Annotated in this window: 52 protein-coding genes and 1 tRNA gene (2 of these 53 cut by a window edge); 24 read left to right on the forward strand and 29 right to left on the reverse strand. The window is 65.8% G+C overall.

Annotated features, from left to right (window positions below; all coding sequences use genetic code 11):
• On the reverse strand, positions 1–42 hold the 5' end (the start) of the coding sequence (ilvN, locus tag W930_RS0108300; RefSeq protein ID WP_023595471.1) for an acetolactate synthase small subunit. It extends 450 nt beyond the left edge of the window; only the first 42 of its 492 coding nucleotides appear in the window; its start codon is at positions 40–42; its stop codon lies beyond the left edge, outside the window.
• 90 nt (positions 43–132) lie between these two features.
• Positions 133–1902 carry an acetolactate synthase 3 catalytic subunit gene (locus W930_RS0108305; RefSeq protein WP_023595470.1) on the reverse strand — a complete coding sequence of 590 codons (1770 nt, stop codon included), beginning with the start codon at positions 1900–1902 and terminating at the stop codon, positions 133–135.
• Between the two features lie 440 nt (positions 1903–2342).
• Here W930_RS0108305 and W930_RS0108310 point away from each other — a divergent pair, with 440 nt between their 5' ends.
• From W930_RS0108310 to W930_RS29110, 11 genes are all read left to right on the forward strand, one after another.
• The gene (locus W930_RS0108310) at positions 2343–2915 is read left to right on the forward strand and encodes an RNA polymerase sigma factor (protein WP_023871635.1); all 573 of its coding nucleotides are present in this window, start codon (positions 2343–2345) and stop codon (positions 2913–2915) included.
• Complete coding sequence (locus tag W930_RS0108315) at positions 2912–3340, forward strand: DUF3619 family protein (protein WP_023595468.1); 429 nt, start codon at positions 2912–2914, stop codon at positions 3338–3340. Before W930_RS0108310 ends, W930_RS0108315 begins: the two co-directional genes overlap by 4 nt.
• Positions 3341–3362: 22 nt before the next feature.
• Entirely contained in the window at positions 3363–4214 is an 852-nt protein-coding gene (locus W930_RS26640; protein WP_023595467.1) for a DUF3106 domain-containing protein, read from the forward strand.
• 241 nt (positions 4215–4455) lie between these two features.
• Positions 4456–5055 (forward strand): RDD family protein, encoded by a 600-nt coding sequence (locus W930_RS26645; protein ID WP_023595466.1) that lies wholly within the window; start codon positions 4456–4458, stop codon positions 5053–5055.
• Between the two features lie 74 nt (positions 5056–5129).
• Complete coding sequence (locus tag W930_RS26650) at positions 5130–6017, forward strand: triacylglycerol lipase (protein WP_023871636.1); 888 nt, start codon at positions 5130–5132, stop codon at positions 6015–6017.
• Positions 6018–6227: 210 nt separating this feature from the next.
• Positions 6228–7160 (forward strand): UDP-2,3-diacylglucosamine diphosphatase, encoded by a 933-nt coding sequence (locus tag W930_RS0108335; protein WP_048806680.1) that lies wholly within the window; start codon positions 6228–6230, stop codon positions 7158–7160.
• A 192-nt stretch (positions 7161–7352) separates the two neighbouring features.
• The gene (locus W930_RS0108340) at positions 7353–8387 is read left to right on the forward strand and encodes a glycosyltransferase family 1 protein (protein ID WP_023871637.1); all 1035 of its coding nucleotides are present in this window, start codon (positions 7353–7355) and stop codon (positions 8385–8387) included.
• 39 nt (positions 8388–8426) lie between these two features.
• A complete protein-coding gene (locus tag W930_RS26655) occupies positions 8427–8861 on the forward strand; it encodes a diacylglycerol kinase (protein WP_023871638.1) in 435 nt (144 codons plus the stop codon).
• 144 nt (positions 8862–9005) lie between these two features.
• Positions 9006–9674, forward strand: coding sequence for a TetR/AcrR family transcriptional regulator (locus W930_RS0108350; protein WP_023595460.1), 669 nt, complete (start codon positions 9006–9008; stop codon positions 9672–9674).
• Between the two features lie 3 nt (positions 9675–9677).
• The gene (locus W930_RS0108355) at positions 9678–10274 is read left to right on the forward strand and encodes a TIGR00730 family Rossman fold protein (protein ID WP_023871639.1); all 597 of its coding nucleotides are present in this window, start codon (positions 9678–9680) and stop codon (positions 10272–10274) included.
• Between the two features lie 460 nt (positions 10275–10734).
• Positions 10735–11256, forward strand: coding sequence for a DUF2062 domain-containing protein (locus W930_RS29110; protein ID WP_051610637.1), 522 nt, complete (start codon positions 10735–10737; stop codon positions 11254–11256).
• Between the two features lie 26 nt (positions 11257–11282).
• On the opposite strand, the gene W930_RS0108365 is transcribed toward W930_RS29110, so the two are convergent.
• Both W930_RS0108365 and W930_RS0108370 read right to left on the reverse strand, forming a co-directional pair.
• The gene (locus W930_RS0108365) at positions 11283–11873 is read right to left on the reverse strand and encodes a DUF924 family protein (RefSeq protein ID WP_023871641.1); all 591 of its coding nucleotides are present in this window, start codon (positions 11871–11873) and stop codon (positions 11283–11285) included.
• A gap of 65 nt (positions 11874–11938) precedes the next feature.
• A complete protein-coding gene (locus W930_RS0108370; RefSeq protein ID WP_023595456.1) occupies positions 11939–12670 on the reverse strand; it encodes an alanyl-tRNA editing protein in 732 nt (243 codons plus the stop codon).
• A 345-nt stretch (positions 12671–13015) separates the two neighbouring features.
• Between W930_RS0108370 and W930_RS0108375 the strand changes: the two genes are divergently transcribed.
• The 3 genes from W930_RS0108375 to W930_RS26665 all read left to right on the forward strand — a co-directional run bounded on the left by W930_RS0108375 (position 13016) and on the right by W930_RS26665 (position 16494).
• Entirely contained in the window at positions 13016–13504 is a 489-nt protein-coding gene (locus W930_RS0108375; RefSeq protein WP_141571904.1) for a hypothetical protein, read from the forward strand.
• A 19-nt stretch (positions 13505–13523) separates the two neighbouring features.
• A complete protein-coding gene (locus W930_RS0108380; RefSeq protein WP_023871642.1) occupies positions 13524–14444 on the forward strand; it encodes a hypothetical protein in 921 nt (306 codons plus the stop codon).
• A gap of 439 nt (positions 14445–14883) precedes the next feature.
• On the forward strand, positions 14884–16494 hold the full coding sequence (locus W930_RS26665) for a methyl-accepting chemotaxis protein (protein WP_023871643.1): 1611 nt from the start codon (positions 14884–14886) through the stop codon (positions 16492–16494).
• A gap of 132 nt (positions 16495–16626) precedes the next feature.
• Here the strand turns inward: W930_RS26665 and W930_RS0108390 are convergent, their stop codons facing one another.
• Positions 16627–16968 (reverse strand): zinc ribbon domain-containing protein YjdM, encoded by a 342-nt coding sequence (locus W930_RS0108390; RefSeq protein WP_023595452.1) that lies wholly within the window; start codon positions 16966–16968, stop codon positions 16627–16629.
• 121 nt (positions 16969–17089) lie between these two features.
• Here W930_RS0108390 and W930_RS0108395 point away from each other — a divergent pair, with 121 nt between their 5' ends.
• Together W930_RS0108395 and W930_RS0108400 are read left to right on the forward strand one after the other, a co-directional pair.
• On the forward strand, positions 17090–18838 hold the full coding sequence (locus W930_RS0108395; RefSeq protein ID WP_023595451.1) for a SulP family inorganic anion transporter: 1749 nt from the start codon (positions 17090–17092) through the stop codon (positions 18836–18838).
• A 150-nt stretch (positions 18839–18988) separates the two neighbouring features.
• Positions 18989–19186, forward strand: a complete 198-nt coding sequence (locus W930_RS0108400) for a ribbon-helix-helix protein, CopG family (protein ID WP_023595450.1) — start codon at positions 18989–18991, stop codon at positions 19184–19186.
• Between the two features lie 48 nt (positions 19187–19234).
• On the opposite strand, the gene W930_RS0108405 is transcribed toward W930_RS0108400, so the two are convergent.
• From W930_RS0108405 to trxA, 16 genes are all read right to left on the reverse strand, one after another.
• Positions 19235–20521, reverse strand: a complete 1287-nt coding sequence (locus W930_RS0108405; protein WP_023595449.1) for an MFS transporter — start codon at positions 20519–20521, stop codon at positions 19235–19237.
• A gap of 153 nt (positions 20522–20674) precedes the next feature.
• Positions 20675–21118 carry a group II truncated hemoglobin gene (locus tag W930_RS0108410; protein WP_023595448.1) on the reverse strand — a complete coding sequence of 148 codons (444 nt, stop codon included), beginning with the start codon at positions 21116–21118 and terminating at the stop codon, positions 20675–20677.
• 155 nt (positions 21119–21273) lie between these two features.
• Positions 21274–23832 carry an ABC transporter permease gene (locus W930_RS0108415; protein WP_023595447.1) on the reverse strand — a complete coding sequence of 853 codons (2559 nt, stop codon included), beginning with the start codon at positions 23830–23832 and terminating at the stop codon, positions 21274–21276.
• Positions 23819–24415: a DUF4126 domain-containing protein gene (locus W930_RS0108420; protein ID WP_023871645.1), complete on the reverse strand. Its 597-nt coding sequence runs from the start codon at positions 24413–24415 to the stop codon at positions 23819–23821. Before W930_RS0108420 ends, W930_RS0108415 begins: the two co-directional genes overlap by 14 nt.
• A gap of 229 nt (positions 24416–24644) precedes the next feature.
• On the reverse strand, positions 24645–24962 hold the full coding sequence (sugE, locus tag W930_RS0108425; RefSeq protein WP_023871646.1) for a quaternary ammonium compound efflux SMR transporter SugE: 318 nt from the start codon (positions 24960–24962) through the stop codon (positions 24645–24647).
• Positions 24963–25301: 339 nt separating this feature from the next.
• A complete protein-coding gene (kdpE, locus tag W930_RS0108430; protein WP_023595444.1) occupies positions 25302–26012 on the reverse strand; it encodes a two-component system response regulator KdpE in 711 nt (236 codons plus the stop codon).
• Positions 26005–28908, reverse strand: a complete 2904-nt coding sequence (locus tag W930_RS26670) for a sensor histidine kinase KdpD (RefSeq protein WP_023871647.1) — start codon at positions 28906–28908, stop codon at positions 26005–26007. Before W930_RS26670 ends, kdpE begins: the two co-directional genes overlap by 8 nt.
• 239 nt (positions 28909–29147) lie before the next feature.
• Entirely contained in the window at positions 29148–29738 is a 591-nt protein-coding gene (gene kdpC, locus W930_RS0108440; protein ID WP_023871648.1) for a potassium-transporting ATPase subunit KdpC, read from the reverse strand.
• 62 nt (positions 29739–29800) lie between these two features.
• Positions 29801–31927, reverse strand: coding sequence for a potassium-transporting ATPase subunit KdpB (gene kdpB / locus W930_RS0108445; protein WP_048806383.1), 2127 nt, complete (start codon positions 31925–31927; stop codon positions 29801–29803).
• 28 nt (positions 31928–31955) lie between these two features.
• Complete coding sequence (gene kdpA, locus W930_RS0108450; RefSeq protein ID WP_023595440.1) at positions 31956–33761, reverse strand: potassium-transporting ATPase subunit KdpA; 1806 nt, start codon at positions 33759–33761, stop codon at positions 31956–31958.
• Positions 33758–33850, reverse strand: coding sequence for a K(+)-transporting ATPase subunit F (kdpF, locus tag W930_RS29530; RefSeq protein ID WP_063504882.1), 93 nt, complete (start codon positions 33848–33850; stop codon positions 33758–33760). The genes kdpA and kdpF overlap by 4 nt, the downstream gene beginning before the upstream one ends.
• 414 nt (positions 33851–34264) lie before the next feature.
• A complete protein-coding gene (locus tag W930_RS0108465; protein WP_023595438.1) occupies positions 34265–35266 on the reverse strand; it encodes an amino acid ABC transporter substrate-binding protein in 1002 nt (333 codons plus the stop codon).
• Positions 35267–35368: 102 nt separating this feature from the next.
• Positions 35369–36232, reverse strand: a complete 864-nt coding sequence (locus W930_RS26675) for an amino acid ABC transporter substrate-binding protein (protein ID WP_023595437.1) — start codon at positions 36230–36232, stop codon at positions 35369–35371.
• Positions 36233–36599: 367 nt separating this feature from the next.
• Complete coding sequence (locus W930_RS0108475) at positions 36600–37187, reverse strand: AAA family ATPase (protein WP_023595436.1); 588 nt, start codon at positions 37185–37187, stop codon at positions 36600–36602.
• A complete protein-coding gene (locus W930_RS0108480; RefSeq protein ID WP_023871651.1) occupies positions 37184–37561 on the reverse strand; it encodes a cupin domain-containing protein in 378 nt (125 codons plus the stop codon). The genes W930_RS0108475 and W930_RS0108480 overlap by 4 nt, the downstream gene beginning before the upstream one ends.
• 70 nt (positions 37562–37631) lie before the next feature.
• Positions 37632–38483, reverse strand: coding sequence for a thioredoxin (gene trxA / locus W930_RS0108485; RefSeq protein WP_023871652.1), 852 nt, complete (start codon positions 38481–38483; stop codon positions 37632–37634).
• A 193-nt stretch (positions 38484–38676) separates the two neighbouring features.
• Between trxA and W930_RS30410 the strand changes: the two genes are divergently transcribed.
• Entirely contained in the window at positions 38677–41223 is a 2547-nt protein-coding gene (locus W930_RS30410; protein ID WP_023871653.1) for a cation:proton antiporter, read from the forward strand.
• Positions 41224–41343: 120 nt separating this feature from the next.
• Here the strand turns inward: W930_RS30410 and W930_RS0108495 are convergent, their stop codons facing one another.
• Positions 41344–42243 carry a pirin family protein gene (locus tag W930_RS0108495; protein ID WP_023871654.1) on the reverse strand — a complete coding sequence of 300 codons (900 nt, stop codon included), beginning with the start codon at positions 42241–42243 and terminating at the stop codon, positions 41344–41346.
• Positions 42244–42431: 188 nt separating this feature from the next.
• Between W930_RS0108495 and greB the strand changes: the two genes are divergently transcribed.
• Positions 42432–42995 carry a transcription elongation factor GreB gene (greB, locus tag W930_RS0108500; RefSeq protein WP_023595431.1) on the forward strand — a complete coding sequence of 188 codons (564 nt, stop codon included), beginning with the start codon at positions 42432–42434 and terminating at the stop codon, positions 42993–42995.
• A 13-nt stretch (positions 42996–43008) separates the two neighbouring features.
• Here greB and W930_RS0108505 read toward each other — a convergent pair whose 3' ends face one another.
• The 4 genes from W930_RS0108505 to W930_RS0108520 form a co-directional block, all read right to left on the reverse strand.
• On the reverse strand, positions 43009–45432 hold the full coding sequence (locus tag W930_RS0108505) for a bifunctional (p)ppGpp synthetase/guanosine-3',5'-bis(diphosphate) 3'-pyrophosphohydrolase (protein ID WP_023595430.1): 2424 nt from the start codon (positions 45430–45432) through the stop codon (positions 43009–43011).
• Between the two features lie 60 nt (positions 45433–45492).
• On the reverse strand, positions 45493–45699 hold the full coding sequence (rpoZ, locus tag W930_RS0108510) for a DNA-directed RNA polymerase subunit omega (RefSeq protein WP_023595429.1): 207 nt from the start codon (positions 45697–45699) through the stop codon (positions 45493–45495).
• A 90-nt stretch (positions 45700–45789) separates the two neighbouring features.
• Positions 45790–46467 (reverse strand): guanylate kinase, encoded by a 678-nt coding sequence (gmk, locus tag W930_RS0108515; protein ID WP_023871655.1) that lies wholly within the window; start codon positions 46465–46467, stop codon positions 45790–45792.
• Positions 46468–46472: 5 nt separating this feature from the next.
• Complete coding sequence (locus W930_RS0108520; protein ID WP_023595427.1) at positions 46473–47402, reverse strand: YicC/YloC family endoribonuclease; 930 nt, start codon at positions 47400–47402, stop codon at positions 46473–46475.
• Between the two features lie 212 nt (positions 47403–47614).
• Between W930_RS0108520 and rph the strand changes: the two genes are divergently transcribed.
• Genes rph through hemW form a run of 3 tightly spaced genes read left to right on the forward strand, consistent with a single transcriptional unit; the run spans position 47615 to position 50189 of the window.
• Complete coding sequence (gene rph / locus W930_RS0108525; RefSeq protein WP_023871657.1) at positions 47615–48343, forward strand: ribonuclease PH; 729 nt, start codon at positions 47615–47617, stop codon at positions 48341–48343.
• Positions 48344–48345: 2 nt separating this feature from the next.
• Positions 48346–48963 carry an RdgB/HAM1 family non-canonical purine NTP pyrophosphatase gene (gene rdgB, locus W930_RS0108530; RefSeq protein ID WP_023595425.1) on the forward strand — a complete coding sequence of 206 codons (618 nt, stop codon included), beginning with the start codon at positions 48346–48348 and terminating at the stop codon, positions 48961–48963.
• Between the two features lie 5 nt (positions 48964–48968).
• On the forward strand, positions 48969–50189 hold the full coding sequence (hemW, locus tag W930_RS0108535; protein ID WP_023871659.1) for a radical SAM family heme chaperone HemW: 1221 nt from the start codon (positions 48969–48971) through the stop codon (positions 50187–50189).
• Between the two features lie 18 nt (positions 50190–50207).
• Here the strand turns inward: hemW and W930_RS0108540 are convergent, their stop codons facing one another.
• A complete protein-coding gene (locus W930_RS0108540) occupies positions 50208–51941 on the reverse strand; it encodes an acyl-CoA synthetase (RefSeq protein WP_023595423.1) in 1734 nt (577 codons plus the stop codon).
• A gap of 315 nt (positions 51942–52256) precedes the next feature.
• On the opposite strand from W930_RS0108540, the gene W930_RS0108545 reads away from it, so the two are divergent.
• Positions 52257–52346 (forward strand) — tRNA-Ser (locus tag W930_RS0108545).
• 111 nt (positions 52347–52457) lie between these two features.
• Here the strand turns inward: W930_RS0108545 and W930_RS0108550 are convergent.
• A complete protein-coding gene (locus W930_RS0108550; RefSeq protein ID WP_023871660.1) occupies positions 52458–53315 on the reverse strand; it encodes a LysR family transcriptional regulator in 858 nt (285 codons plus the stop codon).
• A 104-nt stretch (positions 53316–53419) separates the two neighbouring features.
• On the opposite strand from W930_RS0108550, the gene W930_RS0108555 reads away from it, so the two are divergent.
• Together W930_RS0108555 and W930_RS0108560 are read left to right on the forward strand one after the other, a co-directional pair.
• A complete protein-coding gene (locus tag W930_RS0108555; RefSeq protein WP_023871661.1) occupies positions 53420–53800 on the forward strand; it encodes a tautomerase family protein in 381 nt (126 codons plus the stop codon).
• Positions 53801–54075: 275 nt separating this feature from the next.
• Complete coding sequence (locus W930_RS0108560) at positions 54076–54417, forward strand: DHCW motif cupin fold protein (RefSeq protein ID WP_023871662.1); 342 nt, start codon at positions 54076–54078, stop codon at positions 54415–54417.
• A gap of 194 nt (positions 54418–54611) precedes the next feature.
• On the opposite strand, the gene W930_RS30780 is transcribed toward W930_RS0108560, so the two are convergent.
• On the reverse strand, positions 54612–57429 hold the 3' portion of the coding sequence (locus tag W930_RS30780) for an autotransporter domain-containing protein (protein WP_023871663.1). 770 nt of this gene lie beyond the right edge of the window; the window shows 2818 of its 3588 coding nt (coding positions 771–3588); the start codon falls outside the window, past its right edge; it ends in the stop codon at positions 54612–54614.

Genomic DNA, 57429 nt, shown 5'->3' on the forward strand with positions numbered 1-57429 from the left:
GCCCGGCTCGTTCTCGAGCAAAACAGAAATAATGTGCCTCATGGTGTATCCCGGATTGTCCTGGTTTGGGACGTCGCGCCCGTGCGCCGGCGATGCCGGCAGCCGCTGGCGGCGCGCACGCGCCTCGTCGTCTTACAGATCTTCCGAACCGAGCAGCATCTCGCTGATGCCCTTGCCCGCCTGGACCATCGGCCAGACGTTCTCGGTGGGATCCGTTTGGAAATCCATGAATACCGTGCGGTCCTTGAGGGCGATCGCCTCGCGCAGCGCCGGCTCGACGTCCGACGACTTCTCGATGCGCATGCCCACGTGCCCGTACGCCTCCGCGAGCTTCACGAAGTCAGGCAGCGCGTCCATGTACGAACTGGAGTAACGCTTGCTGTATTCGATCTGCTGCCACTGACGCACCATGCCCAGGTAGCGGTTGTTGAGCGAGAGGATCTTGATCGGCGTGCGGTATTGCAGACACGTCGAGAGTTCCTGGATGCACATCTGGATCGAGCCTTCGCCGGTGATACACGCGACTTCGGCATCGGGATGCGCCATCTTCACGCCCATCGCGGCCGGCAGGCCGAAGCCCATCGTGCCGAGTCCGCCGGAATTGATCCAGCGGCGCGGCTTGTTGAAGCGATAGTACTGAGCGGCCCACATCTGGTGTTGACCGACGTCCGAGCACACGAAGGCTTCGCCGTCGGTGAGCTTCCAGTACGTCTCGACCACGTGCTGGGGCTTGATGATCTCGCTCTCGCGATCGAACGCGAGACAATCGCGCGAGCGCCATTGCTCGATCTGCTTCCACCAGTCGGCGAGCGCCGCGGTGTCCGGGCCATGCTCGGCCGTCTGCAGGTTCTCGATCATTTCGCGCAGCACTTCCTTCACGTCGCCGACGATCGGAATGTCGACCTTCACACGCTTGGAAATCGACGACGGGTCGATATCGACGTGAATGATCTTGCGGGCGTTCGAGGAGAAGTGCTCCGGGTTGCCGATCACGCGGTCGTCGAAGCGCGCGCCGATGGCGATGAGCACGTCGCAGTGCTGCATGGCCATGTTGGCTTCGTACGTGCCGTGCATGCCCAGCATGCCGAGGAACTTGGGATCGCTCGCGCGATACCCGCCCAGGCCCATGAGCGTATTGGTCACCGGGTAGCCGAGTAGATCGCAGAACTGGTTCAGTTCTTTCGACGCGTCGGCCAGAATGATGCCGCCGCCGGTGTAGATATAGGGACGCTTGGCCGAGAGCAGCAGGCTCATGGCCTTGCGGATCTGCCCCGAGTGTCCCTTCGTGACCGGGCTGTACGAGCGCAGCGACACGGACTTCGGATACTCGAAGCGGCAGCGCGCCTTCGACACGTCCTTGGGAATATCGACCAGCACCGGCCCCGGACGGCCCGTCCTGGCGATATAGAAGGCTTTCTTGATGGTGGCGGCGAGATCGCGCACGTCCTTCACGAGGAAGTTGTGCTTCACGCACGGACGGGTGATGCCGACCGTGTCGCACTCCTGGAAGGCATCCTGGCCGATCGCGGCCGTGGGCACCTGCCCGGTGATGATCACGAGCGGGATCGAATCCATGTACGCCGTGGCAATGCCGGTGACCGCATTGGTCACGCCGGGGCCCGACGTCACGAGGCACACGCCGACCTTGTCGGTGGAACGCGAATAAGCGTCGGCCGCGTGGACGGCTGCCTGCTCATGGCGCACCAGAATGTGCTGGATCTTGTCCTGCTTGTAGAGTTCGTCGTAGATGTAGAGAACCGAACCGCCGGGATAACCCCACAGATGTTCGACCCCTTCTTCCTGAAGCGAGCGCACGAGAATTTCGGCGCCGATCATGTCTTCGGAAGTATTTTGGTGGCGTGTAGCTTCCGCCTCGGAGAATTCCGCGCTTGGCATGTTCATCGTCGACCTTTCAAAGTTTCGGCAAAAATTTTGATCGGGTGCTCTCCCCGCGAACTTGTGGTTCGGGCTCAAGCTGCGCGTCTGAATGATAGGCACCCCGGATAGGCGTGCCGATATTGAGACAATCACAGATATTGCGAACTGGCAACCTTACCGGTTCGCAGCAAAATGGTCAAGCATGTTTATGCATTTGCAGCATGAGTGCGAAGTCCGCCACCACGGCCTTCGCGCCGAATCCCCCGCAACGCCCCATGCTGGTGCACAATCTTCACATCATAGGAATCCGTCGCCCCCGGGGGGCTGTCCTCACATGAGGCGACGCAAAGCAAAAGCGGTTACAGCCGGGCGCGTTTTTGGTAGCATCCGCTCCGACTACGCGAACTTTACGCTTACACGGCATTTCACAGGCGCGGCACGCAACGCTGCGCGCACCCCACCGGATGGCATCTGACAAGGAACTGGCGGATTTTCTCGCAGGCATCGAACGGCGCGCCTTCAAGCAGGCCGTCTATGCCGTACGCGACGACGAGGCCGCCCTCGACATCGTTCAGGATGCGATGATCCGTCTGGCCGAGAAGTACGGCGACAAGCCGCCGGCCGACCTGCCGCTGCTCTTCACGCGCATCCTCCAGAACACGATTCACGACTATTTCCGCCGGCAAAAGGTGCGCAACACCTGGGTCACGCTGTTCTCGAATCTGGCGGGCCCGGGCGACGACGAGCGCGACGATTTCGATCCGCTGGAAACCTTGCTGGGCGAGGACGGGTCCGTGCAAACGGAGAGCAGCGAGGACGCCGTTTCGCGTGCCGAAATCCTCTCCGTCATCGAGACGGAAATACAGAAACTACCGACACGTCAACGAGAAGCCTTCCTCATGCGTTACTGGGAAGACATGGACGTTGCCGAGACCGCCGCCACGATGGGGTGTTCGGAAGGCAGCGTCAAGACGCACTGCTCCCGCGCCACGCACGCGCTGGCGCAGGCGTTGAAGGCAAAAGGGATCAGGTTATGAGTCACGATCTGGAAACGAGGGAAATCCGCTTCGCACATCGCGTGCGGCGTGCACTGGACGAAGCGTCCGACGCACCGTCGCCGAATATCGCGGCCCGGCTGGCCGCCGCTCGCCAGGAGGCGCTCGCCCGAAAGAAGCCGGAACCGGTCGCCGTGGTGCAACCGGCGCTGGCGCTCGCGGGCGTGGGCTCCGTGCAGGCGCCGGACGTCGGCGGTCCGCGCCGCGCGTTCGACCGGCTGGGCCGTCTCGGCCTGCTCTGGCCGCTTGCCGCACTGGTAATCGGCCTGGCGGGCATCGCGTACTGGGAACATCAGCAGCACATTCAGGATCTGGCGGACATCGATGCCGCCGTTTTGAGCGACGAACTGCCGTTGTCGGCCTATGCCGACCATGGCTTCAACGCCTATCTGAAGCGTGCCCAGTAGTTCCCCCACCCAAGACCGCCCAGTGACGCGACGCAACGTACTTTTTCTGGTCGCCGCGCTGATCGTGGCCGCGCTCGCCGGCACGGCAGCGCTGCGCCGCTCGCCAGCGCCGGTCCCCGTGTCCGATGCGCCGCCGACGATCTCCTCCGCCTCGGCACCCGATGTCGCGGGCCCTGCCAGTGCGCCGGTCGGCGCGCTGTCGGCCAGTGCCGCCGCGCCTGGCAGTACTCCCGGGGCCGCCGTTCCGAGCCCGGGCGGATACTGGGCCAGGCTCACGCCAGCGCAGCAGGAGGCGCTCTCCCCGCTCGCCCAGGACTGGAATCGCATGAGCGATCGTCAGCGCGAGAAGTGGGTCGAGATCGCCAAGCGGTTTCACACCCTGTCAGCGGAAGGCCGCAAGCGGCTGCATGACCGCATGGCCGACTGGGTGCGCCTCACGCCCGAGCAGCGCCAACTCGCGAGGGAGAGCTATCAGAACGCGAAGACCCTGCCGCCCGAGCGAAAGGCACAGGTGTGGCAGCAGTACCAGGAACTGACCGAAGAGCAGAAGAAGCGTCTGGCCGAAGTCGACCGGAAGCAGGCGAATCGTCCGAACGTGGTGAGCGCCCCCCCCACGGGTCGCACAGGCGTGAAGAACCCCTACGCCGCCGTCCACCGCAAGGAATCGATCACCGCCGGCAAGACCGGGGCGTTGCCCGCACCGGCGCCGACGAGCGCCTCCGCGCCGACCGCCGCACAACCGGCGTCGTCCTCGGCGGCGCCGTCGGCGCCGGCTTCGGCCGCATCGGGTGCCGGCGGCGCCGGCGCGAGTGCCGCGGGCAGCGACAGGAGTGCCGACGCCGTGTTCAATTCCGACCTCTATCACCACAACTGATCGCGACTGGCGCGCCGCGTCGTTGCACTGGAAATACGGAAAATGGCAAACGGTCGCCCCAGGGCGGCCGTTCTTGCATTCCCGCGCCGCGATCCGGGCAAGGCTCGTCGCGGGGCCGCCGCGCTGGCTCGCGGGCGCAATCTTCCGCATAATGGGCGGCACACGGCTCGACGTGTCCGACGCGGGAGTTCCACGCGCGGCACGTCCGGGCCTCTGACAAAAGATCCCAGACCACGCCGCGATGACCGACTCCGTCACTCCGCCCGCCGCCACCCCGGCCTCTGCTTCGTCGTCCGCTCGCCAGCCCTCCCAGGCGCCGATCCCACCGGTCGACGCCGCACCGGGGGCCGATTCCGGCACCTATGCAGTACCGACGCTGCGCCGCCGCGTACTCGCCATGGTCTACGAGTCGCTTCTGCTGTTCGGCGTGCTGTTCCTCGCCGGTTACCTCTTCAGTGCCCTGACCCAGCAACGCAGCGGCCTGATGTACCGTCACGCGATGCAGGCCTGGCTGTTTCTCGTGCTCGGCGCCTACTTCGTCTGGTTCTGGACCCACGGCGGCCAGACCCTGGCCATGAAAACCTGGAAGATCCGCCTGGTCGATGCGCGCGGCCTGCCCGTGCGCCCCGCACGCGCCGTTGCACGCTACGTGCTCGCGTGGCTGTGGGTCCTCCCGGCCATGGCCATCGACTGGGCGCTCGGGCTGACCGGCTGGGCCAGCGTCGGGCTGCTCGCGGGCTGGATGGTGCTCTGGGCGCTCGCCATGCGCGTGATGCCCGACCATCAGTTCGTGCACGACCGACTCGCCGGCACGCGCCTCGTGAGCGTGCTGGGCAAATGAACCCACCGCCGCCCACGTCCCCTACGCCACCGTCCAGGCTTCGCCCGTCTCGCGCCCACCTGATATACGGCGGCGTGGAAGCCGGCCTGTCGCTGGTCGTCGCCGTCGTGACCTGGGCCACGTGGCACAGCGCATGGACGACGCTGCTGTGGACGGTGCTGTGGCTGCCCGTTGCGCACGCACTCGGGCTTGCCGCGGGCTTCGTCATGGCGGCCAACGGCGATCCGGCGCCGGCGCGACGCGTCAGCGCCGGCACGAACGTGGCCATCTGGGCCTACGAATGTGCCGCCTCCATCCTGTTGCTCGACATCTATCAGCCGTGGCTGAGCGCCGCGCCGCTGCCGGCGCCGAGCGGTCCGGCCCGCCCCGTTGCGGTCCTGCTGTTGCACGGCTACGGATGCAACCGCGCGTTCTGGCTGCGTTTTTCCCGCCATCTGGCCGAAGCGGGCTATGCCTGCGACGCCATCAATCTCGGCCAGATGTTCGGCGACATCGACAGCTATGCCGGCAACGTCGCGACGGCCGCGCAGGCGCTGGCCGAACGCACGCGGCTGCCGGTCGTGATCATCGGGCACAGCATGGGCGGTCTGGCCGCCCGCGCCAGCCTGAGGCGCTACCGCACGCTGCCAGTGGCCCACACCATCACCCTCGGCTCGCCGCATTTCGGCACCCTGCACACGCGCAACGGCGTGGGGACGAACGTTCACCAGATGCGCCTGGGCAGCGACTGGCTCGTGGCGCTGGCCAACAGCGAGACCGATGCCGAACGCGCGCGCATCACGTCGATCTACAGCCACCACGACAACGTCGTCTACCCGGTGCGCACCTCGGTCTTGCCCGGCGCGCACAATCTCCCCCTGGACCGGCTGGGCCACGTGTCGCTCGCCACGCATCCCCGCGCGCGAGCCCTGGTGCTCGAGACGCTCGAGCGCATCGCGCAGGGTTTGCGGCACAGCGACTGAGCGCTGCGTCGGCGTCATCCGCCTGCGGCGTGCGGCCGGAATTCGCGATGTCGCGATGTCACGCTGTCGCGATGTCGCGATGTCGCGACGCCTGAAGACAGTTTCACGACACGCGCATGACTGTCATCGTCGCTTCATGAACGCATGGCGCAATGCTCGCATGTTCAACGCGACGTGCGAGCCGCTATGACGACGACCCCGACCTTCGATCTGCCGATCCCAACGCCGGCGGCTCGCGCCGGTCACTTCGCAGACGCGCCGCCGGGCCGCCCCGCCACGCCGCCCGCCAACCCTCCCGCCACGCCGCCCACCACCATCGATCTGCCGCCGGACACGCCCGATCCGCTCGACCCGCCGCCCGAAGGCATTACCCGCTACCGCACCATCTGGCTCTCGGACATCCACCTCGGCACGCAAGGCTGCCAGGCGGAATACCTGCTCGACTTCCTGCGCCACCATGAGTCCGACTACCTGTACCTCGTCGGCGACATCATCGACGGCTGGCATTTGCGCAAGGGCTGGCACTGGCCGCAGGCGCACAACGACGTCGTGCAGAAGATGCTGCGCCGCGCGCGCAAGGGCACTCAGGTGGTGTACGTGCCGGGTAATCACGACGAAGCGGCGCGCCAGTTCTGCGGACTGGCATTCGGCGACATTGCCGTACGCGACGAAGCGTTCCACACCACCCTGTCGGGCAAGCGCCTCTGGATCACGCACGGCGACCTGTTCGACGGCGTGATCCAGCACGCCAAGTGGCTCGCGTATCTCGGCGATTCGCTCTACACGCTCACGCTGCTGCTCAATCGCTGGTTCAACCGCGTACGCACGCGGTTCGGCTTTCCTTACTGGTCGCTGTCGCAATACCTGAAACATCAGGTCAAGAATGCCGTGAACTTCATTTCGGCTTTCGAACAGGTGATGGCGGACGAGGCACGCCGCCGCGGCTGCGATGGCGTGGTGTGCGGCCACATCCACAAGCCCGAGATCCGCGAGATCGACGGCCTGCTCTACTGCAACGACGGCGATTGGGTCGAGAGCCTCTCCGCGCTGGTCGAGACGGCCGAGGGCGAGTTGCGCATCGTCCACTGGACGCACAAGCGCGCGACCCGCGCGCCCGCGAAAGTCACGCCGGTCAGCGCGTGAGCGCCGGCGCACGGCGAGCGCGGCCCGCGTCGTCGGCCCACCCCGGTCGAGCCCGATCCGCGCGTCGTCGTTGATGTCCCACAGATGAACCCCCGCACCCGCGCGGCAAGGCCCCGCCGCACGTGTGCCCCCTCTTCACGCGCCACCTGGCGCGTGTTACCGAAGCGCGCCATGTGCGCGAAGGAGCGCCCGATGAAAATCATGATCATCACCGACGCCTGGGACCCGCAAATCAACGGCGTGGTCCGCACGTTGAAGAACACGCGCGCTCAGCTCGAAGCCGCAGGCCACCGCGTGGAGTTGCTCACGCCACAGGAATTCCGAACCCTTCCCTGCCCGACCTATCCCGAAATCCGTCTCGCATTCTTCGCGGGTGGTCGTGTCGCGCGCCGCATCGAGGCGTTCGGGCCTGACGCGCTGCACATCGCCACCGAAGGTCCGCTCGGCATGGCCGCGCGCAAGTGGGCATTGCGCAACGACTTTCCGTTCACGACCGCCTACCACACGCGCTTTCCCGAGTACGTGCAGGCGCGCTTCGGCCTGCCGCTTGCCACGACCTACCGCTTCCTGCGCTGGTTCCACGGGCCCTCGCGCGCCGTGATGGCGCCAACGCCCGTCGTCAAGCGAGATCTCGAAGCGAACGGCTTCAGCAATGTGGTGTTGTGGACGCGCGGCGTCGATCTGGACATCTTCCGTATCCAGGACGCACATGTGCTAAATTCGGCACATCCGATTTTCCTCTACGTGGGGCGCGTTGCCGTGGAGAAGAACATCGAAGCCTTCCTGAAACTCGACCTACCCGGCTCGAAGTGGGTCGCGGGCGAAGGGCCGCAACTGGCCGAGTTGCGTTCGCGCTATCCTGACGTGAACTACCTGGGCATGCTCTCGCAACCCGAGCTGGCGAAGGTATACGCGTCGGCGGACGTGTTCGTGTTCCCGAGCCGCACCGACACGTTCGGTCTGGTGCTGCTCGAGGCCATGGCGTGCGGCCTGCCCGTCGCCGCGTACCCCGTGACCGGTCCGGTCGATGTGCTGAACGGTTGCCCCGAGGGCGAAGGCGGCGCACTGCGCGAGGATCTGCGCGAGGCCTGCCTCGACGCCCTCAAGGTCCCACGCGAGAGCGCGCGGGCCTGGGCCGAACGATTCTCTTGGCAGGCCGCGTCCGAAGAGTTCGCCTCGCACCTGCATCCGCGCAAGCCCGAGCCGTCGCTCGCGCCCGCGGTCTGATCCACCCTCCAGAGCCCGTTGCGGCGAGGAACCCGACGCTTGTTCATCGATCACCCGCCGCCGCGCGACGAGCAGCCGAATCCGTACAAGGGCAACCGGGGCGTGATGCGCGCCTGGCGCGCGCTGAAGTATTCCCTGTCCGGCTTCAAATTCGCCGTGTTCGAGGAGAGCGCCTTCCGGCAGGAACTGGCGCTCGCCGTCATCCTGTTGCCGGCGGCCATCTTCCTGCCGGTGACGGCCGTCGAGCGCGTGCTGCTCATCGGCTCGATCCTGCTCGTGCTCATCATCGAGTTGATCAACTCCAGCATCGAAGCGGCCATCGACCGCATTTCGCTGGAGCGCCATGAGCTGTCGAAACGGGCGAAGGATTTCGGCAGCGCGGCGGTACTCATCGCGCTCGGTCTGTGCCTGCTCACCTGGGTATCGCTCGCCGGTCCCGTCATCGTCGATCTCGTACGTACAGCGTTTTTCTGATATCGCTCGTCGCCCCTGCCCCCGTGCTTGGCAGTGCCCCGCTGCCGGGTATAATCGGTCGCCGTATACCTGATACTCCTCAACTCATAATGGCAAGCGGAGAATCTCCTTCGCCGAGCTTGCCAGCCACCGGGGCCGACAGTCATGGAAGCAAAGCCGCCACGCCGAACCCGCGAACGAATTCTTGAGGTGTCGCTTCGACTCTTCAACGAAATCGGCGAACCCAACGTCACGACCACCACGATTGCCGAGGAGATGAAGATCAGCCCGGGCAATCTGTACTACCATTTCCGCAACAAAGACGACATCATCAACAGCATCTTCGCGCAGTTCGAGCAGGAAATCGAACGACGCCTGAGGCTGCCCGACGATCACAAGCCGACGCTCGACGAGGTCTGGACATATCTGCAATACATGTCCGAATTCCTGTGGCGCTTCCGGTTTCTTTATCGCGACCTCAACGACCTGCTTGCGCGCAACCGCACGCTCGAGACGCACTTCAAGCAGATCGTGGGCCACAAGAAGCGCTTCGCGCGCGAGATGTGCGACCTGCTCGTGGCCGACGGCGAGATGGAAATCACGCCCGAGCAGATCGAAGTGGTCACCACCAACATGGTGGTGCTCTCCACGTACTGGTTGTCCTATCAATTCGTGATGAACCCGCGCAAGTACAACGATCCCGAAGAAATCGGCGCCGGGCTGCATCAATCCAGCTATCACATCCTCTCGCAGATGGCGCCCTATCTGAAAGGCCGCTCGCGCGAGCTGTACGAGAAGATGGCACGTGAATCATCGGCCAAGGGAGCACAGTAAGGCATGTCGTCGGAAGTCAAATCCATCTGCATCTATTGCGGCGCCGCCGCGGGCGCGCGCCCGGCCTACGCCGAGGCCGCCCGCGAACTGGGCCGTCGCATGGCCGAATCAGGCATTCGTCTCGTTTACGGGGGCGGCAAGGTCGGCCTGATGGGCATCGTCGCCGACGCCGTGCTCGCCCATGGCGGTCAGGCCGTCGGCATCATTCCGAAGGCATTGATGGACAAGGAAGTCGGCCATACCGGCCTGACCGAGCTGCACGTCGTCGAGAACATGCATCAGCGCAAGCAGATGATGGCCGATCTGTCGGACGCCTTCATCGCCATGCCCGGCGGCATCGGCACCTGCGAAGAGCTGTTCGAAGTCTTCACATGGCTGCAGATCGGCTACCACGCCAAACCGATCGGCCTGCTCAATGTCGAGCAGTATTACGATCCGCTGATGACCTTCCTCAAGTCGATGGTGACGGAACAGTTCCTCAAGGCGCCGCAGCTCGACCAGTTGCAGATCGCCACGTCGCCCGAGGCGCTGCTCGATACGATGCGCCATTTCAAGCCGGCGCAAATCGATCGCTGGGCCAACCAGCGCTCGCAGATCTAAGCCTCAGGCAACTCCCCTCGACGCGCATCTTCGTGCTGCGTGGCCCAATCGCCGCGCAGCGCAAGTAACAGCCCGGCAGCCGCGCGGCCGCTCGCCAGCCGCTTGGCCGGGACATTTCCCAAGGTGCCGATCGATCCCCATCGGTTGCCTCGTCGGCTATCTCACCAACAACGCTCTCGACCACGCCATCGCCTAAACCATCGCCTTCGCCAATCGATGGCTCCGCTGCTCCGGACAAGGACTCGTTGCGCGTCGGCGGGGAATTCTGCGTCGCCCCGGGCCTACAGCATCACGCCACAGCCACCGCCGGGCGCTCCACGCCGGGGTTGAACTCTTGCGGAATGGGCGACTCAGACTTCCGTTGTATGCGTACACGCGCACGCACCTCCGCCCCGACATCCGGACGGGTCCACGTTCCCCGACGCGCCACTTGCCTATCATGTTAAAGATGCTTCGCCCCATGCGGCTGCTCCGATCGCGCTGGCTGCGACCGCACGCCGGCCTGCTGCTGCGCCGCAGCCTGTGGCAAGCGACGCCGCGCGGCGTGGCCATCGGCCTGGCCTGTGGGGTGTTCTTCGGGATTCTGATTCCGTTCGGACAAATGCTCGTCGCGATACTGGCGGCGGCCCTGCTGCGCGGCAACCTGTTTCTGGCGGCCGTCGGCACGCTGGTGACCAACCCGCTCACGGCGCCGTTCGTATATCTCGGGGCGCACCGGCTGGGGCGATGGATGCTGACGTGGTCGCCACAAGCCGAAATCGAGGCGACCGTGGCGGCCGCGGCGCGCGCCGGCGAGAGCGTCTGGAGCCAGTTGACGAGCTTCGACTTCGGCACCGCGACACTGCATCTGGCCGCCGGGCTCACGGCATGCTCCATCGTGGGCGGCGCACTGGCGTACGTCATTGGCTATTTCGCCATTCGCTGGCGGGAGCGCCGCCAGCCCGTTAGCGTCACGATGGTGGGATCGCGACGTCGAGGCTGATCCCGCCCGATGCCCGCCCCCTGGGGTCAGAACGACGATCCCGGCTGCTTGAGGAATTCGATCTCCTCGGGCGTCGAAACACGTCCGAGCGCGGCGTTGCGGTGCGGGTAGCGGCCGAACCGCTCGATGATCACGGCGTGCTTGCGCGCGTAGTCGAGATTGTCGACCAGTCCCGACGCCTTCGCGAGACGCTCATACAGCGCGAGCGAACGTTGCTGGCTATCGAGCGACTCGTCGTGTTCGAACGGCAGATAGACGAAAACCCTGTGCTGCGCGGTGGGCAGACGCTGGTCGTCCCCCGCCTCCACCAGACGCTGCGCCACCGCCAGCGCCTGCGCGTCCCCGGCAAACGCTTTCGCCTGGCCGCGGTACAGATTGCGCGAGAACTGATCGAGCACCACGACCAGTGCGCAGGCACCCGGCGGTGTCGCCGCCCAATCGGCCAACTCACCGTCGAGCGCTCGCTCGTGCAACGGGCCGAAGCGGCTACGAATCTCTTCATCGAACGCGTCGGATTTGCGGAACCATTCGACACGCGCCATCCCGAACTCCGGTGCATCGGACGCGCCGAACCAGAAGTCGAGTACCGCCTGCCAGGGCGGGACCTGAGAAACCATGTCAGTTGCCGGAGTTGCCATCGATCGTCCTGATGCTTACAGAGATGGCATGCATGATGCCAGACTCAGGCAAATGCCAACACTACCCGGCGCGTACGCGACGTCTTCTTCTCGATCTTGGCCACACGCAACGCGCCGATCTCCGATGTGTTCGCCACATGCGTGCCGCCGCACGGCTGCAAGTCGACGCCCTCGATGCGCACCAGTCGCACGCGCCCCAACCCCACCGGCGGTTTTACGCTCATGGTGCGGACCAGTTCGGGGCGGGCGGCCATTTCCTCGTCGCTGATGCTGTCGATGGCCACCGGACGTGACGCAGCCACGAGCGCCGCGAGCCCGGCCTCGACGGTCTCGCGCTCGATCGGCTCATTCGTGACGAAATCCAGTCGCGCGTACTCGGTGGTGATGCTGCATCCATCCACGGGGTGCGGCAGCACCGCGCACATCAAATGCGACGCCGTGTGAAAGCGCATGTGCCGGAAGCGCCGTTCCCAGTCGATTTCGGCCACCACGGTGTCGCCGACCGAGAGTGCGCCCAGTACGTCGGCCTGCCCCTCGGCGGGCACGTGCACCGCGTCGTCGGGCGTGGCCCCCTCGCGCTTCGATTTGCGCGTGTCGGCAACGCTCAGGCGGGTGCCGTCGGCAAGCACCAAGTGGCCGGCGTCGCCGGCCTGCCCACCGCCGAGCGGGTAAAAGACGGTCCGGTCGAGCATGATGCCGGTCTCGTCGATATGGGTGATGCGCGCCTCGCAGTGGCGCAGATACGCGTCTTGACGGAACAACGCTTCGGTCGTCATGGGGCCTCCTTTGGGAACGGGACATGTTCGCGCGACTTTCGGTCCCGTGACAAGTGACAATCCTCGGCAGTTGCGCCAGTACGGTCGCTTCCGACGGACGGGGCGCCCGCCTCCCGCGCCTTGGTGCGCCGATTACCCCAGTGTCACCACTGCCGCACTGCCGTACTACCCCATTCCCCCCTCCCCCCCGAAACCACGACATCCAGGTTCCTCGGTTCCCCGAATTCTCCCAAGCGCGGCGACTTTGCGCCGTTGCGGACGCCGCGTGCGACGCTCGCGCCCAAAACCACCGCAGCCAGCGGCACGCCCCGAAAGCTTTGGCGCGCACCGAAAGTCTCCGCAAGCATGGCCCCTTACAGTGCTCCCTCCCCCCAACTTCACTGGAATGCCGTGCCGCGACCGACACCTCCCCCACAGCCGACACTCGGCCCTCGCGCTCCGCACACCGGCTCGCGCCCCCACGATTTCCCAGCCGCTTTCTCGCACGCCTGCGCCCTACGCGAAGCGGATGATCTGAGCGGCGCGGCCGATGCGTTCGGCAGTCTGTGCCTGCGGTATCCGGAGCGCATCGAGACCTACAAGGCGCTCGGCTACGTGCTCTATGCGCTTGGCGACTGCGATCGGGCGCCCTCGCCCCTGCTCTTTGCGTTCCTTTGCGACGGCACCGACCCCACGCCGCTGTACGTCTGCGCGCTGTGCAACCAGCGCAGCGGCGACCTTCGCGCGGCTCGCGACATGGCGTCCGACGCCCTCGACGTTGCTCGTCGCTCGCATCGGCACGCGCGTGTGCTGGCCTCGGCACAACGGTTGCTCGACACCCTCTCATCCTCATGACCGACAGGAGAACCCTTCGATGAAATCCAGTCTCCCGCCCCAATCCATCGCGATTCGCGGCCCGTCGCCCAACGCATCGTCCGACGGCGCCCTTCACGACCTCGACTCCGCCGGCATGCTCGACGAGGCCATGACGTCACTGTCCGCCGAGTCGCACAGCCCGCCCCCTCAGGATGCGGCCCCCCTCGCGACGGACCGGACGAAGGCGACCGACACGCGATTGCCGATACTGACGCACGCGCGACTCTCGGCATTGTTCCAACACTTCGTCACGGCGGCGGCGCACACATCGATCTTCGCGCTCGCGCGCGCGAGCGAGGCGCTGGACGAAGGCGCCGATCACAAGACGCTCAAACTCGAGCATCGTGCCGCCATGACCGGCACGGGGGTACTGTGCGCGTCGACGGCGCTGGACTGTCTCGCGGCGACCGCGGCCTTTCTCGATCGCGACAAGACCGCCAGGCAGATCAAGGACACGCAATGGCTGCCGTGGCTGGCCAACCTGTCGCAAGCGCTCAGACCGTTCGCGGAACATTTCAAGACGATTCAGAACGGCATCGCCAATGCCGCACTCTTCGGCGCGGTGGGCTCGGCCGGGGCGTTGTGGGCAACGCGCGAGGGGCTGAGCGAGGCGCAGCCCGCGCTGACGCCGGAGGACGATGGCATCGAGGCAGAGCCCTCGACGCACCACACGGCCTCGACCAGCAATCGTCTCGAGTGCGCGCAACTGGCTGCGGCGCTGGCCAGCACGACCGTACGCGCGATCGTCCCGCCGATCGTCACGACGTGCGTCAATCTGGACGAAGCCAAACAGAAACGACGTCGCTATGACTTCACCGAAGCGCTCGGATCGTCGTCGGCCGACGGCCCGGTCGATCCCCAGCGATTCCGCTCGTTGGAGGACGGCCTTCCCGTGCCGGATATTCAAACGATCGCTTGAACCTGTTTGCCCGAACCGACCCGCTCGCTCGCCGGACGACCGCCCGCGCCATCTGGCGCGGCGGACGCGGCAACCGGACAACGCATGCACATTTTTCGACTAGGGTGAGTCCGAATAGAAGTGCAATTTGATGTCTCTACGATCAACATCATATGCATCTTGCATGCTAATAATATGCATACATAAAAGGCACACATAAAAGGCGCACATAACAGACAGACATGAGAGGCAGACATCCGGGGCCATGAAGCCCGTGCACCGGACGATCTGCCCCGCCCCCCGAACCGTTTCGACGACGTGAGCCTCTCCCCCCGATGCGCCCACGCGACGACGCGAAACGTATTTCGAAGATTGCAGCAGCGGCAGTGCATGGGTCGGGGCATCGACCCGGGTTTATCAAGGCAGGACAGGGCAATTCAGGCCACCACGCGGGGGAATAATGAGAAACAACGGTGCCGTTTCGGGCAAAGAGTACAACTACGATGAGCACGACATGCTGGTCTCCGCGACCGACTTGTCGAGCATCATTCAATATTGCAACCCGGCCTTCGTCGAGGTTTCGGGATTCGAGAAGGAGGACCTGATCGGGCAGCCGCATAACGTCATCCGGCATCCCGACATGCCGCCGGAAGCCTTTGCGGACATGTGGAAAACGATTCGCGCCGGCCGATCCTGGAGCGCGCTGGTCAAGAACCGGCGGCGCGACGGCGACCATTACTGGGTGCGCGCGAACGTGACCCCGATCGTGGAAAACGGTGAGACGGTGGGCTACCTGAGCGTGCGGACCAAGCCCGGGCGCGAAGAAGTCGCGAGCGCCGAAGCGCTGTACGCCGACATGCGCGCCAACCGTAGCCGGTACCGGCTGTCGTCCGGACAACTCGTGAGAAAGGGACTACCGGGCCTGCTGGGCAATTGGCGGCGCGGGCTCGTCAGTCACCGGGCGACCCTCACCACACTCGCCGGGCCGGCGGTCATCGCTGGCGGCTGGTCGCTCGAGCAACGCCTGCCTTCGGCGTGGATGCTGTGCGCCGTCGTGAGCATCAGCGTGCTGCTCGTCTCCGTGCCCGTGTATTGGCTCGAGCGGGCGCGACGTCGGCAACTCGCGCAGGTCGGCGATCTCGCCGGACGTCTGGCGGCCGGCGATCTGACGGTCAGCACCGACAGCGCTTCCCACCAGGAGCTCACCAGCCTGATCCGCAACCTCACGCAGTTGAAGGTCAGCCTGATCGCCATCGTGTCCGATGTTCGACGTCAGATCGAAGGGGTGAAGCGCGCGACCACCGAGATCGCCGGCGGCAACACCAACCTGTCGGCCCGCACGGAGGATCAGGCCGCCTCGTTGGAGCAGACGGCGGCGTCGCTGGAACAACTGACGGCCACGGTCTCGAACAATGCGCAGTCGGCCGCACGGGCGAGCGCGTTGCTGAGCGAGGCGCGCGACGCCACGGCACAGGGCGTCGATGCCGTGAGGAGCACCGAGCACACAATGAAGGAGATCGCCCAGGCGTCGGCCCAGATCACGTCGATCGTCGGCGCCATCGATGGCATCGCGTTTCAGACCAACGTGCTCGCCCTGAATGCGGCGGTCGAGGCGGCCCGCGCCGGAGAGGCCGGCAAGGGATTCGCCGTGGTGGCCGGCGAAGTGCGCAGTCTGGCACAGCGGTGTGCGGCGTCCGCCAAGGAGATCAAGCGGATCGTCACCGAGACCGTGACGACGTCGGAGCGCGGCGGGGAGATGGTGGCGAACATGGCGGCACAGATCGCCAAGATCGAGTCGGCCATGAGCCGGGTGTCGGTGGTCATGGACGAGGTTGCCACGGCCAGCAGCGAACAGGCCAAGGGACTGGCGGGCATCAACGGCGCCGTGGTGCAGCTCGACGACTCGACGCAGCAAAACGCCGCGCTGGTCCAGCAAAGCGCCGCCACCGCGGAACAACTGTCGGGTCAGGCCAATGTGCTCGATGAAGCCGTGCGACTGTTCTCGCTGCCCGGCAGGACCTCGCCAGCGCGACCCGTCGCGATGATGCCAGTGCTACGTCGCGTTCAGTAACGTCATCGCACGCACCGGGAAGGCGCAGGCCTTCTCGACGCCCGACGTCCCCGCCACGCGAGGCTCGGGGCGGCGGCGAAGGCCCTCGCGGGCTTTCACACGCCGCACCCGCGCACACCCGACGTGCCGTACTCAGACTTTGCGCAGAAACGCGGCCTTGAGCATGAAGTTGCCGGCGTCCATCTTGCAATCGACCTCGTGGTCGCCGCCGACGAGGCGAATACTCTTGACCTTGGTCCCGACCTTCAACGTGATCGAGGAGCCCTTGACCTTCAGGTCCTTGATCAGCACGACGGCGTCGCCATTGGCGAGCACATTGCCGTTCGCATCTCGCACCACGGCGTCCTGCGCCTCATCCTCCGCAGCGTCTGCCGCCATCGGCCATTCGTATGCGCAATCGGCACAGACGAAATTGTCCCCGTCGGGATACGTGTTTTCGAGGGAGCATTGGGGGCAGGCAGGCACATTCGACATGGATGGGTTCCGGAATTCAGGGATCGACATCGGTGTGCGGCGGCTCGAGGAATATGTCGAGTACGCACACCTTATGTGCATATCATTATAATGCAATGCATACTCTCCGAAGAGAACACGTATGATCGCCCTGCGTGAAGCCTACCGTGCCGGCCTGCTGCGTCCCCAGCAATGGCTACCCAATATCGTGGCCGGCCTGGTGGTCGGCGTCGTGGCGCTGCCATTGGCCATGGCGTTCGCGATCGCCTCGGGGGCGAAGCCTGAACAAGGGCTCTACACCGCCATCGTCGCGGGGCTGGTCGTCTCGTGTACCGGTGGCAGCCGGGTGCAGATCGCCGGACCGACGGGAGCGTTCATCGTCATTTTGTCGGGCATCACGGCCCGGTACGGCATCGACGGACTTCAGTTGGCCACGCTCATGGCGGGCATCATGCTGTGGGTGATGGGCAAGGCGCGGCTGGGCGGCGTGATCAGGTTCATTCCCGCCCCGGTGATCGTGGGATTCACCACAGGCATCGGCGTCATCATCTGGATCGGGCAGTGGCCGGACTTCTTCGGCTTGCCCAGGATCACGGGGGCGCACTTTCACGAGAAGTTCTGGCACACGCTGCAGGCGCTCCCCGGCCTGCACCTCGCGACAACGGCGATCGCCCTACTCACACTGCTCGCGGTCGTCTTCACGCCGCGCATTCCCCACCTGCGGCGGGTGCCCGGCCCGCTCGTGGGCCTGGTCCTTGCAACGTCGCTTCAGTCCCTCTTCCGTTTCGACGGCGTGGCCACCATCGGGAGCACTTTCGGCGGCATCGCGCAAGGCCTTCCCGCCTTCTCGCTGCCCGCCATCACGCTCTCGCGCGTACTCGAACTCATTGGGCCGGCCTTCACGATCGCGATGCTGGGCGCCATCGAGTCGCTGCTCTCGGCGGTGGTCGCCGACGGCATGACCGGCCAGCGGCACAATGCGAACCAGGAATTGCAGGGACAAGGGCTGGCCAATATCCTGTCGCCGCTGTTTGGCGGCTTTGCCGCGACCGGGGCCATCGCCCGCACGGCAACCAATATCCGCAACGGCGGAACCAGCCCGCTCGCGGGCATCGTCCATGCCGCAACGCTCGCCATGATCGTGGTATTCCTCGCGCCGCTGGCGACCCGCATTCCGCTGGCGTCACTCGCCGCGATCCTGTTCATCGTCGCCTACAACATGAGCGAGATGCGCCACTTCGTTCGCATGGCGCGTCAGGCGCCGAAGGCCGACGTCGCGATCCTGCTCGTCACGTTCCTGCTCACTGTGTTCGCCGATCTGGTAGTGGCCGTGAACATCGGCGTGATTCTCGCGACGCTCCAGTTCTTGCGACGCATGTCCTCGTCGGTCGAAGTCACACAGCAATCCGGCGACGAGATCTCGGGCGAGCTGGGCGCCCAGGCCCGTTTGAAACTGCCGCCGAGCGTGCTCGTCTTTGCGATCGACGGCCCGTTCTTCTTCGGCGCCGTCGAGAACTTCGAGCGCGCGCTGGTGCAGACACACTCCGATCCGCGCGTGCTGCTCATCCGGCTGCGCCGCGTGCCGTTCATCGACATGACCGGGTTGCAGGTGCTCGACGAGGTGATCGGAAAACTTCACAAACGCGGCGTCGTGGTGCTCGTCAGCGAAGCCAATGATCGCGTGCGGGGCAAATTGCGCAAGGCGGGCATTCTCGCCACCCTCGGCGAGCCGAATTACGTGAGCACGTTCGCCGACGCCATCGCGCGCTGCGATGCGATCGCCGGGACGAGTGAATCCGCGTCGCAAGCGCATCAGGTCGAACTTCGGGACGGCGGCGCGCGCCCCGTCAGGCGTGATGGCGATGGCGCGCACGGCGGCGAGACACCATGACCGGGCAACGATCGCACGAATGCGCACGCGCGTGCATGGGCGCGCCCTTGCGCCGATAGCGTCTGTACGGACAGCGCAGGTCACGGCCGCCTGGCGGAACGGCATCCATCATGTATTATAATTTGATTAACATAATGGACCTCATCCGCGATGGAAACGAAAAGCGCACGACTCACCGTTCTGATCGACCCGGTCAAGAAAGACGCGTTCGAAAAGCTCTGCGCCGCCCAGGATCTCACGCCGTCTCAGGTGGTGCGTCAACTGATTCGCGAATACCTCGAACACCACGGCGTGACGTACAAGACCAAAAGCGTCATCGGCAGCCGGTCACGCGCGAAATCCGAATAGCCGGCCGCCGGTAGATTGCCACGACAGGTGGCCACGACAGGCACGGCGTCAACCGGCGACGCGCGATGGCAGCAGCCCGCGCAGGCCGCGGCGCGAACGGAACAGCAACGTGATCACGATCGTCATGTTGAGCAGATTCCACGCGATGCCGTTCAGGAATGCCGCGTGGTAGCTGCCGGTGAGGTCGAACACCTTGCCTGACATCCACCCACCCAGCGCCATCCCCAGCAGCGTCGCCATCAGCACGGTGCCGACGCGTCCGCCCGCCTCGGATGCAGGAAAATACTCTCGCACCACAATCGCGTAAGCCGGCACGATGCCGCCCTGGAACAGTCCGAACAGCGCGGAAATCACGTAGAGCGACGCCAGTCCGTCGAACGGCAGGAAAAGCAGTAGTGCGACGCACTGGAGCACGCTGCCGAGCAGCAGGGTGCGCAGCCCGCCGATGCGGTCGCAGATCAGCCCCGACACGAGCCGGCTCACGATGCCGAAGCCCAACATCAGCGACAGCATCTGCGCGCCACGCGCCACGCCGTAGCCGAGGTCTCCGCAATACGCCACGATGTGCACCTGCGGCATGGCCATCGCCACACAGCAGGCAACGCCTGCGACGTTCAGCAGTCCTTGGGCCATGCCGACGCTCAGGCCGAACGGCCGCGACGAAGCCAGTTGACCGGCCGTCGATGAACGCGCCGAGGTCCCCACCGCCTTCGCTGGCGTGGCGACCGACACGACGGGCCGAATCGCGGGTGGCCGGGCGCGCATGAACAACGCCAGCGCGAACATCGTCACGCCGCAGAATACGCCGAGCTCAATATACGTCTGGCGCCATCCGTGGCGCTCGACCAAAGCCTGAACAACGGGCGGCCAGATGGCCCCGGACAGATAGTTGCCACTGGCGCATACCGCCACGGCAATACCCCGCCGTCGAACGAACCACAGGGTCGTATCGGCGATGAGCGGGCCGAGCGTCGTCGCACTGCCCATCGCGCCAACGAGCAATGCCTGGATGAGGGTGAACGCGAGAATGCCGCTGGCAAATCCGCTGGCCGCGAAGCCGATCCCAAGCGAAAGCGCGCCGACGAGCAGCGGACGCATCACGCCGAAGCGGTCGGCCATCCGTCCCATCGCGATCCCGCCCAGACCGAAGCCGATCATCAGGAAGGTGTAAGGCAGTGCGGCCTGGGCGCGCGGCACGCCGAACTCGGCCTGCACGGCGGGCAACACCACGGAGACGATATACATACTGCTGCTGCCCACCGTCATGATGAGCAGCGCCACCATCAGCCGGAAAACGGCATAGCGCGAATCGGGCTGATGAATGGCGGTCTGCATACGGTCTCCTGAACGCGCTCAATCGAGTTGAGCGAATCATTATTGGCGTTCAGGATACCCGATACCCGCCCCACCACGCCCCCCCGCATGCGAGGCCGATGGCGCGGCGATTGACCGTGTGCGTAGTTGCCCCCGTCAGGCGATCGACGGCGATTATCCGTTGCGGTTGCGCATCCAGTCGGCGGTGCCGTGGAACGCCTGCATCAGGCGTTCCTGCAACGACCCTTCGACACCGATGTCCTGCATCGCCCAGGCCATGCACCGCAGCCACTGGTCGCGCTCGCTCGTGGCAATCGGGAACGGCAAATGGCGGGCGCGCAGCATCGGGTGACCGAAGCGCTCGATATAGTGGTTCGGGCCGCCCAGCCAGCCGCACAGGAACCAGAACAGCTTGTCGCGCGAGTCGCCCAACGATTCCGGATGCAGGCTGCGAATGCCTGCGAACTCGGACTCCAGATCCATCAGGTCGTAAAAACGGTCGACGAGCTCGCGCACGCGGTCTTCGCCGCCGAGCAGGGAAAAGGCGGTCGGCTGTGCAGGCGTGTCCTGCGCATCGTCGTCCGCCGGGGAAGTTTGCGGGGTGTTTTCGTTCGTCATGAACGTTATTGTGCCCCAGGCCCGTCGGGCGTGCCACGCCTCTGGGGCGCGACAGGTTGCCGCGCCCGGACGGGAGATCCGGCCCGCTTCCGATCCGCCGTCAATCGGCTTCCAGCCTGCATCCGGACCGCCCCCAGATCGTGCCGGCGCGGTAATCAAACGTCCCGTAGCGTACGAAGCGCCGATTGGCGCAGCACCGCACGCAGGCCGCTCCATCCGCCGATCAGCGCACACAGCACGCCCGCGCCCACGCCGAGCACCGGCAGCCACGGATTGAAGGTCAGCGCGAATTCGAAGACGTAACGCGCCAGCGCCCATCCGAGCGCTCCCGCGCCGAATGCGGCCAGCAGGCCTGCCAGCGCACCGACCGTCACGAGTTCCGCCAGGTGCACGTCGCGCAATTGTCGCGACGATGCCCCCAACGCGCGCAGGATGCCACTCTCGCGCATGCGCTCGTCGCGGGTGCCGGCCAGCGCCGCATACAGGACCAGTACGCCCGCCGCGAGCGTGAAGAGGAACAGCGCCTGCACGGCGTCGATCACCTGGGCCAGAATCTGCTGAATCTGCGCAAGCAACGCGCCCGTATCGATGACCGTCACGTTCGGAAACTGACGCACCAGCGCGTCCGCGATCGGCTGCTGACGCGGCCCGAGATGGAACGAGGTGATCCAGGTCGTCGGGAATTCGCGCAGCGCGGCCGGCGGCATGACCACGAAGAAATTCACACGCATCGATCCCCAGTCAAGCTTGCGCAGACTCGTGATCGGCGCATCGATGGTCTGCCCCGTCACCTCGAAGCGCAACGTGTCGCCGAGCTTCAGGCCCAATGTCTTCGCAATGCCCTCTTCCATCGAGACTTGCGGCGTCGTCGAATTTCCGTACCACTGCCCGGACGTAATGCGATTGCCATCGGGCAATGCCGCCGTGTACGAGAGATTGAATTCGCGTTCGGCGAGACGCCGCGCGCGCTCCTCCGTGTAACGCTCGCCCGTCACCGGCTTGCCGTTGACGGCCGTCAGGCGCGCGCGAATCATTGGCGAGAGCTGTACGTCCGGCAGCCCCGCGGCGCGCAACTGCGCGAGGACCGCCGCGTCCTGTCCGGGTTGAATGTCGATGACAAATCGGTTCGGTGCGTCCGGCGGGCTCGACTGACGCCAACCGGCCACCAGGTCGTTGCGCGTGACCGCCAGGAGCAGCAGCGCCATCAATCCGAGGCCCAACGCCACCACCTGCAGCGCGCTGCCGAGTCCGCGACGACGCAGGCCGGCCACCGCGTAACGCCATCCGATGCCGCCCATCGCGCCACCGGCCCCGCGGCGGGCACGCGCCCACGCCGCCAGCACACGGATCGCCAGCCACGCAAGCACCCCGAAGACTAGCGCCCCAAGCACAAAACCTCCGGCGACCATCGCACCAAGACGCAGATCCCGCGCAGCGAACAACAGCAGCGCCCCGAAGGCCAGCGCACTTGCACCATAGGCGAGCCACCCCTGACGGCGCGCCCCCCCGACGACATCGCGGCGCAACACGTGCAGCGGCGGGACCTCGGACAGCGGCAGCAGCGGCGGCAGTGCAAAGCCCAGCAGCATCACCATCGCGCTGGCCAGCCCGAACGCGGCGGGACGCCATGTCGGCGCCGGCAGCCCGGCGGGGATGACATTGCCAAGTTGCGCGATCAGCACCCAATGCGCGAGATAACCGAGTCCCACCCCGAGCATGCCGCCGATGAGGCCAAGGCCGACGAATTCGAGCGTGACCATGCCGCGCAGGGCGCGACGCGACAACCCGAGACAACGCATGACCGCGCACGCGTCGAGATGACGCTCGCTATAGCGGCGCGACGCGATGCCGACGGCCACGGCGGCGAGTACCGCGGCGAGCAGCGCCACCAGTGACAGGAAGCGCTCGGCGCGATCGAGTGTCTGCCGCACCTGCGGCTGGCCGTCTTCCAGCGATTCGATGTGCACGCCGCGCGCCCGCCCGGCCGCCGCACGCGCCCACGCGGCGAACTTGCCAACCTGCGCATCGGCCCCGGCGACCAGCAAGCGATAGGTAATCCGGCTACCGAACTGCACCAGTCCGGTGGACGGCAATTCGTCGAAGCGCATCATCACGCGCGGCGCCAGCGACCCAAAGCCGTAGCCGCGATCCATTTCCCGGGTGATGACGGCCGCGATGCGCAGCGTGCGGTTGCCCACGCGGATCGAGTCGCCGGGCTTGACATGCAGGGCGTCCAGCAGGGCCGAATCGACCCAGACCGTACCGGGGGCGGGAATGTCGGCGGCGGGCGCATCCGGCGTATCGACACCGGCGTCGGGGGCGGTGCGCACCCGGCCGCGCAGCGGGTAGCCCCCGCTGACGGCCTTGAGCGACGACAAACGGCTTGCGCTGACCTGGCCGCTTCCACCGCTCCCGCCAGTCGCACTGGCCATGCTGGGAAAGTTGGCGACGACGGCCGTGGTCAGGCCGTCTGCCTTCGCCTGCCGGTCGAATTCGGCGGACAACGGGGCATCGCTGCGCACGACGAGATCGGCGGCGAGCATCTGACGCGCGTCGCGCTCGAGCCCGCCCTGCATCCGATCCGCGAGAAAACCCACACTGGAGAGCGCTCCGACCGCCAGCAGCAGCGCCACGAGAAGCAGATGCAATTCCCCCGCGCGCCAGTCGCGCAGGAACATCCGCCATGCCTGGCGGGCAACCTCAGTGAACCCCATCGTTCCTCAATCCTTTGACCCGCGCCAGCAATGAGCGCCAACCCCGCCAGACCCTCGGCAACCACCACCAGGCGAGCACCACGAAGACCAGCAGCATCACGAGAAAAACGGCGGGAAGAAAGAATGCCAGCGCCAGCCCGCCCACCGTGGAGACATCTTCGCCAGCTGAGGCCGCAACGTTGGAGAATGGTTCCGGCGACGTATTGATCAGCGCCCGGCTGCCCGCCTTGGCCAGATGCGCCGTGCCGGCGAGCGCGCCGCCGGCCAGACCGGCCAGCACCGTGACCGCCGGGTCCATCTGTCCGAGGGCGGCCGCGCCCAGCACGATCCCCGCCGGAATGCGGATGAACGTGTGAATCGCATCCCAGGCACTGTCGACGAAGGGGATTTTGTCGGCGAAGAACTCGATGGCCGCCAGCACACCCGCGGAGGCGATCACCCACGTCGACGCCAGCACTTCGAGCGACGGCGGCAGATGCAGCCAACCCAGACGCGCAGCCATTCCCGCGCAGAACACCGTGAGATACAACCGCAGGCCGCTGCCCCAAGACAGCCCTGCGCCCAGCGCAATCGATTCAAGCATGGTGACCTCGCTGCCGCCGGCATGACGGCGTCGCACGATCACGCGCCTCCTACCGCCGACGCGGAAACGACCTGACAAACGCGCGCTCAGCGGGTTTTCCGACCGTTACCGCGCCATTATGCCGCGCGTGGCGTGAACGCACCACCGGCCACGGAAAACGTGGGGAAACCACCACGTCCGGCGTGGCCCGGGGCACGATCGCGGCTCAGGGGCTCAGGCGCTCAGGCGCTCAGGCCGCCGTGAGTTTCAAACCCACGAGGCCCGCGAGAATCAGGGTCACGCTGGCAATGCGCGCAGCGGATGCGGACTCGCCGAACAACACGATACCGAGCACGAAAGCGCCGACCGCGCCGATGCCGGTCCAGATCGCATAGGCCGTACCCAACGGCAACGAGCGCACCGCCAGCGCAAGCAGCCAGACGCTGCCGACCATCGAGGCGATCGTGAAAACGGAAGGGATAAGGCGGGAAAAACCTTCGGTGTACTTGAGGCCAACGGCCCAGGCCACTTCAAGCAAACCGGCGACAACGAGAATAATCCAGGCCATGACGAACTCCGATGCAATGGTCGGGGTCGTCCCCGGAAAACATGCGCCGCTTGTCGGGTCGTCCCGACAAGGGTTCCATCGGATATCGAAGAAAATGGCACGCACCCGGTATTGCGACGCCGCAGCGTCCGGCGCCGCCTTGGGCGAACGCGCCGACCGAACATGCAATGCGTCGACACCCGCCGAAACACACTGGAGCGCACCGGAGTGCGTCAACCGGGGCGGAGGCAACAGCCGAGCGCTTCGGATGGAACTGCGCGATTCTATCAAAGGCGACGACATCCCGAGTGACGCCCTGTCGCCGACAGGGGTTTTCGCCCGCGCCGTACCGCCCCGAACTCAACTCGTCGCGTCGACCTCTAGCCGATAGCCCACGCCGGTCTCCGTGAGGATATGCTTCGGCTGGGCCGGATCGGCCTCGAGCTTCTGGCGCAGATGTCCCATGTAAATGCGCAGATAGTGATTGCTCTCGACGTGAGACGGCCCCCACACCTCCTTGAGCAGTTGGCGGTGCGTGAGCACACGCCCGGCGTGGCGCACGAGCGTGACGAGCAGGCGGTACTCGATCGGGGTGAGATGCACGGCCTCGCCGGCCCGGGTGACCTTGCGGCGCGCCAGATCGACGCTGATCTCGCCGAACGAGAACGCCTCGTCGAGCGTTTCAGCGTTGCCACCGCGATGATGACGCCGCAACTGCGCGCGAATCCGCGCGAGCAGCTCCGACACGCCGAACGGCTTGGTCAGATAGTCGTCGGCACCCACATCGAGCGCCACGACCTTCTCCGCTTCCTCGTTGCGGGCGGACAGCACGATGATCGGCATGTCCGTCCAGCTTCGCACTTCGCGAATGACTTCCACGCCGTCGATATCCGGCAGGCCCAGATCCACGATCAGCAGATCGGGCTTGCGCGTGGCCGCCTCGACCATGCCCTGCCGCCCGGCCTCCGCCTCGTGAACGATCATGCCTTCGGCTTCGAGCGAAGTGCGCAGAAATCGGCGAATTTGTCTTTCGTCTTCGATCACCACGATGGTGACGGTCGGTTCACTCATGTTCTCGTGTCGCGTTGGTGCCTGGCTCGCGTGTCGGATGCGCGTCATCGTGATGGCCGGCGGCGTCCTCGTCGAGGCCCTCACGCCCACTCGGCGATGCACGGTCGTCGTCCTGCCCGGGGAGCGCCGCATCGCCCCGCATCGCCGCCAGTGGTGCCAGCGGTGCAAGCGGGCCAAGGGGAGCCTCAGGCGGGGTCTCGACCGGCAGCGTGAAGGTGAAGCGCGCACCGTGCCCCTGTGGCACGTTGTCAGCGTGGATTCTACCGCCGTGCGCCTCAACGATGGCGCGACAGATCGCCAGTCCGAGTCCGATGCCGGGCTTCGACGACTCTTTCTCCCCCCGCATGAATTTCTCGAAGATGCGGCCCTCCGTGCCGGCAGGCAGCCCCGGGCCGTCGTCACTCACGCTCACCTCCACCATGTCGCCCCGCACGCGCGCGGCGATCTCGATGTGCGAACCGGGCGGCGAATACTTGGCAGCGTTCTCCAGCAGGTTTGCGAACAATCGCTCGAGCAGCACCGCATCGAAGCGAAGCAGCGGCAGGTCGGCCGGCAACCGGGTGGTGACCGCGTGTGCGGCCAGCACTCGGCGACAGGCCCTCAGCGACGTACCCACAACCTCCTCGAGCATTTGCCACTGACGATTGAGTTGCACGCCACCGGCCTGCAACTTCGCCATATCGAGCAGGTTGGTCACCAGCCCGGTCATGCGCTGCGCTTCCTCGTGGATGGCATCGACGAGCTCGGCGCGCAGCGGCCCCGGCGTTTGCGCATTGCGGCAGAGCATGCTCGCGAAGCCGACGATCGAGGTCAGCGGCGTGCGCAGATCGTGCGAGATCGCCGACAGCAGTGAATTGCGCAGCCGCTCCGACTCCATCGTCACCAGCGCATCCTGGGCAATCTCCACGTAATGCACGCGCTCGAGCGCCAGCGCGATCTGCGCCGCGAACGTGTCGAGCAAACGATGCTGCTCCGGTGAGCCGAGCGCGCCGTCCGCGTTCGGCTGCGCGGCAACCACGAGTACGCCGCGCGTGCGCATCGGGGCGCGCAGCGGCAGGTAGTAAGCATCCGACGCGGGCAGCGTATCGGTGCCGCGGCCCGCGGCCTGCTGACGGTCGTAGACCCATTGCGCGACATCCGTATCGATATGCGCGGGCATCGTCTCGACCTGCACATTCTCCACGGGCTGACGCACGCTGCCCTGACTGTCCGGCAGCAACAGGGCCACGCGCGCCTGAAACACCTCGCGCACGTGGCGCGCCCCGATCTCCAGAATCTGCGTCGTCGTGAGCGCCGCCGCCAGTTCGCGCGCCATCGCGTACACCGCGCCCGTCCGTCGTTCGCGCCAGGTGGCCAGTCGCGCCTGAAATCGCAGACTCGTCGTCAGGTGACTGATGACGAGCGCTACCGTGAGCATGACGGCGAACGTGAGCAGGTACTGCGTGTCGGAGACCGAGAGCGACATCTTCGGCGGCACGAAGAAGAAGTCGAACGCCACCACCGACAGGAACGACGCCAAGACTCCCGGCCCACGCCCCAGTCGCATAGCGACCGCGATCACGCCGAGCAGATACAGCATGGCAATGTTGGCGAGATCGAGGAACGAGGTGAGCTCAGCGGCAGCGAGCGACACCGCGCCGCACACGGCGGCCGCCCACGCGTAGGCACGCCACGGCCCACCGACGATCCCGAGCTCCGGCACCGCCGTATCGACCCAGTCGCGCCAATCGCCGCGCACCACGCGCCTGTCCGCCGAGGCATCGCCCGCCGCCGGGGCAATCAGCACGACTTCCACGCCGCGCGCGAGCCGCACCAGTTGCTCGTGCAACGGCGTGTGCGCCGTCCACCAGCGCCGCGCGCCGCTCGCGCCGACGACCAGCTTCGAGACATTGCGCATCTGCGCGTAGGCAAGCAGTGTGGCCGCCGCGTGCGCGCCGTCGAGCGTCAGCGTCTCTGCGCCGAGTTCCTGGGCGAGCTTGAGCGTCGCGTACGTCCCTTCCCGACGCTCGGGCGATTGCTTCAGAATGGCGGGGGTCTCCACATGCACGGCCAACCAGTCGGCGCGCAGACTCGCCGCCAGCCGCGCCGCGGCACGCACAAGGGTCACCCCTTCCGGGCCCGGGCCGATCGCGACAAGCAGTCGCTCGCGCGCCTGCCAGACATGCCCGATCGACTGATCCGCACGGTACTCGCGCATCTGCGCGTCCACCCGGTCCGCGGTGCGGCGCAGCGCCAGCTCGCGCAACGCGATCAGATTGCCCTTGCGGAAGAAGTTGCGCACGGCCCGCTCCGCCTGCGCCGGCAGGTACACCTTGCCCTCGCGCATGCGCTCGAGCAACTCGTCAGGCGGCAGATCGACCAGCTTCACCTCGTCGGCCAGATCGAACACGCGATCCGGCACCGTCTCCCACACGCGGATGCCGGTGATCTGTCCGACCACGTCGTTGAGCCGTTCCAGGTGCTGCACGTTGAGCGTGGTGTACACGTCGATGCCAGCCCCCAGCAACTCCTGCACGTCCTGCCAGCGCTTCGGGTGTCGGCCGCCAGGCACGTTCGTGTGCGCCAGTTCGTCGATCAATGCCACGGCAGGCTTGCGCGCGAGCATGCCGTCGAGGTCGAACTCGCGCAACACCCGGCCACGATACTCGACCGACTGCTGCGGCAACACTTCGAGGTCTTCAAGCAAACTCGCCGTTTCTTCGCGGCCGTGTGTCTCGAGCACGCCGACCACGACGTCGGTGCCCTCCTCGCGTAGCTTGCGCGCGGCCTGCAACATCGCGAATGTCTTGCCGACGCCAGCCGACGCACCGAAGAAAATCTTCAGACGCCCGCGCTGCTCGCGCGCTTCGTCGCGATGCAGCTTGTCGAGTAATTCGTCGGGATCGGGGCGTTCCATGCCTGCCATCGAATCGTTCCAGTGAAAATGCGCCAGCCGAGAGGTTCGTCCTCCCGGCGCCCGATTGAGACGGGATGGCCCGCGGGGCGCCCACGTCACCCGCCCGTGCCGCCCAACCCGGACAACATCACCGGTCGCCCGATGACGTAAAAGGCGGCGCGCAAAAGGCGCACCGCCAATCTACCGCAGGCGACCGGGCAAAACCAGCGATTCCCCGTCCACGGCCGCCGTCGGCGCGCTTATCGGACGCCGCCTCGCGCGGACTCGTCCAACGCCATGTTGAGTCTCAGAACATTCACCCGGGGCTCTCCGAAAATTCCCCACTGGCGACCCGACGTGTGACGCGCCACGAGTGCCTGCACGGCTTCCGGCGCCATGTTACGGGCCTTGGCCACACGCGCGATCTGGTACGCGGCGGCGGCCGGGCTGATGTCCGGGTCGAGCCCGCTTGCCGACGCCGTCACCAGATCGGCGGGCACCGGCAACGTGGCGTCGGGATCGGCGTCGCGCAGCGCGGCGATGCGCGCCTTGACGGCGTCGGCCAGTGCCGGATTGAGCGGACCATAGTTCGAGCCGCCGGATGCCGTGCCATTGTCCGGGTTGGGCGCCGTGGCCGAGAGGCGTCCCCAGAAGTAATTCGGCGCGTCGAAATTCTGGCCGATCAGCGACGAGCCCACGGCCTTCCCGCGCCCGTCGAAGACGAGGCTGCCGGCCGCTTCGTGCGAGAACGCCGCGCGCCCGATACCGGTGACGACCAGCGGATACACCAGACCCGTGATGACCGAGAGCACCACGAACAGGCTCAACATCGGTCGCAAGAGGGTTTTCATGACATCGATTCCTTGAAGTATGAGCAAGTGGCCCGGGCACCGCGTGCCCGGGCGCTGCGAGATCAGGCCCAGCCCATCGCGGCGATGAGCAGGTCGATCGCCTTGATGCCGACGAACGGCACCAGAATCCCGCCCAGACCGTAGATCACGAGGTTGCGGCGCAGTAGCGTCGCGGCGCCGAGCGGACGGTATCTCACGCCCTTGAGCGCGAGCGGAATCAGCACCACGATGATGAGCGCGTTGAAGATCACCGCGGACAGGATGGCCGACGACGGGCTCGCAAGTCGCATCACGTTCAGCGCGTCGAGCTGCGGATACGTCGTGGCGAACGCGGCCGGAATGATCGCGAAGTACTTCGCCACATCGTTGGCGATCGAGAACGTGGTCAGACTGCCGCGCGTCATGAGCATCTGCTTGCCGATCTCGACAATCTCGATGAGCTTGGTCGGGTTCGAGTCCAGATCGACCATGTTGCCGGCTTCCTTTGCCGCCTGCGTTCCCGAGTTCATCGCCACGGCCACGTCGGCCTGCGCGAGGGCCGGCGCATCGTTCGTGCCGTCGCCCGTCATGGCCACCAGCTTGCCCTCTGCCTGGTATTTGCGAATCGTCTCGAGCTTCGCTTCCGGCGTGGCTTCCGCGAGGAAGTCGTCGACGCCCGCTTCGGCCGCGATGGCAGCGGCCGTGAGACGGTTGTCGCCCGTCACCATGAGCGTCGTGATACCCATTTGACGCAGTTCGGCAAAACGCTCCTTGATACCGCCCTTGACCACGTCCTTCAGTTCGATCACGCCGAGGACGCGCGTGCCCTGCGGGTCCTGTTCGGCCACCACCAGAGGCGTACTGCCACGGCGCGCGATGTCGTCGACCGCCGTGGCCAGCACCGAAGGCCACACGCCGCCGGCCGCTTCCACATAGCGCTTGACGGCGTCGGCCGCGCCCTTGCGAATCTGCCGGTCGGTCAGGTCAACGCCGCTCATGCGCGTTTGGGCGGAGAACGGGATGAACGACGCATGCAGACCGCTCATCTCGCGCTCGCGCAGATTGAAGCGCTGCTTGGCAAGCACCGCGATGCTGCGGCCTTCCGGCGTCTCGTCGGCGAGCGACGCGAGCTGTGCGGCATCGGCCAGCGCGCGCTCGTCCACGCCCGGCGCGGGCACGAATTGCGAGGCCTGACGATTGCCGAGCGTGATCGTGCCGGTTTTGTCGAGCAACAGCACGTCCACGTCGCCCGCGGCCTCGACAGCGCGCCCGGACGTGGCAATCACGTTGGCCTGCATCATGCGGCTCATGCCCGCCACCCCGATCGCCGAGAGCAACCCGCCGATGGTCGTCGGGATCAGGCAGACCAGCAATGCCACGAGGACAGTGATCGTCACCGGCTGCCCGGCGTGCGTGACGAGTACGCTGTAGATCGAGTAAGGCAGCAGCGTGGCCGTGGCGAGCAGCAGCACCAGCGTAAGCGCGACGAGCAGGATCGTGAGCGCGATTTCGTTCGGCGTTTTCTTGCGCTTGGCCCCTTCCACCATCGCGATCATGCGATCGAGAAACGCCTCGCCGGGATTGACCGTCACCTTCATGACGATCCAGTCGGAGAGTACGCGCGTGCCGCCGGTCACAGCCGAGAAGTCGCCGCCCGACTCGCGAATGACCGGTGCGGATTCGCCGGTGATCGCCGATTCGTCGACCGAAGCCACGCCTTCGATCACTTCGCCGTCGGCCGGCACCACGTCGCCGGCCTCGACGAGCACAAAGTCGCCGCGGCGCAGGCTCGCGCCGTCGATCACCAGGCACGGGGCATCGCGGCGCGCGGCGCGCAATTGCTTGGCCGGCACATTCTTCTTGGCCTGTCGCAGCGATGCCGCCTGCGCCTTGCTGCGCCCCTCGGCCAGCGCTTCGGCAAAGTTCGCGAACAAGACCGTGAACCACAGCCACAGCGCGATGGCGAGGATGAACGCCGCGCGCGTCTCGGCGTGGCCCGCGAGGGCCATGCCGAAGAGCACGGTCGTGAGCAGACTGCCGACGTAGACCACGAACATCACCGGGTTCTTCGCCTGAGTGAGCGGATGCAGCTTGCGCAACGCGTCGACGATGGCCGGGGTGACAATCGCGGGATCGAACATCGACTTCACGGCCGACGCATGCCCTTCGCCCACCGGCCGGGTGACGGTATTTCCTGAGGTTTGATTCATGAGTGCCTCGAATGCCTCGCTTCAATATTCAATGCGCACCGATCATCGCCAGATGTTCGGCGACCGGACCCAGCGCAAGCGCCGGCACGTAGGTGAGCGCGCCCACCAGCAGCACCGTGCCGAGCAGCAGCACGACAAACAGCGGTCCATGCGTGGGCAACGTGCCCGACGTTGCGGCGATACGCTTCTTGCGAGCCAGCCCGCCGGCAATCGCCAGGACCGGCACGATCACCCAGAACCTGCCGAACCACATCGCTATGGCGAGCGTGGTGTTGTAGAACGGCGTGTTGGCCGACAGACCGGCGAACGCGCTGCCGTTGTTGTTCGCGGCCGAGCTGTAGGCGTAGAGAATTTCCGAGAAGCCATGCGTTGCCGGGTTCGCCACACCCGCCTGCCCCATCGGCAAGAGCACGGCGAGCGCGGTGCCGCACAGCACGAGCAGCGGCGTCATGAGCACGGCCACGGCCACCATCTTCATCTCGAACGCCTCGATCTTCTTGCCCAGGTACTCCGGGGTGCGGCCGATCATGAGACCCGCCACGAAGACCGCGAGCATGGCGAAGACGAGCATGCCGTACAGGCCCGAGCCCACCCCGCCGAAGATCACTTCGCCGAGTTGCATCAGCAGCATCGGCACGAGGCCGCCCAGCGGCGTGAGCGAATCGTGCATGGCGTTGACCGCGCCGCACGACGCTGCCGTCGTGACCGTGGCGAAAATGCCCGATGCAACAATACCGAAGCGCGTTTCCTTGCCTTCCATGTTGCCGCCCGGCTGGGTGGCGCTGGCCTGCTGATCGACACCGAGCGGAGCGAGCACCGGATTGCCCGCCTGTTCGGCCGACACGGTCGCCACCGCCGCGATCGAGAAGGCGATGGTCATGGCTGCGAGAATCGCCAGCCCCTGGCGACGGTCGCCGACCATGCGCCCGAACGTGTGGCAAAGCGCGGCCGGAATCAGGAAGATGGCGAGGATCTCGAGGAAGTTCGACAACGGCGTCGGGTTCTCGTAGGGGTGCGCCGAGTTCGCGTTGAAAAAGCCGCCCCCGTTGGTGCCGAGCATCTTGATCGCTTCCTGCGAAGCCACCGGGCCCATCGGCAGGGTTTGCGTGTGCGTGAGCGCCGGCACCGTCACCGGCTTGCCCGCGGCATCGGTCTTCGGCTGGCCGTCGGCGCCGAGCACCGGGTTGTCGTAGTGAGTGACCTGAAGCGTCGTGACGTCCTTGTAGGCGTCAAAGTTCTGAATCACGCCCTGGCTCATCAACGCGGCGGCCAACACCACGCACAGCGGCATCAGGATGTAGAGCGTGATGCGCGTCATGTCGACCCAGAAATTACCGATGGTCTGCGCCGTATGACGCGCAAACCCGCGAATCAGGGCGATGACGACCGCAATGCCCGTGGCTGCCGACAGGAAGTTCTGCACCGCCAGGCCAAGCATCTGCGTGAGATAGCTCATCGTCGACTCGCCAGCGTACCCCTGCCAGTTCGTGTTGGCCACGAAACTCACGGCAGTGTTCAGCGACGAGTCGGGCGTGACCGCGCCAAACCCTTGCGGGTTGAGCGGCAGCCAGACCTGCCATCGCTGCAGCGCATACACGGCGAGCGCGCCAAGCGCGTTGAAGCCGAGCAGCGCCACGGCGTAGGCCCGCCAGTGCATTTCCTTGTCGGGATCGATTCCGCACAGTCGATAGAGTGTGCGCTCGAGCGGCGCGAACCAGCGGTTCACGCGCGATTCGCCGGCAAGCACGTCGGCCATGAAACGGCCGAGCGGACGCGCCAGCACCAGCAGCGCGGCGAGGAACACGCCGAGCTGAATCCATGCGTTGAGCGTCATGCGAGGTCCTCCGGCTTGAACAGCGCGTAGATGAGATAAGCGAGCAGCGCAAGCGTCAGTCCGCCGCTCAGCCAGTACATGGCTGTCATTGCTTGCCCCCTACCGACGCGCAAAACGCGACAAAGCCGACGGTCGTGGCGACGAACACCCCCAGGACGCCGAGATATATCCAGTCCATGACAATTCCCTTTCGTGTGGCGGCCGGCACACCACTGGCGCGACGCGCCCTTGCATGCGCATGCCGACCGTGCCCTGAACGATACGGATCGGCGCGTAAAGAAGGGGACAAAAGGGGGAAAGGAGGTGTAAACAGCGAGTAAACACGGGCAGACGACAAAAAGCCCGCCGATATCGCTATCGGCGGGCTTCGGCCCGGACTGACTCGGGGGGCGAGCGAGGCTCGCACCGGTCGGCCGCTAACCGGCCGCTAACCGGCCTCTAACCGGCCTCTAACCGGCCTCTAACCGGCGTCGAACCGGCGTCGAACCGACGTCCATCGGACGTTACTCGCTCACTTGCGCCCCCTGGCGCCAGACCTCGAGGACTTCCTTGCTCGGTTCGAGATTCAGATTCACGTTGCGCGGCGGGATCGGTTGCTGGAACCACGTACGCTGAATCCGGCGAATTTCGCCCGAGCTGAACAGATGCGCGAGCGTGGTGTCGACAAAGCGCTTGAACTGCGGATCGTCGCGACGCAGGATCAGCGCGTTGAGCTCCGTCTCCAGCGGCGCCCCCACGATGGCGAGCGCCCCCGGGTCGCGTGCGTTGGCGCGGAACCCCGCGAGGAGCACGTCGTCGAGCGCGAACGCCTTGGCACGCCCCGTCTCGAGCGTGAGCATCGACTCGCCATGGTCGCGGGCCGGAATCACGCGGTAGCCGATCTTGTCGGCCTGCATGCGCGCCAGGCGCTCGCCAGTCGAGCCGGCCGACGCCACGAGGTTCTGCCCCTTGAGGTCTTCCAGCGAACGGATGTTGTCTTTCGTGTTGACCAGCAACCGCACTTCCGACACGTAGTAGGGATGGCTGAAGCCGACCTGCTCGGCACGCTCCGGCGTGATGGTGTTCGGTGCGCAGTCCAGATCGACCGTGCCGTTCTTGACGAGCGGAATTCGGTTCTGCGGCGTGATCGACATCTCGCGCACGCGCAGATTCGGCATGTGGAGCGCCGACTTCACCGCATCGACCACCGCATGGCAAAGGTCCATCGCGTACCCGACCGGCTTGCCCTTGTCGGTAACGTAGGCAAACGGAATCGCCGCTTCGCGATAGCCAAGCGTGATCAGGCCGGTATCGTGAATTTTCTTGAGGGTGCCGGTCAGCTCGCCGTTCACCGAGGGCAGCGGCACCACTGACGCGTTCGCTTTGGCGGGGTTGGCCGGCGTGGCTGCCGAGGCTGCCGACATGGCACCCAAAGCGATGCCCAAAGCGGCGATCGAGAACGACACGCCCGCGGCGAGGCGTTTGGGTGCAGCCTTCCAGTTGTTGACTTCGTTGAAACCGTTCACAGCAAATTCCTATCGAAATGACAGCACGATAGGAATTTACAGATATCGCTGATGCGAAGCAAAGACGCGTTTGTCATTAGCTTATGTGCACCTGCCGGGCCATTACTCGACGAGATCACCGCCCTCCTGCCAGAGCGCGAGTACGTCCTCCGACGGTTCCACATGGAGCTCGTGACCGTGCGGCGGTACGCGGGTCTGAAGCCAGGTCTTTTGCAGATGCGCCATGTCGCCGCTGCGAAACAGCTCTGCGAGCGCGGCATCGACATGTGCCTTGAAAACGGGGTCGTCGTTCGGGAGCACCAGCGCGTAACGTTCAGGCTGGTCGGCGAGCGGCGACCCGACGATCTCGAACGCGCCCGGCGTCTTGCTCGTCGCGCGCAAGCCTTCGAGCAACACCTCGTCCAGAGCCAGCGCCTGGGCGCGGTGCGCGCCGAGCATGCGAAATGCGTCGTCGTAATCGCGCGCCATCAACAGTTGGAACCCGGACTGGGCGTGCCGCGCGCGCACGAGTCGTTCGGCTGTCGTGCCCTGCACCACCGCGAGACGCAGCCCGCGAAGCTGCGCGATGCCGTCGATGCCGCTGCCCCGGCGCACCAGCAGCCGAACGTCGCTGGCATAGTACGGCAGGCTGAACGCCACCTGCCGGGAACGCTCGGCCGTGACCGTCGACGGCGCGCAGTCGATGTCGATCGCCTCGCCCTTGACCATCGGTGCACGCATCTGCTCGATCACGCGTACCGGCGTGATACGCAACGTGGGCAGATTCAACGAACGCTGCAAGGCGGCCACGACGCGTGCGCAAAGTGCCCATGCGAGCCCGGTCGGGGCGTCGTGCGCGTCCACATACGAGAAAGGCACCGCCGTCTGGCGAAACCCCAGCACGATGCGTTCGCGCTGTGCGATGCGCGACAGGGTCGGGCTGTCGGCGGAAGCATCCGGCCCTGACGTCTGCGCAGGCCATTGCACCGCTATCTCCTCGGGCGGATGGGACAACCTCGGCATTCCCGGCAGCGTTGGCTCACCGGCGTGTGCCGTCAGCGCGACCGCGGCCAGCCCCGCAGCCAACAGGCGCCGCCTAAGACTCGCAAAGCGAGGCACGTTCGCAATACGTACAACGCGACACAAATGGCTCGACGAACCGGAGACGAGAGAGAGAAAAGACGAGAGGAAAAGCAGACAAGGCGGCAGGGACATGGTCGACGCAGACACCTGAAGGGGAAAGTGCCCACACCTTAGCAATGTCGGCTCACCCGCCCGCACGCCACGCGCGACTTTTCGGACAATTCCCGACCAACCCACTTTGCGTATGACACCGGCCGCACAGCAGCGGCGATCAACGCGTGTGCGCCAACAGCGACTGCAACAACTGCTCGTCGTCTTCCGGCGAGGGTGCGGTGTTGTCGAAACGAACCAGGCCGGGAAATGCCGCTGCCGGGGGGAGAAAGCGCCGCAAACGATACTCCTCCCAATGCTCGAGCTTGTAGGCGTCGTTCGGATTGCCCCGGCTTTCGATGCGGGCCTTCGCGCGCGCCTCGTCAAGATCGACCCACACCACGTGCACGCCCACGTCATCGTCCACGCCAAGCCAGCCGCGGTCGAACAGCAGCCCTTCGCGCAGTTCGCGCGAGAGCGGCCCCACGACGAGCACGTTCACACCGAGTCGCAAGTTCTCTCGGGCGGTCTCCAGCAAACCGGCGTATTCCGGCTCGCGCAGGGTCTCCAGGTAGAGCGGGCTGTCGCGGTCGTTCGGATTGCCGGTGAGCGCCCCCATGACAGCGGCGCTGTAGGCGCCGTACAGGGTATCCTTGTCGAGCAGGCAGAACGCCTCGCCGCTGCGCGAGATGAGGGGACGGATCAGACGCTTGGCGAGCGTGGTCTTTCCCGCCCCGGCATGGCCGCAGAAAAAGATGAGGCGCGTCATGCGGCCGCCTTGCGCTCGAACATCACGAAGTGCTTGCGCACCGGTTCGAGCACCTCGAACACGCCCTCGAAGCCGGCCGGGATCACACAGGCGTCGCCCGGGCCGAATTCCGACGCGTTGCCATCGAGATCGCTGATACGAATCCGGCCTTCGATCACCGAGAAGAACTCCTGGCGATGCGCGCCGAACGCGATGCGCCAGGCACCGGGCTCGCACGTCCATTCGCCGCAATCGAATTCGCCGAGCGCGTCGGTATAGAACGGCCGCGTCATACGCTGCGGATTGCCGCGCACGCGGCGCGCCTCGGCCGGATGATCGAAGATGGCTTCCCCCGCCTGCGCGGGAGCGAAAGTGATAAGCGAAGGTGCAGTCATCTGTGTACCCAATACGCGAAGTGACGAAGTGCGAAGCACGGGAGCGCCAGACGTCGAAACGCCGGGCACATCAGTTGAGCGCGGCGCTCAGCTTGCGCCGCCACGCCGACACCGTGGCCGGATCCGTCTCGGCGAGCGCATCGAAGATGGCCAACATCGACTTGCGTGCCGCGTCGTCACCGAACGAGCGATCGCGCCGCACCAGATCGAGCAGTGCCTGCAATGCCGGTTCGTACGCACGATCGGCCAGATAACGATTTGCGAGATCGAGCCGCGCCTGGAGGTTGTCCGGCTCGCTTTGCACCCGCGCGAGCAGCTCCGGCGCGGGTGGCAGATGGCTGGCCTGCTCGGCCGCCGCGATGCGCGTGCCGAGTGCGGCAATCCGGGCGTCGCCGCTCGCAGCCGTGCGCGGCGAGAGCAATGCGAGCTCGGCGCGCGCGGCGCCCGCGTCGCCCATGCCGAGCAGCACGTCGACCAGATCGAGACGCACGTCGTCGTGCGCAGGGTCGAGCGCCAGCGCCGCCTGCAAGGCGTCGCGCGCCACCTCCGGCCTGCCCTCGGCCAACGCGTCGCGCGCCACACGACGCGCCATGTCGGCCGGGTTCGGCACGATGCGGTCGATGAACTCGCGAAGCTGCCCTTCCGGCAGCGCCCCGACGAACTGGTCGACGGGTTCGCCGTCGACAAAGGCCACCACCGTCGGCAGGCTGCGCACACCGTATTCCGCGCAAAGCTGCGCGTTCTCGTCGGCATTGATCTTCACGAGACGGATACGGCCCTGCGCTTCGGCCTCGAGCTTTTCGAGCAACGGCCCGAGCACATTGCATGGGCCGCACCAAGGCGCCCAGAAGTCGGCCAGCACGGGCACCTGATGCGAGACGGCCAGTACGTCGGCGTCGAAACTGGCGAGATTGGTATCGATCATAGGGTCTGTCGAGCGTGGTAAATTGCGTGGACGGCAGCCGTTACCCATGGAAAAACGCATGGCAAACGGCCGTCAGCTTGAAGCATGGTAATCGCAAAACTGGGCAAATCGTTACGGACGCGCTTCGGCGCTCCGGGTTCCCGCTCCGATCGCAGGTCGCCGGCGGGGTTCACGACACGCAAGGAGGCACATGCACGCAAGCCACGGCACGGCAATTTTCTTCACCCAACTGCTGTTGCTCGTTCTCGTCGGCCGCTTGCTCGGCGAGCTCATGCAGCGCCTGCGCCAGCCGGCGGTCATGGGACAGTTGCTCGCCGGCGTATTGCTCGGCCCGTCGATCTTCGGTGCGCTGCTGCCCGCCTGGCAGCATGCCGTCTTTCCCGACAGCGATACCCAGAAGAAGATGCTCGATGCCGTCTCCGAGCTGGGCGTGCTGTTGCTGCTGCTCTCCACCGGGCTCGAGACCGATCTGGGGCTGGTCCGGCGCATGAAGCGCATGGCGATTTTCGCCTCGGCGGGCGGCATGGTGATTCCGTTCGCCTGCGGCTTCGCACTCGGCTGGCATCTGCCCGACAGCTTGCTGCCGCACCCCGAGGCCCGTCTCGTCACATCGCTGTTCCTCGGCACCGCGCTCTCGATCTCTTCGGTCAAGGTCGTGGCGATGGTCATCCGCGAGGTCGACTACCTGCGCCGCAACATCGGGCAGATCATTCTCGCGGCGGCCATTCTGGACGACACCACCGGGTGGATCATCATCGCGGTCATTGCCAGCCTGGGCGCGAGCGGCACGATCGACCTCGGGCACCTGGCGTTCAGCCTGGGCGGCACACTGTTGTTCATCGTGCTGTGCTTCACCGTCGGCAAGCGCGCGGTGGCCGTGGCGATTCGCTGGACGAACGACCGTTTCACCATCGAGATGCCGGTACTCAGCGCGATTCTCGTGATCACCTTCGTGCTCGCGCTTGCCACCGACCGGCTCGGCGTGCATACCGCGCTCGGCGCATTCATGGCCGGCGTGATGATCGGGCAGTCCCCCATTCTCTCCGAGCAGATCGAAGCACAGTTGCGCGGTCTGATCGTCGCCCTGTTCGCCCCGGTTTTCTTCGGCGTGGCGGGGCTGTCCGTCGACCTGACGATTCTGCTCGATTGGCGCATGCTCGGGCTCGTTGCGGGCCTGATCCTGATCGCGAGCGTCGGCAAGTTCACCGGCTGCTTTGCGGGCGGGCGCCTTGGCGGGATGTCCTCGGCCGAGGCACTCGCGTTGGCCACCGGCATGAACGCGCGCGGCTCGACCGAGATCATCGTGGCAAGCATCGGCCTGTCGCTCGGCGTGCTCAGCCAGGATCTGTTCACGATGATCGTCATCATGGCGCTCATCACCACCCTCATCATGCCGCCGGTGCTGCGACGCGCGCTGGTGCGCATTCCACTCTCGGCGCAGGAGAAGGCACGACTCGAGAAGGAGGCGGCCGAGGAAAAGGACTTCCTGCCGAATGTCGAGCGCATTCTCGTCGCCGTCGACGGCAGCGCCAATGGGCGCTTCGCCGCCTGGATCGCCGGACTGACGGCCGGGGTTCGCGGCACGCTCACCACAGTGCTCGCCCCGTCGGCGGCGCCCACGGACGGCGGCAGGACCGCCCGTGAAGTCGCCGAACCGGCACGCTCGCCCGCGCGGCCGGCGAAGGACAAGTCGGCGATCGGTGCCGACGAGGAAGGCGCCGGTCGTGACGCCTACGACATCGCATTGGCCGCTGCGCAAATCGCTATCCCCCGCGCACCGGGGACCCCCGGCGTCAAGGACGACACCGGCACCAATCCGTCGCGCGAGGCCGCTCGCCTCGTGCTACGCGAGCGCACCGGCAAGGCGCCGCCGAAGACGCCGGACCTGCCCCACGGCCCCGTCAAGGAAAGCGACGACGGCCAGGCCGGCGACGAGAACGCTGGCGACGCCAGCCGCCGTGGCAAGTCGACAGACGTGCCGAAACACGAACCTGTTGGCGAAGCGCATGACGACAAGCGCGTGAGCGAGGCCAGCGAGACCGGTGAATTCGTCGCGAGCGACCCGTCGGACGCGGTGCGCGAGGAGGCGGCGGCACAGCCGGACCTCAGCCACGAAGCCGCACGCATCTCGGACGAAATCGCCAAGGGTTACGGCTTCGTCATCACCGGATTCGACACGCCGGGGCAGGCGTCGGAGTCGGATTCCGACGTTCCGCCATTGCCGTTGCCCAAGGGCGTGCTGCCCCTCACCAAGGCGTTCGACGGTGCCATCGGCATCGTGCTCGCCCACGGCGACCACGCGCGCAAGCCCGATGCGCCGCTTAATATCCTCGTGCCGGTTTCGGGCACGGACGACTCACGGCATGCCGCCGAACTCGCCATCACGCTGGCGCGAGCCGCCAACGCACCGGTGACCGCCCTGCACGTCTCGGCGCGAGTGGCGCCGGGCATGCTGCATCGGCGCTGGCGGCCTCGCGTGTTGCGCCCGGACGCCGCGGAGGCGGCCATGCTCGAGAATCTGCACGCGCTCGCCAAGCGAAACGGCGTGAAACTGCGCACGCGTCTGCTCGCGGGCGGCAAGGTCGACGACGCCGTGCTGCACCAGATTCACCACGGCAAACACAATCTGCTGGTACTCGGCGTGCAGCCGCGTTTCGGCGATCGCCTGAACTTCGGTGCCGTCTCGCACCGCCTGCTCGAGGAGCGCCGCTGTTCGGTGATCGTGCTCAGTGCATGATCCGCATGCCGGCGGTGCGAGCGCCGTCATGAAAAACGCCTGCCGCCGAACGATTCGGCGGCAGGCGTTTCGCTTCCGACAATACGACGCGCACGCTGGCTAGCGATTCCCCGGGAAGCCTCAGGATGCCGCCGGCTTGCGCTCTGGCAGCGGGATCCACTCCGTCTCGCCCGGGACCTTGCCCATCTGCTGGGCCGTCCATGCGGCCTTGGCCTGTTCGATCCGCTCACGGCTCGATGACACGAAGTTCCAGAAGATGAAGCGATCGCCGTCGAGGGGCGCGCCGCCGAGCAGCATCAGCCGCGCCGGTCGATCGCCCGCCACGATGCGCGCGTCGGTCCCGGGCGCGAGTACGCCCATGCGCTGCTCGGGCAGCACTTCGTCGTTGATCGTCACTTCGCCCTCGACGGTATAGACCGCGCGCTCGGCATACTCGGGCGGCAGCACGAACGCGGCACAGGGAGCCATGTCGACGGCCAGGTAGAAGATCGGCGAAAACACTTTCACCGGCGAAGTCTCACCGAAGGCCGTTCCCAGAATCAGACGCATGTGCACGCCCGGCTGGAAGATGTCGGGCAACGACGACGCCTCGTGGTGCGCAAACGTGGGTTCGGCCTCTTCGTCGGCCTGCGGCAGCGCCACCCACGTCTGGATGCCGTGCACGTCGCCGCCGCGCTCGCGCACGTCGTCCGGGGTACGCTCGGAATGCACGATGCCCCGCCCGGCGGTCATCCAGTTCACGGCGCCCGGCGTGATGCGTTGATCGCTGCCGAGACTGTCGCGGTGCCAGATTTCGCCGTCGAAAAGATACGTGACCGTGGCCAGACCGATGTGCGGATGCGGGCGAACGTCCATGCCCTGCCCCGGCGCGAGCGTGGCCGGCCCCATGTGATCGAAAAAGATGAATGGCCCGACCGTCTTGAACGGCAGGCTCGGCAGACTGCGCTGCACGGTGAAGGCGCCGATGTCGCTCGTGTGCGGCTTGAGTACGGCAAGGAAGGGGCTCGTGGAATCGGTCATGGCGCATTTCTCCTGCGGTCTTGGGGGACTGGGTGAAGCGATTGTAGAGGACATTGCGGGCCGGCTCCATGACACCTGCGCATGATTGCCGCGACGCGGCGCATGCTGCGCACATGCGCCGCGCCCATCGATCCTATAATGCAGGAATCCCATGACATTACCCGCACGCGTGACGCGTGCATCCGCTTATGAACAAGGCCTTCGTCAAGGAAGACACCGGCGACGACGACGACGATCTCGACGCCGGCGCCCCGCCGATTCCACCGGGCACCAAGAACTACATCACGCCGACGGGCTACCGCCGCCTGAAGGACGAGTTGCTCGACCTCATCGACAATCAGCGCCCGGAGGTGGTGAAGATCGTGTCCTGGGCGGCGTCCAACGGCGACCGCTCGGAAAATGGCGATTACATCTACGGCAAGCGGCGCCTGCGGGAAATCGACCGGCGCATCCGCTTCCTGACACGTCGGCTGGACAACGCCGAAGTGGTGGACACGCGTCGTCAGGAGAATGTCGATCAGGTGTTCTTCGGCGCGGAAGTCACGTACGCCGACGGCAAGGGAGACGAGCACACGATCATGATCGTCGGCATCGACGAGGTCGATCTCGAACGGGGTCACGTGAGTTGGATTTCGCCGATCGCTCGCGCCATCACCAAGGCGAAGGTCGGCGACACCGTACCGCTTCGCACGCCGGCCGGACTCGATCAGATCGAGATTCTCGACGTGCGATATCCGCCGCCGTCCGAGTGACGACCGCCGTCGGTCAGTAGTCGCCGCGCTCGCGCGTGATGCGCATGGCGTGATTGGCTCGCACCTCTTCCTGGTGACGCTCGCTCGGCCGCTCGCGCGCCACGCGCATGACATCCGGGTTCACGCGCACGCGCCGCATCACGTTGGCCAGATGCACCCGGTCGCTGACCTGAATGAGGAATCGCAGCGTGGCGGATTCGTCGGGCACCACTTCGTCCATTCCGATATGCACGATGTTGGCGTCCGACGCCGTGATATCGGCCGCGACCCGAGAAAACACGCCACGGTTGTGACGCACCAGCACCTTGATGCCCACGTCGAACAGGCGGCCAGGCTGCGGCGCCCATGCCACGTCGATCCAGCGCGTGGGGTCCTTGCGATGGATGCGACGCGCCACGGGGCATTCGGTCGTATGAATCGCCATGCCCAGCCCGATGCCGATGTAGCCCATGATGGCGTCACCCGGAATCGGACGACAGCATGACGAGAACTGCACCGACATGCCTTCCGTGCCGGTAATGAGCACTGGCGGCCCGACGGTCTCCTCGCCGTTGCGCGGCGAGTCCGCATCGTCCGGGCTGTCGGTGTCGTTCTCGCTTTCCTTGCCCGACGAAAGCACCGCGAGGCGCTTGGCGAGCACGGCGGCCACACGGCGTCCGAGACCGATGTCGGCGAAAATGTCCTGTCGATCCTTGTTGCCCGTCCACTGCGCGAGCTTGTCCCAGATCTCCGGGGTAATCTCTGCCATCGTCAGGCCGTACCCCTTGAGCGCCTGCTCGACCAGGCGTTCGCCCAGCTGCACCGATTCGGCAAAGCGCATCGTCTTGAGGTAATGGCGAATGGCCGAGCGCGCCTTGCCGGTGCGCACGAAACCGAGCCACACCGGGTTCGGCTTCGAATAAGGCGCGGTGATGACTTCCACGATATCGCCGTTCTTGAGCTCCGTGCGCAGCGGCAGCAACTCGTTGTTGATCTTCACGGCCACGCACTGGTTGCCCAGATCGCTGTGCACCGAGTAGGCGAAGTCGAGCGCGGTGGCGCCGCGCGGCAGCGCCATGATGCGCGCCTTGGGCGTGAAGACGTAGACGGCGTCGGGGAACAGGTCGACCTTGACGTGTTCGAGAAATTCCGTGGAATCGCCCGTCTCGCTCTGAATGTCGAGCAGCGACTGCAGCCATTGATGCGCGTGCTTCTGCACGTCGTTCATGTCGGCGCCGCCGTTCTTGTACAGCCAATGCGCCGCCACGCCCGCTTCCGCGATCTCGTGCATGCGGCGCGTGCGAATCTGGAATTCGATGGGGGTCCCGAACGGGCCGACCAGCGTGGTATGCAACGACTGGTAGCCGTTGACCTTCGGGATGGCGATGTAGTCCTTGAACTTGCCCGGCACCGGCTTGTACAGCGCGTGCAACACGCCCAGCGCCAGGTAGCACTGCGCGTTGGACTCGACCACGACACGGAAACCGTAGACATCCAGCACCTGCGAGAACGACAGCTGCTTTTCCTGCATCTTGTTGTAGATGCTGAAGAGCGTCTTCTCGCGTCCGAAGACGTCGGCGCTCACGCCGCCGTCCTTCAGGGCTTTCTCGACGGCGTCGAGAATCTTGCTCACGACCTCGCGCCGATTGCCGCGCGCGGCCTTCACGGCCTTGTCGAGCACAGCGTAGCGACGCGGGTAATAGTTCGCGAAGCTCAGGTCCTGCAGCTCGCGATAGGTGTTGTTCAGGCCCAGACGATGGGCGATGGGCGCGTAGATGTCGAGCGTTTCGCGCGCCACACGGCGCTGCTTCTCCGTCGAGGTCACGCCAAGCGTGCGCATGTTGTGCAGCCGGTCGGCAAGCTTGACGAGGATCACGCGAACGTCGCGCGACATCGCCAGCAGCATCTTGCGAAAGCTCTCGGCCTGCGCCTCTTCCCGGCTGCGAAACTCCATCTTGTCGAGTTTCGACAGACCGTCGACCAGCTCCGCGACCTTCGGCCCGAATCGCTCGGCGAGTTCGGCCTTCGTCACGCCCTGGTCTTCCATCACGTCGTGCAACAGCGCGGCCATGATCGACTGCGCGTCGAGTTTCCACTCGGCACAGATTTCGGCAACGGCGACGGGATGGGTAATGTAAGGCTGTCCGCTCTGGCGATACTGGCCCAGGTGGGCTTCGTCGCTGAACTGGAATGCCTCCTTGATCTGCGCGAGGTCGCTTTCCTTGAGGTATTCCCCAAGCATGCCCTTCAGACGGGCGATCGAGACGACCTCGTGCTTGCGCGGCTGCTCGGGCGTGGCCGTCGGACCGAAAAGATGCCGGTACGACTGCTCGAGCAGCGCGTCGATGTACTGCCGCGTGGCGCTTTCGCCCTTCTTTTTCTTGCGTTCGGGCTTCGGCTCCCCCGCTTTGGGTTCATCCGCAGCGATGGACGCGGCCGGAGATTTCGCATGACTCATACGTGTACCTGCATCGTCGAGCGGCCCGGAACGTCACATCGCATCAGTGCGGTCTCCCGATCAGACCGGCACTTTCTTGAGCATCTCGATGCCCACCTGACCCGCTGCGATTTCACGCAGCGCGACAACGGTCGGCTTGTCCTTGTTGTTCTCGAGCTTGGGCGTATGACCCTGCGCCAGTTGGCGGGCGCGATACGTCGCGGCGAGCGCCAGCTCGAAGCGGTTCGGGATCTTTTTCAGGCAGTCTTCAACGGTAATTCGGGCCATAAGGAGGTTCCTTCTAGATATAGGGCGTATTCTATCGCAGCCGGCGAACACCCGCGCAAAACGCAAGCGCCGCCGATGAATGCGAAGGGGTTACTGGGGCTCGTTCGGTGCGTGGATGTCCAGGTCGGTGAACAGTGTCTTGTGCCGCGCATATTGCGACGGGAAACGCAGTCGTGTCGCGGTGAATACCGACTGCAACTGCGCGAGCGCGCGCTGGAAGTCGTCGTTGATGATGATGAAGTCCGCTTCGGGCGCGTGGGCGATCTCGCCGCCGGCGGCGAGCAGGCGTCGCGCGATCACGTTGGGCTCGTCGGTGCCGCGCTTTTTCAGGCGCTCCTCGAGCGCGGCGATCGACGGCGGAAGAATGAAGATGCCGACCGCGTTCGAGAAGCGCTTGCGCACCTGCTGCGCGCCCTGCCAATCGATCTCCAGCAGCACGTCGCGGCCTTCGCGCATCTGGTCTTCGATCCACACGCGCGACGTGCCGTAATAGTTGCCATGCACTTCCGCGCTTTCGAGAAACTCGCCGCGCTTGCGACGCTCGAGAAACTGTTCGACCGAAATGAAGTTGTAATGCACGCCCTCTTCCTCGTTCGCACGCGGTGCGCGCGTCGTGCACGAGATCGACAGGCGAATTTCATCGTCCTGCGCGAGCAGCGCGTTCACGAGTGTCGACTTGCCCGCGCCAGAGGGGGCGACCACCATGAACAGGTTGCCGGGATACACGGCGTGCATCGGGGTTTGCGGGGCTTGGGATGGCGAGGACATGCGGGTTACTCCAGATTCTGCACTTGCTCTCGCATCTGCTCGATGTAGAGCTTGAGCTCCATCGACGCATCGGCAAGTTCCTTCGAGGCCGCCTTCGAGCCGAGCGTATTCGCTTCGCGATTGAGCTCCTGCATCATGAAGTCGAGCCGTTTTCCGACCAGTCCCCCCTTCTCGAGAACATGACGGGTTTCCTTCAGGTGAGCGTCGAGCCGCGTGAGTTCTTCCGCGACGTCGATGCGCACGCCGTACATGGTCACTTCCTGACGGATGCGCTCGGCGATTTCGTCCTTGCCGGGCGCGGCCGATCCTTCCGGCACCACGACGCCCAGCGCTTCCTGCAAGCGATCGACGATCTTCTGCTGGTGACGCGCGATCAAATCGGGCACCATCGGCTGGAGGTCGACGAGAATCGTCTCCATTTTCTCGATGCGCTCGATCAGGCTGACCTTGAGCTGGGCGCCTTCGCGCCTGCGCACTTCGACGAGCTCGCCGATGGCGGCGCGCCCGGCATCGATTACGGCGTCGCGCAGCGCTTCGGCCGTCACCGACTCCTCACCGAGCACCCCGGGCCAGCGGAGGATTTCGCCGGTGCGCATGCGCTCCGCATCCGGGAAAAGCTTGAGCACCTGTTGTTCGAGATCGGCGAGTTGCTTCACGGCGTCGAGGTTGAGCGCGCCGCTCGTGCCGCTCTCCGGGCGCTGCACGTTGATGCGGATGTCGACCTTGCCGCGCGAGAGCTTGGCGGTGAGCGATTCGCGCAGCACGGGCTCGCACGCACGCGCTTCCTCGGGCATGCGAAATGCCAGATCGAGAAAGCGCGAATTGACCGTGCGCAATTCGACCGACACGCTCGCGCCTGCGGCTCCATCGGCATGCGCAATGTCGCGCGTGACGCTGGCGTAGCCGGTCATACTGTAGATGTTGTTGTCTTTCATCGGGGTGACCGGTGCCACGGCCGCGTGACGGATTCTCAACGGGGCAAGGCGGCGACCGGATTCGCATGCAATGGATGAACCGCGATTATCGCATTTTCCGGCCCTTCGCTCAGGAATCGGCGCGCGGCGGCGGCGCGTGCCGCCAAGGTTGCGGCGTTTAGCGATACCATTCGGGTATTGCCGCATCCATTCACCTCGCAGGACACCCACACATGACGCCCATCACCCGACCGGACGGCCGTGCGCTCGACGCATTGCGCCCCGTGCGCATCACCCGCCAATACACCCGCTACGCCGAAGGCTCGGTGCTCATCGAATGTGGCGAGACGAAGGTCATCTGCACGGCCAGCGTGGAAGAGAAAGTGCCGGGATTCCTGCGCGACTCCGGACAGGGCTGGCTCACCGCGGAGTACGGCATGTTGCCGCGCGCCACGCACACGCGCGGCGACCGTGAGGCCGCACGCGGCAAGCAAAGCGGACGCACACAGGAAATCCAGCGCCTGATCGGCCGCTCGCTGCGCGCCGTGTTCGATCTCGAGAAGTTCGGCCCGCGCACCCTCCAGATCGATTGCGACGTGATCCAGGCCGACGGCGGCACGCGTTGCGCGTCGATCACCGGCGCCTTCGTGGCGGCGCACGACGCCGTCTCGAAACTCATTGCCGAGGGCAAGCTCGAATCGTCGCCCATTCGCGCGCACGTCGCCGCCGTGTCGGTCGGTTTGTACCAGGGGCACCCGGTGCTGGACCTGAACTACGCGGAAGACTCCGCCTGCGACACCGACATGAACGTCATCATGACGAGCGAAGGCGGCTTCGTCGAAATCCAGGGAACGGCCGAGGGCGAGCCCTTCACACGCGCGCAGAGCAACGCCCTGCTCGATCTGGCCGACGCCGGCATTCGTCAGTTGATCGACGCGCAGAAGCGCGCGCTGGGAGCCTGACGATGGCGATGCAGAAGATCGTGCTGGCGTCGAACAACCCGGGCAAGCTGCGCGAATTCGCGTCGTTGTTCGAGCCGCTGGGTATCGAGCTGATTCCGCAGGGCATGCTAGGCGTTTCCGAGGCAGAGGAGCCGCACGTCACCTTCATCGAAAACGCGCTCGCGAAGGCTCGACACGCGTCCGCGGCAACCGGCCTGCCCGCGCTGGCCGACGACTCCGGCCTGTGCGTACCGATTCTGGGCGGTGCGCCCGGCGTGTATTCCGCGCGTTATGCGGCTCGCGCCGGGCGCGAGAAATCCGACGCCGCGAACAATCGTCACCTGATCGAGCAACTCGCCCCGCACGCCGATACGCCCGGCTATCGCGACGCGTATTACTTCGCCGCACTGGTGCTCGTGCGTCACGCGAACGACCCGCAGCCGATCATTGCCGAGGGGCGCTGGGACGGCGAGATTGTCGACACGCCGCGCGGCGCGCACGGTTTCGGCTACGACCCGCACTTCCTCATTCGCTCGCTGGATCAGACCGCCGCCGAACTCGACCCCGCCGTGAAAAACGCCCATAGCCATCGTGCCCGCGCCCTGCGCGTGCTGCTCGAGAAGCTGGGCCGGGAGGCGTAAGCGGTATGAGTCACTCCACGTTGCCCGTGCAGACCTTCCTGCGGCCCGGCCAGATCAGTCTTCCGGCATTGCCGCCGATGTCGTTGTACGTGCATTTTCCGTGGTGCGTGCGCAAGTGTCCGTATTGCGACTTCAACTCACATGAATGGCGCGGCGACGGGGGTGCGCAGGCGTTTCCGGAGCAAGCCTATCTCGACGCCCTGCGCCAGGATCTGGAGCAGGCGCTGCCGCTGGTGTGGGGACGTCCGGTGCACACCGTCTTTATCGGCGGGGGCACACCGAGCCTGCTCTCGGCAGCCGGCCTCGACCGGCTGCTCTCGGACCTGCGCGCCCTGCTCCCGCTCGACGCCGACGCCGAAATCACGATGGAGGCGAATCCCGGCACGTTCGAGGCGGACAAGTTCCGCAGCTTCCGCGCGAGCGGCGTCAATCGCCTGTCGATCGGCATCCAGAGTTTCAACAGCGAGCATCTGAAGGCGCTCGGGCGCATTCACGATGGCGACGAAGCGCGCCACGCCATCGAGATCGCGCAGGCGAACTTCGAAAACTTCAACCTCGATCTGATGTTCGCGCTGCCGAACCAGACGCTGGCGCAGTGTCGGCAGGATGTGGAGACGGCGCTCTCGTTCGCGCCGCCGCATCTGTCGCTCTATCACCTGACGCTCGAGCCGAATACACAATTCCACAAGTATCCGCCGACCGTGCCCGACGACGACACCGCCGCGGACATGCAGGACTGGATCGCCGAGCGCACGGCCGCGGCCGGCTACGGGCACTATGAGGTGTCGGCCTATGCGCGAGCGCATCGGCGCGCGAAGCACAACGTGAATTACTGGGAATTCGGCGATTATCTCGGCATCGGCGCGGGGGCGCACAGCAAGATCTCGTTCCCGCACCGCGTGTTGCGCCAGATCCGGCACAAGCATCCTCAGCGGTTCATGGAAGCGGCGGCCGCCGGCAATGCGATTCAGGAAGAACGGGAGGTCGACGCGCGCGACCTGCCCTTCGAGTTCATGCTCAACGCGTTACGACTGACCGACGGCGTGAAGAGCGAGCTGTTCGCCGATCGGACCGGGCTGCCGATGGCGCGCATCGCGAAGGCGCTGCGCGAGGCGGTCGCGAAGGGATTGATCGTCGACGATCCGCAGCGCATCGCGCCGACCGAGCTCGGACAGCGTTTCCTGAACGACCTGCAGGGCATGTTCCTCGATCGCGACCCGGCGTGATCCTCGCCGGCGCCGGAATCAACCCGGCGCCGTCCTCATCTCCCGCAATGCCTTTCGAATGATCTTGCCGGTGACGGTCATCGGCAGCTCCGGCAGGAAGACGACCTTGCGCGGGTATTCGTGCGCCGCGAGGCGGTGCTTCACGAAGTCCTGGATTTCCCTGGCGAGCGTGTCGGACGGCTCGTAGCCTTCGCGCAGCACGATGAAGGCCTTCACGATTTCCGTGCGAAGCGCGTCGGGCTCGCCGATCACGGCGGCGAACTGCACCGACGGATGGCGGATCAGGCAGTCCTCGATCGGCCCGGGACCGATCCGATATCCGGCGCTGGTGATCACGTCGTCCGAGCGCCCGGTGAAGGTGATGTATCCCTGTTCGTCGACGAATCCCGAATCGCCTGTGAGCAGGTAGTCGCCGCGATACTTTTCCATCGTGGCGTCGGGGTTGTGCCAGTAGCCGAGGAACATGACCGGGTTGGGGCGTGCGATTGCGATGTTGCCGACGGCGCCCACGGGCAGCGGCTTGCCGTCGTCGTCGACGATGGTGACGTCGTGGCCGCGGACTGCGCGTCCGATGGCGCCGGGCAGCGCCGGGAATTCCGCTGCGCACGACGACACCACCATGTTGCATTCCGTCTGGCCGTAGAACTCGTTGATCTCGACGCCGAGATGCTCGCGCCCCCAGGCCAGCAGTTCAGGGCCGAGCGACTCGCCGCCGCTGGCGACCGAGCGCAGTTGCAGGGGCCAGTGCTCGCGCGGTGACGCCACGGTGCGCAGCATTTTGAGCGCCGTGGGCGGGAGGAATGTGTTGCGCACACCGTGGCGCGCCATGAGGTCGAAGGCGGCGACGGGATCGAACTTCTCGAAGCGGCGCGAGAGCACCGGCACGCCGTGGTGCAGCGCGGGCAGCAGCACGTCGAGCAGTCCGCCGATCCAGGCCCAGTCGGCGGGCGTCCAGATGAGGTCGCCCGCCTGAGGAAACCCGTTGTGCGACGTTTCGACGCCGGGCAGGTGGCCGAGCAGGACCCGATGCGCGTGCAGTGCGCCCTTGGGCTTGCCGGTCGTGCCGGAGGTGTAGATGATCAGCGCCGGCGCGTCGGCGCGGGTCTGGACGGGTTCGAATTGCGCGTCACGCGAGGCGATGGCCGGCCAGAGTGCGAGCAGGCCGTCTTCGGCCACGCCCCAGTCCTGGTCGTCCGTCACGTGATGGTGCGCTTCGGGAAGGTCGTCGTGCACGACATAGACCAGGCGCAGATCGGGCAATTCGGCGCGGATGTCGTCGATCTTGCCGACGCTCGCGAGGTCGGTCACGAGCACGGTTGCGCCGGAGTTCTGTAGCCGATAGGCCAGCGCTTCGGGACCGAAGAGCGTGAAGAGCGGCACGGCGATGGCGCCGAGCTTGTAGGCGGCAACGTGGGCGACGAGCGTGGCGGGCGACTGTGGCAGGAAGATGCCGATGCGGTCACCGGTCTTGACGCCGTTGGCGCGCCATTCGTTGGCGAGTTGATTCGAGAGTTGCCTGAGGGTATCGAACGTGAGGCGCACGTGCGAGCCGTCGGCGCTTTCGTGAATGAGGGCCAGGCGATTCGTGCCATCGGCCCACTTGTCGCATACGTCGACGCCGATGTTGTAGAGCGTGGGAATCTGCCACGCGAAAGGCTGTGCGGTCTGGGCGGTTTGCCCGTCGGTCGCGCGTTCACCGCTGGCGTCATTCGACGTCTCTTTGGCGTGGGCGCGGGAGGTGTCGGCATCCATGCGCTGTCTCCGGGTCATGTCTGGCCTCGCACGGGAACGCGAAGGGCGTTCACCGCACGTCTTGAAGCATGATGCATGCCGGAGGCGGACAAAACAAGGGGTGTCCGGGGGAAACACTAGGATTTGAGCGGGGTGCGAGGTGATTTCGGTGAGAAGGTAGCTTCACACGACGTGATGAGCGGGTATAATGCCGGCTGCCGTGCGGTACCGGTCTGCGTTGGGCACCCGACGCCGAATCTTCCCGGACCGCACGCATCCCCAGCCGTCCCGTCGGACGGCGCCTGTGCCGCGACAGCCCGTCGTGCGCAACGCCTCGGAGGCGTGCCAGAGTGGTTTAATGGACTGGTCTTGAAAACCAGCGAAGGGGTAACCCTTCCGTGAGTTCGAATCTCACCGCCTCCGCCAGAATTTCCTGGTTTTAACGGTAGCCCTCACTGGCATTCGCGGTCATTGATCGTCGCATACGTTTGCGCCACCACCGGTTCGGCCCGAACGGCGTGCGCGACGCCACATCCCTCACCTCCGCACCACGCTCCTGAACGCCGCGGCGAGCGTGGCGAGGGCGTCGCGCTGTCGGCTGTCGCTCACCCGCGAGTGAAGCACCACCGGCAACCGCGGCAGATCCGGAAGCCCAAGCCTCGCGCCAACGTCCACAGCGCCCATAGGCAACATCCGAGGCGCCAATGCCGCAACGCCAAGCCCGGCCACGACGGCCGCCGCAGCGGCTGCAACGCCGCCGCCAACGAACGCCTCGGTCCACGGCACCCCCGCCGCATCGAGCGCCTGACCTGCCATCGCGCGCACGCCGCACGGCTCGGCCAGCGTGACGAGCGGCAAGGGCTCGCCTGTACGAGGCTCCCACGTCGGCGCAGCGAACCATCCGAATGTCTCGTCCGCCAACGTTTCTCCGTCGCTTCGATCCGCGTGAAAACGAACGATCACCGCGTCGAGCTCCCGCCGGTCGAACCGTTGAAGCAAATCACCCGACGAACCAATCCGAATCTCAATCAGCAACTGCGGATTCTGCGCATTCATGCGCGCGATCAACGACGGAAGATCCGGCCCCGCGACATGGTCGCTGATTCCGATAACAAGACGCTGCCGACGCTGCGCAAACCCGGCAAGCGCGCGATTGTGAACCTCCAGCAGTTCTCGGGCATTTTCGAGGAACGAAAGCCCCTGCGACGACAACTCGACATGCCGCGGCGTGCGCTCGACCAACCGGCAGCCGAGCCTTTCCTCCAGTCGTTGCAGCTTCAAACTGACAGCGGCCTGCGTCGCCCCCATCGCTTCCGCCGCCCGCGTAAAGCTGCCGAGCTCCGCAATGTGAACAAAAGCCTGGACGGCATCAAGATCGAGAGGACGCTGAATCATTTCAAATTCTTATTTTTGAAATTAGAATTAATAGATTTTCAATATAACAGATAGCCCTTAATCTTTGGCTTCCCGCTGACCCCTCACGCAAAAAGGAGCCCCCGATGCCACTCGCCCATGTCGCATTACGCGCCGGAAAGTCGGAAGCCTACAGACAGGCCATCCTCGACAACGTTTGTCGCGCAATGCACGAAACGTTCAACGTGCCCGAAGACGATCAATTCATGACTATCACGGAGCACGATGCCCCAAACTTCCGCTACAGCCCGTCGTATCTCGGCATCGCCCGAAGCGACGATCTCGTCTTCATCCAGATCACCGCCAACAACACGAGAACCCTCGACCAGAAGTTGGCGCTGTTCAAACGGACCGCGGAGTTGCTCAGCCAAAGCCCCGGCATTCGGCCGGAGGACGTTTTCGTGAGCCTCATCGAGGTGGAAAAGGCCAATTGGTCGCTCGGCAACGGCCTGGCACCGTACGTCTGAGTTTGCGTGAGCGCCCGCCGTTCGACGACATCCTCGGCGGGCACTCACCGACTAAGCGCTACGACATTCGCCCATTGGCAAGACCGACGGACAACGCAACATCGTCATCTCGCAAGATCGTGCGTATTCGCCGACCCGGCCGAGAGCCGGCGCAGCATTCGTGTAGTAATCTCTGTCGTCGCGAATCGATCGAATGAAACGCAGCGTGACGTCCGCGCGACGCGTTCGCTCAGGCACGAACGCACGCGCTCGCGACATCAACCGGAGGCTACAGAATGAAAATGGATGCATTTGCGTTCGGCACGACGCAATGGGCGGACGTCGAGAAAACCGAGCACCGTGGGGAAACCGGCGTCGCCTACTGGCGCACCCGTCATTTTGGTGAGGCGCCGAATCAAATCCGCGTACGGATGGTGGAATACTCGCCGGGCTATCTGGCGGATCACTGGTGCCACAAGGGGCACATTCTCTTTTGCCTCGATGGCGAGCTGGAAACCACGCTGGAAGACGGACGCAAGTTCGTCCTGACTCCGGGCATGAGCTACCAGGTAGGAGACGGGGCGGAAGCGCATCAGTCGTATACGAAATCGGGCGCAAGGCTATTCATCGTCGATTGAGCCGGCCCTTCCTCCGATTCCGGCGCTTCCGGCGATTCCGGCGCTTCCCGCGATTCGCATGATTCGGGCGGTGCGCGTCGTGAGAACGACGTTGCCCGATCTTCCCGCCGACGCTGGAGAGTCTGTCGCTCCGCGCGGCGAAACTGGGGCGGCGCCTGACGTCGGTTCGCCGCCCCTTGATCGACCGCTTGCGATCAGAACCGGTAGGTCACCTTCAGGCTTCCCGCCTGCGCTGACGCCCGTGCGGTGTTGACGAGGGCGTCGTACGCGAGCGAGACGTCCAGGTGTCTGGCGAGCGTTACACCGAAGCTGGCGCCGAGCGTCAGATAGCCGCGCGCCAGATGCGTGCCCGGTGCGACGAAGATCGTGCCGTCCTGCGACGCCACGGTAATCGCCCGACCGGCATCGAGCAACTCATGTGCATACGCCGCGCGAACCTGCACGTGCATCGGCCGCAGCGCATCTCCGAACGCCTTGTCGAGCGTCACGCCAACGAACGGCTGAAGGCTGCGGGTATTGTCCGTGCCCACGCGCAGATTCTGCCCGCCCGCATCGCTTTCGTCGAAACCGTTCGCATGAAAATAGGCGTAGCGCAGGCCGGCGCGCGGCGTGACGACTATCCCGGCAATCGACATCGGCGCGCTCACCTGCGCCGCCGCCGTGAACTCCTGTCCGACATGGTCCCCTTGCGCGGTTCCGATGCCTGCGAAGGGGCGCTTTTGCGACAGGAAATCGAGCCCGTAGCCTACCGTTGCCGCAACGTCGATCGGCCCCATTTCGCGACTGGCGTACGCGGCCAGCCGTAGCGTGTCGATCGTGCCCGAGTTCGCCGTGCCGGTCTCCGAGAGATCGGCGTGCGAATAGCCGCCAGCCAGCCCGAACGTGTTGCGCTCCACGCGCTTGTGCGCGCCCGCAAGGAAGCCGTAACGGTTCTCCTGAAAACCGGGCTGACCGTCGGAACCGGACAGACGGCCGTGAAGTCCCGTCGCACTCGCCCAGACCGAAGGGCCGCCAGATGCCGCATCACCGGTGGCCAATCCCGTCTCCACAGTGCGGCGCGTGGCCTGGTCGAGCACCGCCGCCGTCGCCGACTGGGCGTTCATCAGCGAAGCGGTCCCCAAGGCCGTGAAAATGCTGGTGTTCTTCGGCGCGATGACAACGCCTCCTGACGGATCGACGGCCCCGGGGTCCGCGGTCCCCGGCGCGTTGAGCGCGAGCGTCACGTCGTTCGCGCCGTAGCTCAGGGCGGAGCGCAGATTGCCGAGGTCGGCACCGGCGGACAACGCTTCGGTTACCGAAGAGAAGCGTCCGCTCACACCGTTCGCGGCGCTCAGCACGGTGTAGCGCGTCGACCGGTAGGTTCCCGGATCGTACGTGATGGCGAGCACGCCATTCAACGTCGCGCTGCCCGACACCTTGAGCAACGACGCCGCTGTCGGACTCACCTCGATGGCCAGCGTCGCGCTCGACGCCTGCGTGTAGTTGCCGCCAACACTCAGCGTACCGATGGAACCGCCCGGCGCCACGATCCCGCCGTTGGTCACGCTGCCCAGAATCGTGCCGTGACCGCGCAGTGTGCCCTGCGAACCGACTGCCACGTTGCCGCCCAGTACCGCGCTCTCGTGAGCGGCATCACCGACCTCGAGCGTGCCCGCACCCACGGTGGTCGCCCCGGTGAATCCATTGCTCGCGCCATTGAGCACTAGCATGCCCGCGCCCTGTTTGACGAAGGCGCCGCTGCCGGTGAGTGCGCCGGCATACGTTGTGTTGGTGACCGTATCGAGCGTCAGGGTGCTCGTGCCAATGGCAATGCTTGTGCCTGCCCCTCCGGACAGGCCGGAGAGCGTCTGCGCGCCCGCGCCGGACGCATCGAATGTCGCGCCGCTGCCGACCAGGGAGAGGGTCGTGGCCGACGACAACTGTCCGCCCGCCGCCAGTGCCAGCGTGCCGCCGTTGATCGTGGTCGCGCCGGTGTAGCTGTTGACGCCGGCCAGCGTCTGCGTGCCACCGTTCAGCGTCAATCCGCCCGTGCCGCCGATCGCGCCGGAGAATACACCCGACGCATTCGTGAGCGTCAGCGTGCGCGCCCCGAGCGCGACCGAGCCAGGCCCGGTCAGGGCCGTCAGCGAGGCACCATTCGTCGTGGCGGAAATATCGAGCGTGCCATTGTTGGCCACACCGCTCGACGACGCGATGCTCGCGCCGCCGCTCAGTGCCAGCACCGCCCCGTTGTTGATCGTGGTGGCGCCCGAGTAGGTGTTCACGCCAGTGAGCGTCTGTGTGCCGCCGGCAAGACGTATGCCACCGGTGCCGCCGATGACACCGTCGAAGGTTCCAGCCGCGTTCGTGAGCGATAGCGTCTGGCTGCCGAGCTGCACGGCGCCCCCCCCGGAAAGCGCCTGGATCGACGCACCGGCGCTCACGCCCGAAATGTCGAACACGCCCCCCACGCCGCCAACGCCGACGACGGTGACCCCTGCCGAAGCGGCGACACTGCCGCTGCCCGACAGGGCCAGCGTGCCGCTGTTGATCGTGGTGGCGCCGGTGTAAGTGTTGGCCGACGTGAGCGTCAACGCCTTCGAGGCGATCCCCCCGAGCGTCAGTGCGCCCGCGCCGGAGACCACGCCCGACATCGTCAGGCTGTTCGTCGCGGTGGAGAAGATCACATTCGACGCCGCGTCGCTGAGCACGACGGCATTGTTCAACGTCAGCCCCGCATTGCTGGCGCTGATGGTCGCGCTCGCACCCGCATCGAACAGCAGGTCGCCGAGAATCGCCGAGCCGGTCAGCAGGTTCAGACCGTTGTTCAGGCCGCCAAACTCGATTGCCGCGGCTCGCGGCGCGCCGCCGTTGGACATCCCACCCATGATGACGCCAGCGTTGGTGATGATGTCCATGCCGCGCGTGCGCACGCCAACGCCGCCCACCAGACCGGCACCGCCCGAGATCGTCCCGATGTTGGCGACCGAGTTGCGTGTTCCTGCGAGATTGACGCCGATACCGCCGCTACCC

The sequence above is a fragment of the Pandoraea sp. E26 genome (genome assembly GCF_000681415.1).
In the GTDB taxonomy this organism is placed as follows: Bacteria; Pseudomonadota; Gammaproteobacteria; order Burkholderiales; family Burkholderiaceae; genus Pandoraea; species Pandoraea pnomenusa.

What these genes read in the sequence shown, in the direction of transcription:
- W930_RS0108305 (WP_023595470.1), bottom strand. Translation starts at nt 1,902, where the DNA reads ATGAACATGCCAAGCGCGGAATTCTCCGAGGCGGAAGCTACACGCCAC.
- W930_RS0108310 (WP_023871635.1), top strand. Translation starts at nt 2,343, where the DNA reads ATGGCATCTGACAAGGAACTGGCGGATTTTCTCGCAGGCATCGAACGG.
- W930_RS0108315 (WP_023595468.1), top strand. Translation starts at nt 2,912, where the DNA reads ATGAGTCACGATCTGGAAACGAGGGAAATCCGCTTCGCACATCGCGTG.
- W930_RS26645 (WP_023595466.1), top strand. Translation starts at nt 4,456, where the DNA reads ATGACCGACTCCGTCACTCCGCCCGCCGCCACCCCGGCCTCTGCTTCG.
- W930_RS0108340 (WP_023871637.1), top strand. Translation starts at nt 7,353, where the DNA reads ATGAAAATCATGATCATCACCGACGCCTGGGACCCGCAAATCAACGGC.
- W930_RS0108350 (WP_023595460.1), top strand. Translation starts at nt 9,006, where the DNA reads ATGGAAGCAAAGCCGCCACGCCGAACCCGCGAACGAATTCTTGAGGTG.
- W930_RS0108355 (WP_023871639.1), top strand. Translation starts at nt 9,678, where the DNA reads ATGTCGTCGGAAGTCAAATCCATCTGCATCTATTGCGGCGCCGCCGCG.
- W930_RS29110 (WP_051610637.1), top strand. Translation starts at nt 10,735, where the DNA reads ATGCGGCTGCTCCGATCGCGCTGGCTGCGACCGCACGCCGGCCTGCTG.
- W930_RS0108365 (WP_023871641.1), bottom strand. Translation starts at nt 11,873, where the DNA reads ATGGTTTCTCAGGTCCCGCCCTGGCAGGCGGTACTCGACTTCTGGTTC.
- W930_RS0108370 (WP_023595456.1), bottom strand. Translation starts at nt 12,670, where the DNA reads ATGACGACCGAAGCGTTGTTCCGTCAAGACGCGTATCTGCGCCACTGC.
- W930_RS0108375 (WP_141571904.1), top strand. Translation starts at nt 13,016, where the DNA reads ATGGCCCCTTACAGTGCTCCCTCCCCCCAACTTCACTGGAATGCCGTG.
- W930_RS0108380 (WP_023871642.1), top strand. Translation starts at nt 13,524, where the DNA reads ATGAAATCCAGTCTCCCGCCCCAATCCATCGCGATTCGCGGCCCGTCG.
- W930_RS26665 (WP_023871643.1), top strand. Translation starts at nt 14,884, where the DNA reads ATGAGAAACAACGGTGCCGTTTCGGGCAAAGAGTACAACTACGATGAG.
- W930_RS0108390 (WP_023595452.1), bottom strand. Translation starts at nt 16,968, where the DNA reads ATGTCGAATGTGCCTGCCTGCCCCCAATGCTCCCTCGAAAACACGTAT.
- W930_RS0108395 (WP_023595451.1), top strand. Translation starts at nt 17,090, where the DNA reads ATGATCGCCCTGCGTGAAGCCTACCGTGCCGGCCTGCTGCGTCCCCAG.
- W930_RS0108400 (WP_023595450.1), top strand. Translation starts at nt 18,989, where the DNA reads ATGGAAACGAAAAGCGCACGACTCACCGTTCTGATCGACCCGGTCAAG.
- W930_RS0108405 (WP_023595449.1), bottom strand. Translation starts at nt 20,521, where the DNA reads ATGCAGACCGCCATTCATCAGCCCGATTCGCGCTATGCCGTTTTCCGG.
- W930_RS0108410 (WP_023595448.1), bottom strand. Translation starts at nt 21,118, where the DNA reads ATGACGAACGAAAACACCCCGCAAACTTCCCCGGCGGACGACGATGCG.
- W930_RS0108415 (WP_023595447.1), bottom strand. Translation starts at nt 23,832, where the DNA reads ATGGGGTTCACTGAGGTTGCCCGCCAGGCATGGCGGATGTTCCTGCGC.
- W930_RS0108420 (WP_023871645.1), bottom strand. Translation starts at nt 24,415, where the DNA reads ATGCTTGAATCGATTGCGCTGGGCGCAGGGCTGTCTTGGGGCAGCGGC.
- sugE (WP_023871646.1), bottom strand. Translation starts at nt 24,962, where the DNA reads ATGGCCTGGATTATTCTCGTTGTCGCCGGTTTGCTTGAAGTGGCCTGG.
- kdpE (WP_023595444.1), bottom strand. Translation starts at nt 26,012, where the DNA reads ATGAGTGAACCGACCGTCACCATCGTGGTGATCGAAGACGAAAGACAA.
- W930_RS26670 (WP_023871647.1), bottom strand. Translation starts at nt 28,908, where the DNA reads ATGGAACGCCCCGATCCCGACGAATTACTCGACAAGCTGCATCGCGAC.
- kdpC (WP_023871648.1), bottom strand. Translation starts at nt 29,738, where the DNA reads ATGAAAACCCTCTTGCGACCGATGTTGAGCCTGTTCGTGGTGCTCTCG.
- kdpB (WP_048806383.1), bottom strand. Translation starts at nt 31,927, where the DNA reads ATGAATCAAACCTCAGGAAATACCGTCACCCGGCCGGTGGGCGAAGGG.
- kdpA (WP_023595440.1), bottom strand. Translation starts at nt 33,761, where the DNA reads ATGACGCTCAACGCATGGATTCAGCTCGGCGTGTTCCTCGCCGCGCTG.
- kdpF (WP_063504882.1), bottom strand. Translation starts at nt 33,850, where the DNA reads ATGACAGCCATGTACTGGCTGAGCGGCGGACTGACGCTTGCGCTGCTC.
- W930_RS0108475 (WP_023595436.1), bottom strand. Translation starts at nt 37,187, where the DNA reads ATGACGCGCCTCATCTTTTTCTGCGGCCATGCCGGGGCGGGAAAGACC.
- W930_RS0108480 (WP_023871651.1), bottom strand. Translation starts at nt 37,561, where the DNA reads ATGACTGCACCTTCGCTTATCACTTTCGCTCCCGCGCAGGCGGGGGAA.
- W930_RS30410 (WP_023871653.1), top strand. Translation starts at nt 38,677, where the DNA reads ATGCACGCAAGCCACGGCACGGCAATTTTCTTCACCCAACTGCTGTTG.
- W930_RS0108495 (WP_023871654.1), bottom strand. Translation starts at nt 42,243, where the DNA reads ATGACCGATTCCACGAGCCCCTTCCTTGCCGTACTCAAGCCGCACACG.
- greB (WP_023595431.1), top strand. Translation starts at nt 42,432, where the DNA reads ATGAACAAGGCCTTCGTCAAGGAAGACACCGGCGACGACGACGACGAT.
- W930_RS0108505 (WP_023595430.1), bottom strand. Translation starts at nt 45,432, where the DNA reads ATGAGTCATGCGAAATCTCCGGCCGCGTCCATCGCTGCGGATGAACCC.
- rpoZ (WP_023595429.1), bottom strand. Translation starts at nt 45,699, where the DNA reads ATGGCCCGAATTACCGTTGAAGACTGCCTGAAAAAGATCCCGAACCGC.
- gmk (WP_023871655.1), bottom strand. Translation starts at nt 46,467, where the DNA reads ATGTCCTCGCCATCCCAAGCCCCGCAAACCCCGATGCACGCCGTGTAT.
- W930_RS0108520 (WP_023595427.1), bottom strand. Translation starts at nt 47,402, where the DNA reads ATGAAAGACAACAACATCTACAGTATGACCGGCTACGCCAGCGTCACG.
- rph (WP_023871657.1), top strand. Translation starts at nt 47,615, where the DNA reads ATGACGCCCATCACCCGACCGGACGGCCGTGCGCTCGACGCATTGCGC.
- rdgB (WP_023595425.1), top strand. Translation starts at nt 48,346, where the DNA reads ATGGCGATGCAGAAGATCGTGCTGGCGTCGAACAACCCGGGCAAGCTG.
- hemW (WP_023871659.1), top strand. Translation starts at nt 48,969, where the DNA reads ATGAGTCACTCCACGTTGCCCGTGCAGACCTTCCTGCGGCCCGGCCAG.
- W930_RS0108540 (WP_023595423.1), bottom strand. Translation starts at nt 51,941, where the DNA reads ATGGATGCCGACACCTCCCGCGCCCACGCCAAAGAGACGTCGAATGAC.
- W930_RS0108550 (WP_023871660.1), bottom strand. Translation starts at nt 53,315, where the DNA reads ATGATTCAGCGTCCTCTCGATCTTGATGCCGTCCAGGCTTTTGTTCAC.
- W930_RS0108555 (WP_023871661.1), top strand. Translation starts at nt 53,420, where the DNA reads ATGCCACTCGCCCATGTCGCATTACGCGCCGGAAAGTCGGAAGCCTAC.
- W930_RS0108560 (WP_023871662.1), top strand. Translation starts at nt 54,076, where the DNA reads ATGAAAATGGATGCATTTGCGTTCGGCACGACGCAATGGGCGGACGTC.